This window comes from Flavobacterium panici, from assembly GCF_903819335.1.
In the GTDB taxonomy this organism is placed as follows: domain Bacteria; phylum Bacteroidota; class Bacteroidia; order Flavobacteriales; family Flavobacteriaceae; genus Flavobacterium; species Flavobacterium panici.
Window position 1 is genome coordinate 1 of the sequence record NZ_CAIJDE010000049.1, and the last position, 57,671, is coordinate 57,671.

The following is a 57,671-nucleotide window of genomic DNA, read 5'->3' on the forward strand; positions in this document are numbered from 1 at the left end:
CCATACAATAAAAATAAAATCTTTGTTCATTTATATAATAAATCGTTTCAGGAATTGTTTCTTGATTTATATCCAAAGATGATTATTCATGATAGTCTTCCTAAATTAATGATTTTAGATCAATTTGGAATTAAAGAAATTACAAATGAAATTTTTAAAAAATTAATAAGTTTCAAAAGAACTGATTTTATTTTTTTTATATCATCTTCTTTTGTTAGAAGATTTAATGAACTTCCTGAATTCAAATCTTATTTGACTATTACAAAAGAAAATTTTGAAGATTCCAAACCATTTCATTCACATAAAGTTGTTTTTGAATACTACAAATCTCTAGTTGATACAAATTATATGTTAGCACCTTTTTCAATAAAAAAAGGTATAAATATATATGGCCTTATTTTTGGTTCAAATCATACTTTAGGATTAGAAAAATTCTTAAAAGTTGGTTGGAAAATTAATCCACACACAGGTGATGCAAATTATAATATAGATGAAGAAAAAATTGTTGATGGACAATTATCAGTTTTTGAAGAACAAAATACAATTAAGAAATTAGGGGTTTTAGAATGTATGTTGCGAGATCTTATATTGAATAAAAGAGAAACCTCCTTATATAAAATTTATTTATGTACATTAGATTTTGGTTGTTTACCTAAGCACTGTAATGAGGTCTTGAAAAAACTTGAAAAAGAGAATAAAATTATGAGTGTCAAAACTAAAACTGAAAAAATACATAACTTAGCAACTCCAAATGATATCAAAATAAATTTAAAGTGAAATATTCTAAAATAGAATGGACTGATGCCACATGGAATCCTTCCACCGGATGCAATAAGATTACATCTGGATGTAAAAACTGTTATGCTGAAGTTATGGCAAAAAGGCTTCAAGCAATGGGTGCTCCTGGATATGAAAATGGTTTTGAATTTACATTAATGCCTGATAGGCTTGAACTTCCAAAAAAAATCAAAAAACCCACAAAGTTTTTTGTAAACTCAATGAGTGATCTTTTTCATGAAAAAATGCCATATACTTTCTTAGATAAAGTTTTTCAAACAATTGAAGTCACACCAAAACATCAATATCAAATATTAACAAAAAGAGAAAATATTTTAGAGGATTATTTTAAAAATCGTATAGTTCCTAAAAATGTTTGGTTAGGTGTAACTGTAGAAAATGCAAAATGTAAAAACAGAATAGATGTTTTAAGAAATATTGATGCAGAAATCAGATTTTTATCTATCGAACCTTTAATTGGAAGTGTTGGTAAATTAAATTTAAAAAATATTCACTGGGTTATTGTTGGTGGAGAAAGTGGACATAAGGCAAGACCAATGAAGCCAGAATGGGCAATTGATATTCAGAGGCAATGTGATGAACAGGGTGTTGCTTTCTTCTTTAAACAATGGGGTACATGGGGAGAAGATGGCGTTAAAAGAAGTAAAAAAGCGAACGGAAGAATTTTACTTGGTAAAGAATGGAATGAGGAACCAGAAGTAGAATTAGCTTTATAAATATCATGTTATTTATAAAGTTCAAAAATACTAAAAACTCTTTATTTTCAACTCTACTCCTTCCCCCAAATCCTAGTATTCAAATCCAGTTCATGAACAATATCATGCATGAATTTCACAATTGAATGATCTCCGGAAAGTAAATCGGGATCTAAAAGCGAAGAATGAATAGGCGCTTCAAAATAATTTTCGGACAACGGAAAAGCAATATACATTTTAGAATGAATAAACGAAACCGAAATCGTTTCGTCGCATTTACCGTTTAAATCCAGAATTCTTTCCATCATGGCAGGCGTTAAAATGTATCGCGCTTCGATTTGGTTACTGGAATAGGTTACAAATTTATTGCTGAAATCGATGTTTTCTAATTCGATAACATCGGTGTTTCCAAAACTAAAAACGTTTTTAGAAAACCAGGAACCAAAAGCTTCTCCAAAACCTTTTGGGCGAACAACTGTCGAAACATTGAAGTTTTTATTGAAATCGGCCACAAAAACAATTCCTTTAAAAATGGTATGCCAGTTTGTACGGGTTCCGTTTTTTGTACTAGTTTCGGTTTTGTATTCGGCGTGAACTTCGGCAAACCAAAAAGAAGTTTTATCGTTTGTTCCGCTTATTAAATCCTGTGTTTTATAACGATCAGATTCCGTTGTAAAAAGTTCAGAACTTCTAAATTCATATTCGGGAAGTCCGCTTTGCGGCGTTATCGTCAAACTTTCATTTATATTTTTTAATGCAGATCCTACAACATTAGTTTTATAAGCCATTTTGTATTTCTTAACATCGTCGCCAATTCTAAAATGCATTACGATACCAGTGATGGCAGAAACGGCAAATCCCAGAAAACCTAAAGTCGGAAATCTAATCAATAAACCAATTATCATAAATACAATGGCAAGGCCAAATAAAATGTAAGTGGTTTTATAGGTTTCGGCTATTTTTTTTCTTTCAACTTCTAATGTATTCAAAACCTCATGCAAGGCTGAATTGTTGCTAATTCCTGAATCCATTAATTATTGAAAAGTTCTTTTGCACTAATATTTTTACGCTCTTCTTCTGGAGTAGCCAAAACATCAATTTTAGTATAATTCAACATTCCTGCAAACAAATTTCCCGGAAACATCATAATAGCGTTATTGTAACTCGTAACCGAAGCATTATACGTTCTTCTGGCAGCCGCAATTTGTTCTTCGCTTTCTGTCCAAGTGCTTTGTAGGTTTAAGAAATTGGTATTTGCTTTTAAGTCCGGATAATTTTCAACCGTAACCATTAAACCTTTTACAGCTGTGCTAAGTTCAGTATCTAAACTTGCTTTTTCGGCCTCGGTTAAAGAACCTGAAGTTGCTCTTGAACGAAGTTCTACGATTTTAGTTAAGGTACTTTGTTCGTAATTAGTATATTGTTTTACAATCTCAACTAAATTCGGAATCAAATCAAAACGTTTTTTCAACATTACATCAATAGAAGAAAAAGCATTCGTAACCTGGTTTCTTTTTTCGATAAGTGAATTGTAAATGAACACTCCGATTATGATGAAAACAAAAAGAATAATAACAACAATCATTGGTTTAATTTTTAATTAGTTTGAAAACAAATATATAAAAACGGGAATAAGTTTTGTTTAGCATTGTGTTTTTATTTAAACACATAGAAACATAGTTTTTTGGGAGTGAATAAAAGGATTAAATAAAATCAAGATTTTACACATAGTCGCATAATATTCTCATTCCTTTTAAAACATAGCCAGTGGTTTTAACCACTGGAAACGCATCGTGAATTATTCTGTGTCAAAGTGGTTGAAACCACTGGCTATATTAAATACAATGTTATTATATTCATTTTAAAACACCTTTCTCTATGTTTGTTTTAAAAAAGTGAAACGCCTTTCACAAAGAAAAACTATGTCTCTATGTGTTTAAAAAACAATTACCCGCAGCGTTTAAAAAATAAATCTCAAAGTTTACTTATATTTATATGTAAAAAATCCCATTTTAGCGTTTCCAAATAAAATGCTTTTTAAAACATCATTTTAATGAATAAAAATGTAAGTGCTCTTTATGAAATCGCTCAAAAAGAAACCCGAAAAATACTAGGTTTAATGTCAGGAACTTCACTCGACGGACTCGATTTGGCTCTTTGTGAAATTTCTGGCGAAGGCGAAAACACGGTTGTGAAAATCGAACAATTTGAAACTATCGATTACAGCGAGGATATTAAAATCGAAATCAGAAAAGTATTTGCTAAAAAAACAATCGATTTTCAGCATTTGGTTTTACTAAACGAATGGATTGCAGACTTGCACGCCGGAATGATTAACGATTGTCTTTCAAAATGGAACATTCCCGCAAACGAAGTTGATCTAATCGCTTCGCACGGACAAACAGTTTTGCATGCGCCGAAGTTTTTGCATCAGCAGGAAAAATTTCCAAATGCAACTTTACAAATTGGCGACGGCGATCATATTGCGGTAAAAACCGGAATTATCACTTTATCTGATTTCAGGCAAAAACATGTTGCGGCGGGCGGCGAAGGTGCACCTCTTGCGGTTTATGGCGATTATTTGTTATTCAGCAAAAAAGGCGAAAACCGAATTATGCTCAACATGGGCGGAATCGCAAATTTCACTTATTTACCAGCTTCTCAAAACGCAGAAGAGGTTTTTGTAACCGATACCGGAACCGCAAATACTTTAATCGATATTTTTACCAAACAGTTTTTCCCTGAAAAAAGTTACGATAAAGATGCTGAAATCGCTAAAAGCGGAACTGTAAATCAGGAACTTTTAAGCGAATTAAAAAGTAATGTTTTCTTCCAAAAAAGCTTTCCAAAAACAATTGGTCAGGAATTATTCAATCATGATTTTGTGAACTCGGCTTTAGTAAAATTAAGTTTAGAAAACATTTCGGCACCAGATTTGCTTGCGAGTTTAACACGCCTTAGTGCCGAGACAATTGCCGAAGCGGTTTTGTTTGTTGTACAAAATACTAAAACTCCAATCGAAGAGTTTACAGTTTATATGTCTGGCGGAGGCGCACGAAATCCGTTATTGGTGAAATGGTTACAAGAATTATTGTCTTGTAAATTTGAAAAAAGCGATGTTCTGGGAATTTCAGGCGATGCAAAAGAAGCCGTTTTATTTGCCGTTTTGGCTAATGAAACCGTAGCAGGAGGAAATTATAATTTTGGTTCAAAAAAAGGAATTCCATCCGTAACAATGGGGAAAATTTCTTTTCCAGACTAAATAATAAAGTTTGCCACAGATTAAAAGATTAAAAAGATTAATCAAAATAATCCTTTCAATCTGTGGCAAAAAAACTGCCACGAATTACACGAATTTTCACGAATTATTTTTTAATACTTTGAGAATAAAAAATTGGTGGAAATTTGTGTAATTCGTGGCAAAAAAACATTTAAAATAAAATTTAGCAGAATTCATTGAATTCCTAGCAAAACAAACTATTTTTGGTTCTTGTTAAAATTAAAGATTAAAATGCATAAAAATCAGCACTTACTATACTCAATCATTCTTTTATTTTTCTTTGGATTAAAATCTAACGCACAAGAAAAAATAATGCATCCTAAAAATGAATTTAGAGGTGTCTGGATTGCGACTGTAGTAAATATTGACTGGCCAAAAACAGCCACAGATAATGTTGAAAAAGAAAAAGCAGATTATTTAGAAATCCTTGAAACTTACAAACAATTAAATTACAACGCTGTTATCGTTCAGATAAGAAGTGTTGGTGATGCTTTTTATCCAACAGAGCTTGCGCCTTGGTCAAGATTCTTAACAGGAAAAGAAGGTGTAGCTCCAAGTCCATATTATGATACTTTGGCGTGGATGATTGAAGAAGCACACAATAGAGGTTTTGAATTTCATGCATGGCTGAATCCGTATCGAGCGACTTTCGATTTAAATAAAAATCTTTTAAGTCCAAATCACGACGTTTTTAAACATCCTGAATGGATGATCGAATATGGCGGAAAATACTATTACGATCCTGCATTGCCAGAAGTTCAGGCACATTTAACAAAAGTCGTAAAAGAAGTCGTTGACAAATACGATATCGACGCGATTCATTTTGATGATTATTTTTATCCGTATGCCGTTCCCGGAAAAGTATTTAACGACTCGGCTTCGTACAAAAAATATGGTTCAGGTTTAAGTCTAGCAGATTGGCGTCGTGCCAATGTGAGCAACTTTGTACATACGATTTCAACAACTATAAAAGAAAGCAAACCGTGGGTTCAATTTGGAATCAGTCCGTTTGGAGTTTGGCGAAATAAATCTGTTGACCCAAAAGGTTCAGAAACGCAGTCAACTGCAAATTACGATGATTTATATGCCGATCCGCTTTTATGGATGGATCAAAAATGGATCGATTATATCTTGCCTCAATTGTATTGGAGCATGTATAATCCTAGAGCTTCTTATTCAAAATTAGTAAAATGGTGGGCAGAAAATTCTAATAATACAGCTGTTTATATCGGTCACGCTTCTTATAAAATTAGAGCCGACGGCGATAAAAGCTGGAATTATATCAGCGAAATTCCAACCCAGATTGATTTTGCCAGAAGTACTAAAAATGTTTCCGGAAGTGCTTATTTCAGTGCAAAATGGTTCATGAACAAAAACTTAGATCTTGTTCGCCTTCTGGAAGACAATCAATATCGTTTTCCTGCGCTTCCTGCCGCGGTTCCAAATTTAAAACGTATTATTATTGATACGCCGGTTATTACAGATTTTGCAAAAGACACCATAAAATATTCTTTCAGCATCAAAAATCCGCTGAATACGAAAGTGCGTTATATTGTAATTTATGGCGGAGAGCATATTTCAAAGATAAATACAAACGATGCCGAAAAAATCATCGACAAAGTAAGAGCTGTTGAAAAAGACGGCGTTATATCATTTTCTATTCCCGCAGAAAAAATCGATATGTATAAAGCTTGCGCTGTAACATTTATTGATTATTTTGCAAACGAAAGCACCCCAACTGCTGCCGACTTAAAAAAGAATTTTAAAATCTATTCACCTGCTCAGCCTAATGAAAACAGATAATAAACCCTGGTTCTGGATTCCTCTTCTTAATTTTGCGTCTGGACTGCCTTACGCCGTAATTATCTCGGTTTCGGTAATTATGTACAAAAACTTAGGTATTTCAAATGAAGATATTGGCGTTTACACCAGTTTATTATACTTACCTTGGGTTATAAAACCGCTTTGGAGCCCTTTTATTGAATTGAACGGAACCAAAAGAAAATGGTTTTTATCGATGCAGTTATTGATTTCGATTGCCTTCTTATTAGTCGGTTTTACGATTCCAACCAATGGCTTTTTCATGATGACATTAGCAATTTTCTGGGTTGCCGCCTTTGCTTCGGCTTCAAATGATATTGCCAGTGATGGATTTTATTTATTGGTTTTACCAGAAAATCAGCAGTCTTTTTTCCTCGGAATCAGAAGTACTTTCTACAGGCTTTCAATGCTTGCCGGAAACGGATTAATTGTGCTTTTAGCCGGATATCTGGAACAAAAATATGGCGATAATACCAAAGCATGGTCGTATACAATGATTGGCGTTGGTTTATTAATGACTTTTATAACGATTTATAATTTTGTTTTTACTCCAAGAAATGAAATAAATGTTGTAGCAGATAATAAAGATCATCATCAAAATTTTGGTTCTATATTTACCAGTTTCTTTAAGAAAAAACAAATTGGTTTAGTGTTAGCTTTTATTCTGGTTTTCAGATTAGGAGAATCACAATTGCTTAAAATGTTAAGTCCATTTTTATTAGACGGAAAAGAAGTTGGCGGGATGAGCTTAACTACTGAATCTGTTGGGATTATTTATGGAACTTTAGGGATTTTTGCTTTAACAATTGGCGGAATTTTAGGCGGAATTGCCATTTCAAAACACGGTCTTACTAAATGGATGCTTCCTATGTTTTTGGCTATGCATCTGCCAATACTTGGTTTTATTGGACTTGCTCATTTTCAGCCGCAGGAACTTTTCCACCTTCATATAAATTTATATTTTTTTGAAATAAATTCTCCATTAAATCTGTATACTTGTATTACCGTAATTTTGGAACAATTTGGATATGGTTTTGGATTTACAGGTTTTATGATGTTTTTAATTCATGTTGCCGAAGGAGAATCAAAAACAGCACATTATGCACTTGCAACCGGATTTATGGCATTAGGAATGATGCTTCCGGGAATGTTGAGCGGTTTTATACAACAATTTTTAGGTTATCAAAACTTCTTTATTTGGGTTTTTATAGCCACAATTCCAGGTCTTATTTTATCACGTTTTTTAATTTTCCCGAAAGATTTTGGGAAAAAATCAGAAGAAGTTTAACCCCAAATCAAACTCTTACTTATGGAAATCAATGAAAATTTGCAGGCCGAACGCAACTTAAAAGGAGCTGAGTTCGAAAAAACCGGAAATCTTGAAAAAGCAATTGAATTATATGAGGAAAATGTCGCAGAAAGCTTTAAAGGGAATCATCCTTACGATAGATTAGCAACAATCTACAAAAACCAAAATGATCTTGACAATGAAATCAGGGTTTTAGAAAAAGCAATTGTGGTTTATGAAGAAATTACAATCGAAGACCGACTTGAAGGTTTACCAAAACTTTTCCGTTTTAAAAACCGATTGGATAAAGCAATTGAAACCAAAAAGCAATTGGCTAAACAAAAGAAAGCAAAATTGAAATAAAACATTCTTTTAAACACATAGAAACATAGATTTTTTGTGTAAAAAGAATAAAAAAGAGAAACTCGTTTCTCAACACATAGTCCCGAAGCATCGGGATGTATTTAAATAAAGTGAAACGCCTTTTCCAAGAACTAAATACTATGTTTCTATGTGTTAGAAAATTAAACGATACTACAATCTAAGCATTCTAAATCATGAACATAAAACGAACAAACTCAGATGATCCAGATTTTATAAAGCTGGTTGTTTTATTAGATCAGGATTTAGCGATTCGGGACGGAGATGATCATGCGTTTTACAATCAGTTTAATAAAACCGATAAAATAAAACACACGATTGTTTATTATGAAAACGGCATTCCTGTTGGCTGCGGCGCTTTTCGCGAAAAAGAAAGCGACAAAACCGAAATCAAACGAATGTACGTTCATCCTGATTATCGAAAAAAAGGTATTGCTTCTAAAGTTTTAGCCGAATTAGAAATTTGGGCGAAAGAAGTCGGCTATACTTATACTATTCTCGAAACTGGTAAAAACCAGCCCGAAGCCATAAATTTGTACCAAAAATTAGGTTACACAATCATTCCAAATTATCCGCCTTATGAAAAAATGGATAACAGCGTCTGCATGAAAAAGACTTTATAATAATGAAAATTACAGCCGAAGCACTACGACAAAAAATAGGACAATTCTTTTTTCCTGCCGTTTTTATAAACGATACCGAAGAAAATATTCAGGAAACCGAACGTTTAATAAAAGAACACAACATTGGCGGACTGACCTTTTTTCATAGTCGTGCGAGCGCTGCAACGAATTATGAAAGCAAGAAAAAAGTTGTTTTTAATGATGACAGCTATCAAAAAATCAAAGAACTTATTGTTCGTTATCAAAAAGCTGCTTCTACTCCACTTTTAATCAGCATAGATGCCGAATGGGGATTGGCAATGCGTATCGAAAAAACGCCACAATATCCTTATGCGATTACACTTGGCGCATTACCTGAAAACAAATCTGATTTGGTTTTTGAAGTTGGAAAACAAATAGGTTTAGATTTAAAAGCAGCCGGAATTCAGTATAATTTATCGCCTTTGGCCGATATCAACAATAATCCAAATAATCCTGTTATTGGATATCGTTCTTTTGGTGAAAACAAAGAAAAAGTAGCCAATTTTGCAGTTGAATATTTAAACGGAATGTCGGAAGTTGGCGTTTTAGGTTGTCTGAAACACTTTCCCGGACATGGAAATACTAATGTCGATTCGCATTTAGGATTACCGGTTTTAAAAGAAACGCTGGAAGAATTATTAGAAAACGAATTATATCCGTTCATCAAAGGAATTGGAAATAATGTCGATTCGATTATGATTGGACATTTAGCCGTTCCAAGTTTAAATGATGGAAAAGATACCTCGGCAACATTATCAAAAGCTGTGATTCAGGATCTTTTACGCGACAAATTAGGTTATGATGGGTTGGTGATTTCTGATGCTTTAAATATGCACAGTGTTTCAAAATTATACGAAACCAAAGGTCAGCTGGAATGGGAAGCTTTTAATGCCGGAAATGATATTTTATGCTTCGCCGAAAATGTTCCCGAAGGAATCGAAGCTATCTTTAGAAATGCATCTCCAGATCGCATCTTCCAAAGCTATAGCCGAATCATGAAGGCTAAAGAAAAAGCAGGAATTCTTTCTGGAAACACTGCTGCTTCGGGCGAATTAAATTTCGAAAAAGCATCTGAATTAAATCTGGAAATTGCTCAAAATGCTATTACCACAATTATTGATAATTCAAATTCGGAATTGGCATTTGATTCTCAGAAAAACAACAAATTAGCTAAATTAAGTTTATATAAAAATACCGAAAACACTTTCTTCAAAACTTTAAATTCAAAATTAGAATCTCCTGAATTTGCTTTTGAAAATTTAGAAGTTTCGGATATTTCTGCAATCAAAAAACAATTAGAGAATTTCGAAACTATTATCATTTCATTATTTGTTCCCAAAGCAAAACCAGCGAATAATTTTGAAATTAACGATGAAGTTTTAGAACTGCTTTCTGATTTACTTCAAACCAAAAAATGCATTGTTTACGTTTTCGGAAATCCGTATGTTTTACCCATAATTCCGAATCTAAAAAAGACTTCAGGATTAGTTCAGGCGTATCAGGATTTTGAAGAATTTCAAAAAACGGCAGCAATTCAATTTTTAGCTAAAATTTCTTCAAACGGAATTCTCCCAATAAACATTGATATACAATAAGTTAAAAGTTAAATAGTCAAAATTTATCAACTTATAAGTTTTTATAATCACATCTTATTGTAAGAATATGTGCTTATACCCTACTTTTGCATCAAATAAATTTTTAACGTAAAACGAAAAATATGTCTTTAGTAGGAAAAAAATTCCCAAGTATTGCAGTAGATGCTATCTCAGAAATGGGTGACAATTTAAAAATCAACATTTTTGAAGAAGCAGTAAACAACAATAAAAAAGTACTTTTATTTTGGTACCCAAAAGATTTTACTTTTGTATGTCCAACTGAATTACACGCCTTTCAAGCTGCATTACCAGAATTTGAAAAAAGAAATACTATCGTAATTGGTGCTTCTTGTGATACAAACGAAGTTCACTTTGCTTGGTTAAATACTCCAAAAAACAATGGTGGAATCGAAGGTGTTACTTACCCAATCTTAGCTGATACAAACCGTAACTTAGCTAACATTTTAGGTATTCTTGATATCGAATCTACAAGCTACAGCGAAGATACTGATTCAGTTATCATCGAAGGTTCAAACGTAACTTACAGAGCTACTTACCTTATTGACGAAACTGGAAAAATCTTTCACGAAAGTGTAAACGATATGCCATTAGGACGTAACGTAAACGAATACCTAAGAATGGTTGACGCTTATACGCACATCCAGACTAAAGGTGAAGTTTGTCCTGCAAACTGGGAAGCTGGTAAAGAAGCTATGTCTGCAGACAGAGTTAGTACTGCTGAATACTTAAGCGCTAATTAAGTTTCAAAGATACTAAGGTTCTAAGATGCTAAGTTTTTTAACTTAACTTTTGAATCTTAAATATAATTCTACAATAAAAGTCAAGAGATTCTAAGATTAAACTTAGATCTTAGAATCTCAACGACTTTAAAAAAAAACATCAATAAATCCACACAAAGTTATTCGGTTCGAGAGCAAACTTAGCATCTTAGAACCTTAGCAACTTAGTGTCTTAAAAATAAAAACTATGTTAATCGACTTAAACGAAGATACGTTAGCAGATTTAGTTGCTAAAAACGAAAAAGTAGTAGTACAATATTCAGCATCATGGTGTGGAAACTGCCGTATTATGAAACCAAAATTCAAAAAATTAGCAACAGAAAATGAAGCTATCACTTTTGTTTTGGTTGATGCAGAAAATTCTCCTGAATCAAGAAAATTAGCTAATGTGAGCAACCTGCCAACATTTGCAACTTTCGTAAACGGGCAATTAGTTGGTGAAACGCAGACTAATAAACAAGAAGTTTTAATCGATCTTGTAAACGCAATTGCTTAAATTTAGATTAGTTAGACTGGCTTAGATTTTTAGACTTCTTAGAAGTACTATAAACTTTAAAAAGGTCTAAAATCTAAGAATGTCTAAAAATCTAAGAAATCTAAACATGAAATTACCAGTAATAAAGCAATTAACGCAGTTCATCGAAGAAAACGATCAGGATTATATAATTGAAACGATTGAAGTTCTTGAAGCTATGACCGAAATTCCTTCTCTTAAAGATGAAGAATTGGATGTAATTGGCGAATTGATTTCGAATATGTACGGTGCACTTGAGGTACACAAAATGGTTTCTCAGGGAACTGATAAAAAAGAAGCTTTAAACGCATTCATGAAACGTGTTTTAGGTTCTATCGATAAATAATATCGGCCTCTTTTTCAAATAAAAAACAAAAAAACATGACTGAAAAAGCGTTTCAATTTTGAGACGCTTTTTTTTGTTTACAGTTTTCGGTCGCAGTTTTCAGTTTACCCAATCTTTGTCAGGCTGAGCGAAGTCGAAGCCCACGCAAAGATTATCGATTTAGATTATGGAGTTACTTTGTGCGGGCTTCGACTTCGCTCAGCCTGACAAAAATGAGAATAAAAATCCGTTAAATCTGTGTCATCTGTGTGCCATATATACGCAAACCAATACGAATAAACTTCTGCCTTAATCTCACCTTAAACCCTTAACAAATACTTTTAGATTCAAATATTAATCCTTACTTTTGAACCTCATTAAAAAAAATTATCATGGCTTCAATAACATTAGGAGGAAATCCAGTTCATACATCAGGCGAATTACCAGCAGTTGGTTCTAAACTTGCTGATTTTAAATTAGTGCAAAACGATTTATCAGTTGCTTCTTTGAGCAATTTTGCTGGTAAAAAATTAGTTTTAAACATTTTTCCAAGTGTTGATACAGGAACTTGCGCAGCATCTGTTAGAAAATTCAACCAAAGTGCAAGCGGATTAGAAAATACTACTGTTTTATGTATTTCAAGAGATTTACCTTTCGCTCAAAAACGTTTTTGTGGTGCCGAAGGTTTAGATAATGTAGTGAATTTATCTGATTTTCAAACAGGAGCTTTTGGTAAAGCAAATGGTTTAGAAATCACTGACGGACCTTTAGCAGGTTTACACTCAAGAGTTATTATTGTTGTTGACGCAAACGGAACAATTACTCATACAGAACAAGTTGCTGAAATTGCAAACGAACCAAATTACGAAGCGGCTTTAGCAGCACTATAATATTTTCCACTAAATGGAGTTTCAAAAAGATAACACTTTTGTTACAGGTCGTTTAAAGAGTGTAACTTACGCTTTTAAAGGAGCTGTAAAACTGATAAAAACAGAACACAGCGTTATGGTTCAATTCTCACTGGGAATTATTATGACCATTGCCGGGTTCTATTTTCATATTTCTCAAACCGAATGGCTATGTCAAACCTTAGCCATTGGTTTGGTTTTAAGCATTGAAGGATTAAATACGGCTGTTGAAAAAATCGCCGATTTTATCCATCCCGATTACAGCAGACGAATTGGGTTTATTAAAGATATTGCTGCAGGAGCGGTATTTTTTGCCGCCATGACAGCAATAGCGATTGGTTTGATAATTTATATTCCAAAATTTATATAGGCGGAACGCAAGAATGGCAAAAACAAAAAAAGAAACTGTAGACAAAAAAACCGAATCAAAAGTCGCCAGCATTAGATCCTGGTCATTATCCAAACAACAAAAATTTGTTTTGGGCTGCCTTTTGGTACTCTTTTCTATTGCATTATTAGTTGCATTTATTTCGTTTTATGTCAACGGACAATGGCAGACAGACCAAAGTGCGGTTAGTCAGCTTGGAGATCGTGAAGAAGTAGTGCAAAACTGGCTCGGAAAATTCGGGGCTTTTCTCGCAGACTTAATTGTATACCGAGGTTTCGGTCTTGCCTCTTTTATAATTGTTCGTTTATTCTTTTTAACCGGATTATTTCTGGCATTAGAACTTTCGACTAAAAAATTAAAAAATACATGGTTTTGGGATTTATTTGCCATTATCATAGTATCTATTTTATTTGGTTTTTTTGCTACTTCGGCACCAGAATTAGGAGGCACAATTGGTTATGAATTAAATCTTTTCCTTCAGGATTACATCGGGAAAACCGGAACTTTATTGACCTTGCTTTTTGGATTGATCGTTTATTTGATTTTCAAAATAAAAGTATCTCCGGAAAAAATTCAGTCTTATTTTGATTCCACTAAAAACGAATTAAAATCAGAATTAAATTCGATCAAAAAACCGCAGCAGGATTTAGAACCTGAAAGCGCTTATAATTTAGAAGAATTTGCAATTGAAGAAGATCCTGAACTGGATAACATTCATTTAAAAACAGATGATTCTAAATTCGAAATCAACAAAGAAGCTTTAAAACCAACAATCAATCATTCGTCAGAAATTGAATTAAATCCGATTTTAAAACCAATTCAGCCAAAACAAGAACTTCCATTAGTTTCTCCTGATGAAGCATTTGTAATTGAAAAAGCGGAAGAAGAAGATATTATCGAAGAAAACTTAGCATCTCGTTTAGTTGCTGATTTCGGGTTATTTGATCCAACTTTGGATTTATCCAATTATAAATTCCCAACTATCGATTTATTAAAAGAATATTCGACGGGTGGAATTACCATTAATCAGGAAGAATTAGAAGAAAACAAAAATAAAATTGTAGATACGCTTCGTAACTACAAAATTGAAATTGCTCAGATTAAAGCAACCGTTGGTCCATCGGTAACTTTATACGAAATTGTACCGGAAGCCGGAATCAGAATTTCTAAAATTAAGAGTTTAGAAGATGATATTGCATTGTCATTATCCGCTTTAGGAATTCGTATTATTGCACCAATTCCTGGAAAAGGAACAATTGGTATCGAGGTTCCAAACAAGACTCCAACTATGGTTTCAATGAAAAGCGTTATTGGTGCCGCTAAATTTCAGGAAGCCGAAATGGAACTGCCAATTGCTTTAGGAAAAACCATTTCAAACGAAACTTTTGTTGTCGATCTTGCCAAAATGCCTCACTTATTGATGGCGGGAGCAACAGGACAAGGAAAGTCGGTTGGATTGAATGCGGTTTTGACTTCGCTTTTATACAAAAAACATCCGGCAGAAGTAAAATTCGTTTTGGTCGATCCGAAAAAAGTAGAGCTTACGCTTTTCAATAAAATAGAAAGACATTATTTAGCGAAACTTCCTGATACAGAAGACGCTATTATTACTGATAACGCAAAAGTAGTCAATACTTTGAATTCACTTTGTACCGAAATGGACAATCGCTATTCTTTATTAAAAGATGCGATGGTTCGTAATATTAAAGAGTACAACGAAAAATTCAAAGCAAGAAAATTAAACCCGGAAGCCGGACACCGATTTTTACCTTACATCGTTTTAGTTGTCGATGAGTTCGCCGATTTAATTATGACTGCAGGAAAAGAAGTTGAAGTTCCGATTGCCCGTTTGGCTCAGCTGGCGCGTGCTATTGGTATTCACTTAATTATTGCAACACAAAGACCTTCTGTAAACGTTATTACAGGTTTAATTAAGGCCAATTTCCCTGCGAGGATTGCATTTAGGGTAACTTCAAAAATTGACTCAAGAACAATTTTAGATACTCAGGGAGCTGACCAGTTAATAGGACGTGGAGATTTACTGTACACAAACGGAAATGACGTAACGCGTGTACAATGTGCATTTATTGACACGCCAGAGGTTGAAAAAATCACAGATTTTATTGGTTCACAAAAGGCATATGCCACAGCATATTTGCTTCCGGAGTTTGTTGGAGAAGAAACTGGCATTAATCTTGATATGGATATTTCCGAAAGAGATACCTTATTTAGAGAAGCTGCCGAGATTATTGTTAATGCGCAGCAGGGTTCTGCTTCATTACTGCAAAGAAAATTAAAATTAGGTTACAACAGAGCCGGTCGTTTGATCGATCAGCTGGAAGCAGCAGGAATTGTTGGACCGTTTGAAGGCAGTAAAGCAAGAAGTGTGAACATTTTAGACTTAAGTGCTCTTGATCAATTCTTTAATAATGAACAAAATTAATCCAATCATGAGAACAAACATTCAGGAAATCAAAAACAATTCTATCACTAACATGACTAAAAAGTGTTTTCAAATGGCAGTTATCTTGCTTTTGAGCTTCACTTCTATTCAAGCTCAGGATAAAAAAGCTAAAGATTTATTGAACGAAGTGACTGCTAAAATAAAAAGCTACGATAATATTGTTATTGATTTTAAATATTCTCTAAATAATGCAAAAGAGAATATTAACCAGGACAGTAAAGGAAATGTAACCATGAAAGGGAATCAATATGTATTGAATTTTATGGGTGTTACTAAAATTTTTGACGGACAAAAAACATACACAATTGTTCCTGAAGACGAAGAAGTTACGGTTTCTAAAGTAAATGAAAAGGATGATAATGCTATCACGCCTTCAAAAATGCTTACTTTCTTTAATTCTGGTTACAAATACAATATGGATATCGTACAAAATGTAAAAGGAAGAAAGATTCAATACATTAAATTAGTACCAACTACTGGAAAAGATCAAAGAAAAGAAATTCTTTTAGGTATTGATGTTCAGACAAAACACATCTATAATTTGATTGAAACTGGAAAAAACGGAACAAAAACAACTTTAACCGTTAATTCTTTTAAAACCAATCAGCCATTATCAAAAAATCAATTTACCTTTGTAGCGAGTAAATACCCGAAATACTACATCAACAAATTAGATTAATCAGAAGGTTGAAAATTCTAGACAAATACTTATTAAAAACATTCTTAGTTACATTTACCACGGTATTTGTAATCCTTTTTTTCATATTCATACTTCAAACGGTATGGCTATTTATATCAGAACTAGCAGGTAAAGATCTCGACTTAATATTGGTCGTGAAATTCCTGCTTTTTTCTATGCCGCGTATTATACCGCTGGTTTTACCGTTATCGGTTCTTTTGGCTTCGATTATGACTTTCGGAAATTTAGCCGAGAATTATGAATTTGCTGCCATGAAATCTTCCGGAATCTCACTTCAAAGAGCAATGCGGGTTTTAATTATTTTTATATTCGTTTTGAGTATTGTAGCATTTTGGTTTGCCAATAATGTTATTCCTTTTGCCGAATATAAGTTTGTGAACTTCCGAAAAAATATCGCGCAGGCAAAACCAGCCATGGCAATTGCCGAAGGTCAGTTTAACGATGTTGGAACGTACAACATTAAAGTCAACAAAAAATCTGGCGAAAACGGAAATATTCTTACTGGTGTTACTATTCACGAAAAGGCAAACAATTTTGGAGAAAACAAAACGGTTATTAAAGCCAAAGATGGTGAATTGATCAGTAATGAGAAATCGAGTATTTTGAAACTGGTTTTAAATGATGGTTATTATTATCAGGATGTTACTCCAAAAAAATACGAAGACCGTGCTAAACTTCCTTTTATAAAAGGCGCTTTTAAAAAGCATATTATTAACATTGATTTATCCGAATTAAATAAGGTTGACGACAGCAAAGAAAGCATTGCCGGTACAAATGCTATGCTTAATGTTAATGAATTACGTTATACTTTAGATTCATTAAACAAGAATCTTGATAATGAAATTATTTCATTTTCTGAGAATATAAATCAACGTGTTGGATTTAGAAGATCAAGCACTCTTGTTACTGATAAAGCAAAAAAGAAAAAAGCTTTACCAAGTGATCTTTTGTCTTTATACAACAATAAAGAAAAAGTTGATGTTCTAAAAATGGCAAGCAGCAATGTTACCAGCAATGTTTTCTCTATTGAATCAACCCAAAAAGATTTAAAAGACAAACAGCGAGAAATCAACAAGCACTTAACAGCATTATATGAAAAGTTTGTTATTGCTTTTGCATGCTTCTTAATGTTCTTTATTGGTGCACCTCTTGGAGCTATTATTAGAAAAGGCGGACTTGGTTTACCAATTGTTTTTGCGGTTTTAATTTTTATTACTTTTCATTTCATTAATACTTTTGGAAAAAGATTATCGCAGGAAGGCGGAATGACTCCTTTTATGGGTTCATGGATGTCGTCGTTTATTCTTTCTCCATTAGCGGTATTACTGACTTATCGTGCCACAAATGACAACGGATTAATTAATTTTGATGCGATAACTACCCCAATCTCACAACTATTTCAAAAAATTTCCGAGCGGTTTTCACCAGCTCAAAACAAAGAATAATTATGTCAACAAAAATTCAACTGAATACCATTGAAGAAGCTATAGAAGATATTCGTCAAGGTAAAGTAATCATTGTAGTTGATGATGAAGATCGTGAAAATGAAGGTGACTTTTTAGCTGCTGCCGAAAAAGTTACTCCTGATATGATCAATTTCATGGCTACACACGGACGTGGATTAATCTGTACACCACTTACAGAAAGCCGTTGCAAGGAGCTTGATTTACGCGCCATGGTTACTAATAATACAGATCATATGGAAACTGCTTTTACAGTTTCTGTAGATTTAAAAGGAAATAGTGTTACAACCGGAATTTCTGCTGCTGACAGATCTAAAACGGTACAATCTCTAGTTGATCTAAATACAAAACCACATGATTTAGCGCGTCCTGGACATATTTTCCCTTTAATTGCTAAACAAGGTGGGGTTTTAAGAAGAACAGGGCACACAGAAGCTGCAATTGATTTTGCAAGATTAGCAGGATTTAAACCTGCAGGTGTTATCTGTGAAATTTTGAATGAAGACGGAACAATGTCTCGCTTGCCTGAACTTATAAAAGTGGCAAAGAAATTTGACTTAAAACTAGTTTCGATTGAAGATTTGGTTGCTTACAGAATGCAGCACGACAGTCTTATCATTAAAAAAGAAGATTTTGATATCGAAACCCGTTTTGGAACTTTTAGATTAAGAGCTTACGAGCAAACTACAAATAAACAAATTCATATTGCTTTAACGAAAGGAACATGGAATCTTGGAGAACCAATTTTGACGAGAATCCACTCTTCTCAGGTTAATAATGATTTATTAGGAACATTGACTAATAATGCAGAACAGCAGTTAGACGATATGTTTAAGGTTATTAATGAACATGGTAAAGGTGCGGTTATTTTTATTAACCAAGATATGACGGCTGTAAATTTATTAAACAGAATTTCTGAACTTAAAACTTTGCAGGCACAAGGAACATTAAAAGCACCAAAAGTTATCATAGATAGTAAAGATTACGGAATTGGGGCTCAAATCCTTCATGATATTGATATTTCTAAGATTAGATTGGTTTCGAACACGGAACAAACAAAACGTGTCGGAATGATTGGATATGGTCTTGAAATAACTGAATACGTAACTTACTAATCTTTATGGGTACATTAGAAGAAAGAATTTTAAAATCTGAAACACATATTTTTAAAGCGGTTTTCCCGAGTACAACGAATCATTATGATACTTTATTTGGAGGAACTGCGCTTCATTTAATGGACGAAGTGGCTTTTATTTGTGCTACACGTTTCAGCCGTAAAAAAGTAGTTACGATATCTACAGGTCAAATCGACTTTAAAAAAGCAATTCCTGCTGGAACTTTAATCGAATTGGTTGCAAAAGTTGTAAGCGTGGGAAGAACAAGCTGTAAAATTCACGTTGATATTTTTATGGAACAAATGTATACCGAGCTTCGCGAAACAGTAGTTTCAGGAACTTTTTCGTTTGTTGCTGTTGATGAAAACAAGAAACCAACGCCAATTTTGGACAATTTGGATTAATTTTTTCAAAAATCTCTTTTTCGTAAATACTGATAATTAAGCACTTGAAAATTATTTAAAAAAAGTTTCCAAAAAAGTTTTCAGAACCGAAAAACCGTCTTATATTTGCACTCGCAATCACGAAATGATAGCGACATACTGGAGAAATGGCAGAGCGGTCGAATGCGGCAGTCTTGAAAACTGTTGACTGTAACAGGTCCGGGGGTTCGAATCCCTCTTTCTCCGCCAGTAGAAGTTTCAAAAGAAACTTTAAAATCAAAAACCTTTAAACAGTAATGTTTAAAGGTTTTTTCTTTATTATCTATATCTTAAAAAGTGCATCTTCTATAAGCTTAACCATTAGTTTATTCTATTTAAACTAATCTGTTTCTCCAAGCTTTACATATCCTTACATTGTTGAACATTACTTTTTTCATCTGCTGGTAAATTATCTAACTATGGTTCTCCATCTTTTTATTTATGCACAGAATAAACTCACACAGCAAACGTTTATACCTTAAATTACCGCTCTTTTTAATGTATATTTACATTTAAAATCCAAATAATTAATTCATGAAAAAAATATGGTTCAGGAGGTTTATATATGCCATTATAATATTGTTAGTCCTTATTATCTGCGTTTTTATCTGGTCAGATAATGAATTAAATAAAGTTTTAGGTAAATCAACTAAAGTCATTCCCATTTCTTCTTTTGTAAAGCCCTCCAAAACAATTCAAATAAAAAATGTCAATGTACTTTCAGAAGATTGTACTTCTTTTATTAAAAACCAGACAATAGTCATTGAAAATGGAAAGATAGTCAGCTTGGGAAAAAATCAACCTTTGGACAGCACAGCTATTATAATAGATGGAACAAATAAATTTTTAATTCCAGGTCTTATAGATTCACACGTTCATTTAAAAGAAAGTCAAAACGACCTATTTCTATATTTAACTAATGGTATCACTTATATTAGGGAAATGGCCGGAAGACCTGTAACTTTAGAATGGAGAAAGGAACAAAAGAAAAATGGCATTGGCCCCAGAATGTTTATTGCATCTCCTCCAATATACAGCGAAAGTGGATTAAGCGGTTATTATTTTAGCTGGACAAGACAGGCTATTAATTATTCAACTAAAGAGGATGCCCAAAAAGAAATTAAAAAGATAAAAGAACAAGGATACGATGCCGTTAAAATGTACGGTTTTGTTAATCCCGAAATGTATAAAACGACAATTGAGTTTGCCAAAGAAAACAACCTTCCTGTTATAGGACACATTCCTTTGGTTAACTTAGACACTTTGTACCATTCAGGTCAAAAAGAGGTTGCTCACGTTGAAGAATTAACCATCAAAAATATGGATGATTTTGGAAAATCAATTTCTAAAAATCCAAAAGAATATATTAATTTCTTAAAAATACAGTCAAAGCTAATAGCCAAAAAATTAAAGGAAAACAATATTTGTGTAACCTCAACTATTTCGTTAGTTGAAAGTTTTCCAAAACAGAGATTCGACTTAAAATCCAGACTCAGAGAAATAGAATTAAAATACGCTAATCCTAAAATTATTGAAGGCAGTCCAATATATAAGTTAGGCTGGTTACCTGGTAAAAATGGATACGAATATGATGGCGAGGATAATCCTGAAGCATTAAAATCGTCGTTAACTTTCTGGAACACGTATGTTGAAGCTATCCATATTATGACAAAAGCGTTAATTGAAAATAACGTTACAATTATGGCAGGGACAGATGCAAACGTTGCTACTATTGTTCCGGGTTTTTCGCTTCATAATGAGCTGCAATCTTTAGCTAAGGCAGGAATGACAAACTCACAAGTACTTTATTCTGCAACTGTTGAACCTAGCAATTGGCTAAAAAGCAAAACAGGAAAAATAAAAACAGGATATAATTCAGATTTAATTCTTCTTTCAAAGAATCCATTAGAAAATATTAAAAATACAAAAACTATAGAAAGTGTTTTCTTTGGAAAATATATGATGAATAAAAATCAAATCACAAGTATTTTGAAAGCTATAGAAAATGCAAATAATGAAAACAGGAGTATCAAAATTGACGAGTTTTTAAATTAATCAAAGTATAATTTTCCTGGATTAGATAAAAAAAAACCTGCAGATCTGCAGGTTTTTTCACTCAATTATCTAAAAATTTTATTGTACAGCATCTTTTGCTTTCACTTGATGCAGTACTTTTTTATACTAAACTTTGAGCCACAGCTGCTGTTGCTAACGGAGATGTTTTTACTTCGCTCATTATTTGTCCATCGAATAGATTAATTACTCTATGTGCATAATGAGAATCTCTATCTGAGTGGGTTACCATTACAATAGTAGCACCTTCCTTATTTAATTCAGTTAACAAATTCATCACTTCAATTCCATTTTTAGAATCCAGGTTACCTGTAGGCTCATCTGCTAAAATTAATTTAGGTCTTGTTATTACAGCTCTAGATATAGCTACACGCTGCTGCTGTCCTCCAGATAATTGTTTTGGAAAATGGCTTTCTCTGTGAGCAATTTTCATTCTTTTAAGAACTTCTAATACTCTTGCTTTTCGTTCACTTTTACTGATATTAAGATACATTAAGGGTAATTCTACGTTCTCAAAAACCGTTAATTCTTCAATTAGATTAAAACTTTGAAATACAAAACCTAAGTTTCCTTTTCGCAAAGTGGTAAGTTCTTGCTCTTTAAAACCTGCTACTTCAATATCATTAAATTTATAGCTTCCTTCTGAAGGATTATCCAGCATACCTACAATATTTAACAATGTTGATTTTCCACAGCCTGACGGTCCCATAATAGCAAGAAATTCTCCCTCTGCTACATTCAAATTGATATCATTCAACGCTAGAGTTTCAATATCTTCTGTTCTAAAACTCTTTTTTAAATTTTTAATTTTTATCATCTTTCTATATTTTTTAAGTATTTGTATGCAATTTATCTTGTTAATGTATTGTTTGCTAATTTAATATTATTTTGTCAACTTCCTTAAATCCTTCGTAACCAGAAATTATAACATTTTCTCCACCATTAAGACCTTCTAAAATTTCATAATATTTTGAATTTTGTCTTCCAATTCTAATTGGTCTTTTTAATGCCTGTTCTGTCTTATTATCTACAACAAAAACCCATTGTCCGCCCGTGCTGTTAAAGAAACTGCCTTTTGGTAACAAAATCCCTTTTTTAGATTCTCCCAGCTGTAATTTAATATTATAACTTTGACCGGTTCTTATATTTTCTGGTTTGCCACCTACAAAAACAAGATCAATTTTAAATTTTCCATCACGAACTTCCGGATAAACTTTTTGTATTCTTAAAGGATATTCTGTGTTGTTACGCTGTAAACTTGCTGATAAATCATTTTTTACACGATCAATATAATGTTCATCTATTGTGGCTTCAATTTTATAGTTGGTTAGTACATTTATTTGTCCTATACGGTCACCAGGGCTAATATTTTGTCCTACTTCTGCATTAAGAAGTCCAAGCTGCCCATCTGCAATAGCTTTCACATTTAAATGATCCAATCGTTGATACACCATATTTAATATTTTTTTCATGCGTACTAAATCGGCATCTAAACTTTTAAACGATGTGTTTCTTAGTTTACTGTCACTATCTGCTTGTGTTTTATTTATAACGTACTGTTCTTTGGTAAGGTTATACTTTTCTTTCGATAGTAAATATTCTTCTTTAGAAATAAGTTTTTCTTTATATAAAGATTCATTTTGCTCGTAATTTCTTTTAAGCTTTTGAAGATCATATTGAGAATTAACAAGATCTTTTTGATCTGTTAACTGTCTTGTATCAAAAGCCAGTTTTGTAGATCTTAAATCGTTTTGTTTTAGGGCAAGATTACTTTCGCTTGTTAGAATTTGCTCGTACAGGTCTAAGTTTTCCAGTTTTAAAATTACATCCCCTTTTTTAACCATATTTCCTTCTTCTACTAGTTTTTCTTTTACCCTTCCTCCTTCGTATGCATCCAGGTAGATTGTAGAAATTGGGGCAATATTACCATTGATTGTAATATAGTCATCAAACTTGCCCTGAGTAACCTGAGCGATTGATAATTTATTTTTTTCAATGTCATATGTGCCTAATGAGTCACTTAAAAATACTTTAAACACTACAGCAATCACTACGATTGTTAGTACCGCATAGCCCACATGCTTAAGTTTTAGGCCTTTTTTCTTTTCAATTCGAATGTCCATATTAATTAGTTCTTGATGTTAAAAATTGATAATCCTTTATAAAAATCCAATGTTTTTTTGTTGACTTTTAGTTTTATTTTTACCTGCAAATTTTCATTCTTGGAGTTAGCATACAGAGTTTTTGACTGATACAGGTCTATATCACTTATTAATCCTAATTCATACTTTCTCTGTTCTATCTTAAATGCAAGTTCTCTTGTTGCTATTTTTTGATTGCTTTGCTCGAATTCTTTTTCAAAAGCTTTTTGATTTTGCACTAATTCCTGAATCAGTCTATAGAGTTCTTGTTTTTGTAGATTCAGATTATTATTAGCCCTTTCAAATTCTATCTTTTTTTGTTTGATATTTGAGTGGGCAGACCAACCGTTAAAAATTGGGATCTTTAATGAAAAACCAACCTGCTGCGCTGCATTATTACTGAACTGGTTCTTGAATGGAATCGTTTTTCCGTTTTCATCAAAGGAAGTTTCATAATATCCTGTACCATACGCTCCAAATAATGTTAAAGTTGGATATAAGGCCCCTTTCGCTATCGAAACATCTTTCATCGCTGCCTGAGTTTTAAATTCTTCAGATTTTATCAGCGGAACAAAACTCTTTGCCGTCTTAAAAATTGATTCATAATCTTCTAAAGCAGGATCGCTATCAGGCATATCAAATTCATTTGATGGTTCTGCTAATGAAATCTTGCTTATATCCCCTAAATTCATTTCCTGAATAAGTTTTAATTGAGCAATTGCTAAGCTGTTCTCATGTTGAGTAAGCAGTAATTTATCTGAAACTAATGTAGATTCTGCTTCATACAAATCAGTACCAGCCTTTAAGCCCAAATCTATTTTTCTTTTAACAAGGTCATAATTAGTTTGTGAGATTTCTAATTGTTCTTTAGATATAACTACTAACCCCTGATAAAAATAAATATCATAAAAAGCGACCATTACTCTAAAAGCCAGCATATATTTTTCATGTAATAAATCCTGTTGTGCAGCATTTTGTAATAACTTTGTCAATCTAATTGTATTTATTTTTTGGAAGCCTTTAAATAAATCAACAGAAGACTGTAAAGTATATTCGTTTGTAAAAAAGCTTGTAGTTGTATAATTATTATTAATAGGGTCAATAGAACGCCCATATCGAGTACTATAACCTAAAACTCCCTCAATTGCGGGCAATAAGCTTCTAACAGATTGTTTATGAGTTTCTTTATTTGCTTCAAAATTATACTTGTACTCATTCAATTTAAGATTGTGCTCAACTGCATAGTCTATGCATTGATCTAATGTCCAAGATTGTTGAGCGATTGCTGATTTAGAAATCAAAAAGAGTATAATTACAGTTTTAATATTATTTTTAATATTCATATATTAGTTGTTTATAACGGAATTCAAATTATTCTTTTTCTACTGCTACCGTTTATCCAAGCGTCGTGCCAAAAAAATACACAATTCATTATCAAACACTTACAACAAATATTTAAAAAACACCTTTTTAAAAGTGTCAAATATTTTTACACTCAGTGTCGAATATCTTAACAATTAAAATCAGAATTCGCTTATTATTTTTATATTTGTTACAACGAACCACACTTTTTTAGTTCTGATTTTCTCCTAAAAACAACTTCTCAATAAGCCTTTTTTATGATTGACGGAAAAATTTTGATAATTGATGATAACAAAAGTGTATTGAGTGCTTTAGAAATTCTCTTGCAATTTGAATACAAGCACATTGAAACGTTATCTAATCCAAATCAAATTTCATCTTTTAAAAATTTAATTGATTTTGATATTGTCTTATTAGATATGAATTTTTTAGCCGGTGTTAATAACGGAAATGAAGGGCTGTATTGGCTAAAAGAGATAAAAAAGAAGGCTCCAGACATTTCGGTTATTATGATTACATCTTATGGAGCTATCGATTTAGCTGTAGATGCTTTGAAGGCCGGGGCTTCTGACTTTATACTTAAACCTTGGAATAACGATAAACTTTTATCCACCATAAAATCAGTTTATTTATTAAAAAAATCTTTAAAAGAAAGAAATAAACCAAAAACGAATGAAAAAGGTTTAAAAGAGATTAATGATCAGAATGAAAGCTCTATTATTGGTAATTCTAAAGAATTATTATCCCTTCTTCATCTAACTCAAAAAGTAGCAAAGACTGATGTTAGTGTTTTAATAACCGGTGAAAATGGTACCGGAAAAGAGGTAATTGCTCAAGAACTGCATAGACTTTCGAACCGAAAAAATGAAATATTTATCTCGGTAGATATGGGTTCTATTTCTGAGTCACTTTTTGAAAGTGAACTTTTTGGACATATGAAAGGGGCATTTACAGATGCCAAACAGGACAGAATTGGTAAATTTGAAGCTGCAAATGGAGGTACATTATTTTTAGATGAAATTGGAAACCTGTCACTTCAATTACAAGCTAAACTTCTTTCGGTACTACAAAACAGAATTATTGTTAGAGTGGGCTCTAATAAGCCTATTCCTGTTAACATTCGCTTAGTTTGTGCGACAAACTGCAATCTGCATCAAATGGTTGCCGACGGTGTTTTTAGAGAGGATTTACTTTATAGAATCAACACTATTCATCTTGAAGTTCCTTCATTGCGAGATCGTGATAAAGACATTTTACTTTTGGCAGATTTTTATTTAAAAAAAATGTCTTCTAAATACGACAGACCAGACATGAAAATTGATGTTGCAGCTCAGGAAAAATTAATGGCTTATTCCTGGCCAGGGAATGTCAGGGAATTACAGCATACCATTGAAAGAGCTATAATTTTATGCGAAAGCAATGTTTTAAAACCAGATGACTTTTTGTTAATCAATAAATCCTCAGCATCTCCAAACACTCAGCCAAATACTTTGGACGAAATGGAAGAGATAATGATAAACAGGGTTTTAAATGAAAACAATTCTAATTTAAGTGCTGCTGCCAACCAACTAGGTGTTTCAAGGCAAACCTTGTACAATAAAATAAAGAAAAGAAAAAGCAATGGTTAACATAAATTTTTATTTAAATATTGTATTACGGATTGTTTTTATTACGATATCTTCTCTTGGATTTGCATTCTGTTTTGATAGAGAATTTTATATATTTTCTTTTCTGTTTCTTTTTATTTTAATATTGCAAGTATTATTATTTATACGATACATCAATTATACAAACAGGAAATTATCCCATTTTTTAAATGGTATTGAAAATGAAGATTTTACACTGCACTTTCCTGAAAAAGATCTTATAAAACCTTTTAAAAACCTTAACCAGAGTCTTAATAAGGTTAATAGCTTAATCCATGAACTGCATTTAAAAAAACAAGCTCAGGAACAGTTTTATCATGAAATATTAAAACAAGCCAATATTGGAATTTTTGCTTTTAATGAAAATGGTCATATTATTTACTCAAACCCTACTGTAGAAAATTTACTTAACTACAGACCTCTAAATCATATTAAACAACTGAGGCAGGTTGATGAAAAATTATTTTCTTTTTTTGATAACTTAAAACCTTTTGAACAGAAACTTTTTCAGATAACAAATGAGAGAGAAAAAAAACAGCTTTCAATAAAATCCAGCACTATCAACATGCATAAGGAAAATCTTTTTTTAGTTACTATACAGGATATTAATAAGGAATTAGAGGAGAAAGAAACAGATTCATGGATAAAACTTATTAAGGTTTTAACGCATGAAATTATGAATTCAATAGCACCAATTACATCAATTTCTGAATCTATTTTAAAGTATTATAAAGTCAATAATAAACTAATTCCAATTAGTGAGTTTGACGAAAAACATATAATAAATACTGCTAAAGGTTTAGAAATTATTAGTGAGCAGGGTGATAATTTGATGAGTTTTGTTAGATCTTACAGAACATTATTAAGTGTTCCTGTACCCGAAAAAGAAATGGTTCCCGCTAAAACATTATTAGACAATATATTTTTACTAATAAATCCAAATAATGATACTGTAAAAATAGATATTGAGATAGTTCCTGAAAATTTAGAATTGTATATAGATAAAAAACAAATTACTCAGGTATTGATAAATTTGGGTAAAAATGCGCTGCAGTCATTGAACGATCAGGAAAATGGTATTATAAAAATTTCTGCCGGTATAAACAATCAGGATAAAAAATTCATCATGCTTTCTGATAATGGTCCTGGAATAACGGCAGAGTTAATGGAAGAAATTTTTGTTCCTTTCTTTACTACAAAAACTACAGGAACAGGTATAGGACTAAGTTTGTCTAAACAAATTATGCGTTTACACGATGGCACCATTAAAGTACATTCGATTCCAAATATAGAAACAAGGTTTGTTTTAAATTTTTAAATAACTATTTCCAGACAAAAGAGGGATTACTAAAAGTTTGACATCATAGATAATCTAACGAATCATATTGAAGTGCATATTCTTCTATTTTTTTTGAAGATGCCAAATGCATTGCATATTCTTTATCAATTGCAATTTCGAGTAAATAATAAAATTTATCCTCTACTTCTACCTTTATTTCTGTTGTATCAACATTCCTTAAAGGAATTTGTAATCCTCTGCCATCGGCTTTGATTACTGCTTCTTTACGTGTCCAGTATTTATAAAAATGTTTCTCGCTGGTAATATTATTTTTCTCCTTTGAAGTAAAAACAGAACTAAAATTTTCAATATCGATAGTTTTTATTTTTTCAATATCGATTCCTATATTCTCTTTTTCATCTGTACTTATTACGCATACAATATAATCCTCAGAGTGTGATATATTAAAACTAAAAGTGTCATAAGAAAAATAAGGTTTCCCATATTGGTTTTTCTTCATTATCGCTAAAGAATCCTGATATCCTAATTTAAGCATGCCTTGTTTTAACAGCAGCTTTCCATATAAAAAAGAATGTGCATCCTCCCAGCGTCTGAATTTCTCAATTTTATTTTGCATATCATCAGGAAGCAACGAAACTGCTTTTATATACTTTTCATCCGTTAATTGCTTGCAAAGCGTATAATAAACTATTGTCATAAAGGAAGGAAAAATTAATTCATTAAGAAAGGCAGAATCATACTCAAAATATGTCCTGCCTTTTATTCTTTAAAGCTAAAAAAATTGTAGTATTTTGTTTAAAAAACTCGTTTTTTTTTCAAAATCATATCAATACATTTATTGCATACACCATTCAAGAACTGCTTTTGCACTATGTGCTTTGTTTTCTGCCTGTTCAAAAACGATACTTCTATCTCCATCAATTACTTCTGCTTCAACCTCTTCTCCTCTGTGAGCTGGAAGGTCATGCATAAAAATTGCGTTAGGATATCTTGACATAAGTTTTTGTGTGATTGCAAAAGGTTCAAATATGTCTCTCCAGTTGACATCTAATTTTACAGTTCCTGTTGTTTGCCAGCGTGTAGTATAGATTACATCTGCATTTGCCGGCAGAAATTTTAGATCATGATATTCAGCGATAACTGTATTTCTTCCTGCTCCTTCTTTTTGTGCATAATGTAAAATTTGAGGATCAATTTGATAATTTGGCGGTGTAAAAAAGCTGATTTTTACATTTGAAAATTTGGCAAATGCTAAAGCTAATGCTGATGCTGTATTATTTCCTTCTCCCAGATAAATAATCTCAAGGCCTTTGATTTCTCCAAAATAGCGTTTCATTGTTGTTAAATCAGCTAAAGCCTGTGTTGGATGTTCATCTTCGGTCATGGCATTCACGATTGACATTCTTTGCTGATTTGCAAAAATTCTGAGCAAAGCTGGAGATTCTCCGGTTCTTACTACTAAACCATCCAGCATTTGAGAAAGTACCTGCAAAGTATCACTCAAATTTTCACCTGTATTTATCTGTAAATCATTTGGGCCATACGAAATAACTTGTGCCCCTAGTCTAAGCGCCGCCGTAGAAAAAGAGGTTCTTGTTCTTGTAGAAGTTTTTGTAAAATATATCCCTACTATTTTACCTTGTAATTGATGGCCAAGTTCGACCATACCATTTGCATATTCGATACCTCTATTAACTATATCAAGTGTTTCCTGTACTGACAAATCTACCAGAGAAATGACATGTTTATTTTCTTTTACTGTTGTAAGACTCATTTTATTTTGTTTTTAAATACAATAGTTACTCTTAAATTAAAAATTCTAAGTTTTGCTGCACTAAGCTGGCATTAATAATTTTAATAACCGCATCTTTTTCTTTTAAAAGGAAAAAATGTCCACCTTCAATATAATATATCGAGCATCTTTTTGTTGTATGTGCTTTCCATTTAACCGCTGTGTCGCGTGAAATCCCTTCACTTTCCCCTATTAATACTGAAATATTTACTTTCAAAGGGATTATTTCCGGTCTGTGAACCATTGTTTCAGCTATGGCAAAATCACTTCTCAGTAAAGGAATAAATATTTTACTTAACTCCGGATGTTGAAAAATTTCAGGAGGTGTTACTCCCAAAGCTAAGACTTTTTCCTGAAACTCTTGTGGCCCCATAAGTGACCACAATTCCCTTACTCTTTGTACATCTGGCGGATATCTTCCGGAAAAAAAAGCATGTATCGGCGGCCTCATGCCCAATGACATAATTTTTTGAAGGACTTCGTAACCTAACGAAGCCCCCATACTATGTCCAAAAATTGCATAATCAGATTTAGAAATATCATCGGATATCTGATTGAAAATATCCTCTACTGCTTCCTCTAAATTTGCATAACAATCTTCGGCTATTCGAATACCGCGCCCGGCTAGTTCAATAGGGCATAATTCGATATTATCTGCTAATCCTGTTCCCCAATTTCGGTAAATACTTGATGCTCCTCCGGCAAATGGCAAGCAAAAGAGTTTTATTTTTTCTGTCATTGCATATTAATTTTATAGGATTATTATCTAATTTACTTACGTCAACATTCACTTTAAAAAATATCTTTATTTAAATTAAATTTGATATTTCTGCAGCATCCTGTAAAAATTACAGTAATGCTTTTTTAATAAGTGATGCCAGTTCGTCTTTTTGTTCGTTGATTATTTCATAATGGGTCGTATTTAAGAAATGATGCTCAAAAGTACCGTTAGTATATCCTTGCCATCCTTTCATTTTAACTTTATCTGAATTTTTATTAGCTTCTACTGCAATGATTTCACTGCTTATTTTACCTTCAAGTTTATGAGAGGCTAATATTTTTATGTTATGAAAAACTAACTGTTTAATTCGATCAAAGTCCTCTTTTCTAATTTCTTTGCCCCAGTGCGCTAATTCATTATCAATTACATCATCTGATTTTTTCTGATCAAATAAAATTTCTTCCGTTTCGTATGCACCTCTATCAATTAATATTAATTTGACATCGACATTTTCTTCTTCCAAAATTTTTGCGACTTCAAAACCTATTGTTGCACCCATTGAGTACCCCACTAAAACAGTTGGCTGATTTACTGATTTTATGGTTTTTATTTCCTGAACAAATGATCTGGCCATAACTTTTATGCTTTCATCAAATGGCTCATTTTTATCAAAACCTCGATACTGCAGTCCATATGCATTAGCTAAATTATTCAAATCTGTAGCTAAATTTTTAAAGATTATTGAAGATCCTAAAACCGGAGGAATGAAGAAAACGTTAGGAACATGATCTACTATTTTATTAAGCTTTATAAGTAAACTTTCGCTTGTAAAATTGTCATTGATTTTTCTTGCCAGCTCTAAAATTGTTGGGTTGTTATAGATATCTTTTAAAGGAACATATATTTCCAGTTCCTTCGATATCATTGCCATTATCTGCGTAGCTTTTATTGAATTTCCTCCTATTTCAAAAAAGTTGGTGTCGATACTTATTTTAGATAATTTCAAATTATCTTCCCATACTTTTTGAATTTTTTCCTCGGTTATATTTTGAGGAGCTACATATTTTTTATCCTCTCTTTTTTCGATTTTTTTATTCTCCAAAAATTTTCTGTCTATTTTCCCACTCACAGTCAATGGCAGCTTATCCATTAAAACAAATTGAGAAGGGATTAAATATGCAGGAAGGAATTGCTTCATAAAATCTTTTAGCTCAAGATAAAATAACTTATTATGCAAAAGACTGTTTGGAGTAGGTAACAGTTTTACATCAATTTTACCATTTGAAGTTATTGGAAATTCTTCTATTCTTACCAAATAATCAGGTACCATATAATGAGGCAGTTCATTTCGCAAAAATGCAATAACTTCCTTTTCCTCAACTTTATCAGATCCTTTGTAATAGGTTACTAAATGTTTGTCGTTATTATAATCTTTTTTAGCAACAGAAACACTATTTAGTATATCCGTAAATTTCTGAAGGGTATTATCTATTTCGATAGGCTCAACACGATATCCTTTAATTTTTACCTGACTGTCTTTTCTTCCACAAAATTCCAGTTCTCCATTTTCATTATATTTCGCTAAATCGCCTGTTTTATAGATTAGTCCTTCAACCGAAGGGTGAGATATAAAATGTGATTTAGTTTCATCAATCCTATTAAGATATCCTCTGGCCATACCTGATCCGGCAATAAAGATTTCACCAATTTCTCCAGTCTCAACCTCTTTTAAGTTATCATCAAATAAGTAAATTGTATGATTATTTATAGGTTTTCCTATTACATTACAATTTTCAACACTATCAATTTGAGCAAAAGAAGAACATATTGTAAACTCTGTTGGTCCATATGTATTGAATAGAGCTGTTTTTTCTATTAACTTATCAATATAAGATTTTCGCAATTCATCTCCACCACTAATAATGGCTCTTGGAATATACTGTAATCTATCTGAATTAATATTAAGTTCATTAATAACCAAAGGTGTTGTCGACAGGATTGTTACATTATGGTTATTTATCCCATCAATAATCCCTTCAATATCTCTTCCTCCTTCAGAAAGCACAACTAAAGTACCTCCTGTGGATAATATTGGGAATATTTCCTCGATAGATGTATCAAATGATATAGACGATTGCTGGATAACTGCATCTTTATTTGATAGTTCAAAATAATTAGAAAATGTTTCAACATAATCAATAACAGATCGTTGTTCAATCATTACTCCTTTTGGTTCTCCTGTTGAGCCAGAAGTATAACAAATATAACATAGGTCTGTTAAGTCTGCAGATGCATCATCTTCATGCAGATAATGATCTCCTGAATGGTGTTTTGAATAATCATAAAATAAAACAGGAACAGCATCATTCTCTATTTCATATTCGACATCCTGATCTATTATAATTAAATCTGCAGCACAATCGTTTACAATGTAATTTATTCTTGCTTCCGGATAATCTCGATCAACCGGGATATAAGCTGCACCAATTTTCATGATGGCAAGAATGGATATAATTGTTTGCTCAGACCTTCCGGCAATTAAAACTACATGGCTTCCAACGCCCAGGTTATAATCTACTCTTAATAAGGCGGCAAGCTTGTCAACTTCAGAACTTAGTTCCTTATAAGTCAAATTCTTACCCTTAAAAACAATTGCGGTATTATTTGCATTTTTATCAAATGAATCTTGAAATAATTGATATACATTCGTTTTGTTAGAGGATATTTTTTCATAATTAAAATTTTGATTTTTAACTATTGGAAAATCTTTTTCTACAGATTTTTTCTTTTTTACTTCAATAAGTTCTTCATTTTTAAGCGTATAATAAGCCATTAAGTGCCAATTATTAAACTCATCTTTTTTAGGGACTACAGCTATATTATGAACCTTAGGATGTTTTGAAATAACACTTTCTATTTCTCCCGGTTCAATTCTGGAACCGTTTATTGATATTTGATTGTCTTTTCTTCCTAAAAACTGTACCGTACCATCTTCTAACCACATTCCTAAATCTCCGGTTTTGTAAACCCTTGTGCTCTCATTTAAATTGAATTCACATTCTATAAACTGCGTTTTAGTTTTCTCTGGTGAATTTAGATAACCTTCTGCAAGACATACTCCTCCTATTGCAATCTCGCCAACAAAACCAATAGGAACTATTTTACGATTAGGATCTAATACATAGATCTGTACGTTATTAATTGGTTTTCCAATAGGAATTCTTGAACTGTTATTTTGTACAAAAGCAGGAAATGCATCAAAATAAGTAACTTCAATAGAAGCTTCTGTAGGTCCATAAAGATTTGATAATGGAATCTGAAGATGCTTATAATACTTCGTCAATATAGTCTTGGTTAATTCTTCTCCACTACAAACAATCCTTCTTAAAGAAGTAATTTTTGAAAAATCATTATCTACAGCATCTAAATAGTTATTTAACTGAGTAGGTGAAAAATGTATATAAGTTAAATTGTATTTAATGATACTTTCTGTCAGCTGAAGTGAATTTTCCTCGCCGGTAGCAAGCACTAATTTTGCGCCAAAACATAGCGGCATGAATATTTCTCCAATTGAAACATCAAAAACAAATGGCGTTTTTTGAAAAATAATATCGTTTTCTGTAAATCCATAATGATCCCAAAACCAATTTATTCTATTGATTAACCCTTCATTTTTAATTAATACTCCTTTTGGATTTCCAGTTGATCCGGAAGTATATAATATTGAAAATAGATCTTGTAAATCAACATTGACTTTAATATTTTCTGATGAAAACTCATTTAAATCATTTTTGATCTGATCCGCTTTTAGAAAAGCAACATTGTATCGTGATTCTTCCTGAACTACCTTACAGAAACTTTCGGTTATTAAAAGTTTAGCATTGGTATCATTTAGTATAAAAGATGTTCTTTCAAATGGATTTTCTTTATCAATAGGCACGTAAACTCCTCCAAGTTTGATAATACTTAAAAGGGTCACCATTCTATCGACCGTATTATCCATCATAACCCCTACACAATCTCCTTTAGAAACTTTAAATGTATCTTTGAGATAATGAGATAAACGATTTGCTTTATTATTTAATTCCTCAAAAGTTACTTCTCCATTGTCAGTAATTATAGCTGTTGATTCTGGATTTTTTTCAACACGGGATTCAATAATATGCTTCATCCCTTTATTAAAATGAAGTGTTTTAGCAGTATTATTAAATTCTGCTAAGGTTTTAACTTCCTCTTTCTCTAAATAAAAAATATCAGCAATTGGTTCATTTGGATTATTTAATACTTCTTCAAGCAAATTTTTAAAATGATGAATCATTCTTGTAATTTTATTTTTGCTAAAAAGATTTGCATTAAATCCTAAAGTTCCCATTATTGTACCATCTGGTTTTCTTTGAAAAGTATAAGATAAATCAAATTTACTGGCAATTGTATTACAAAATTCAATCTCATCTCCTAAAGAGCTGTCTGTAATTTTATTTGACGGATCTATAGAATCATCAGAATCATGATAGGATATTAATACATCAAATAATGGATTTTTTTCTGCATTAACTTCACTTTCTATTTCATTTACTAATAAATCAAATGGATAAGACTGATGTTCAAAAGCGTCCAGCGTTGTCGTTTTTACATCCTGAAGAATCTGCTTAAACGAACTTGTCCCCTTAACAGCAGTTCTAAGAGCAATGGTATTTACATAAAAACCAACCTGATCTTTTAAACTGGCATGATCTCGCCCGCTTACAACAGAACCTAAAATTATATCTTCTTCACCGGTATATCTGTGAAATAAGGATTTTAAAACCCCTATAAATATCATATATAGAGAAACATTATGCTGTTTTGCAAATTCTATCAGCTGATTTGAAATTTTATTTGAAATTTCGAAATTAGCATTGTTTCCTTCATAGGTTTGAGTTTCCTCAGATGAAAAATCTACCGGTAATTTTAATCTGGCTATTTTACCTGAAAACTTATCAATCCAATATTTTCTGGCACCATCAAAATTTCCTGTTTCGTGTAAAGTGTTTTGCCATACAGCATAATCTTTATACTGAATTGTTAATTTAGGAGTATAGGCAAAGGATCCTGTAGCTTTTGATTTGTAAATTTCGGTAAACTCGTTGCTAAGTACATTTAATGACCAGGCATCAATAATAATATGATGAAAAATAAGGACAAGCAGCATTTTTCCATCGTAATTTTTAACTAAAGATGCTTTAATTGCTGACTTAGCTAAATCAAAAGGATAAAAAAGTTCCTTCTCTATTATTGTTCTATAATCAGCGGGCGTAAAAGCCTCAAGATGATCAATATCTAACTTAAAATCATTAAATTCCTTAACAAATTGGCGAGGCTGGCCATCTACAATTTTTATAACTGTTCTAAGGATTTCATGACGTAAAATCAGATCATTAAGCGTTTCCTTAACCATATCGACATCTAACTCTCCTATAGGATAAATTAAAGGTGAATTATATAATCCCTGAGTTTCTCCAAGCTCATTAAGAATCCAAAGACGAATTTGCCCGCGTGACAATGGATAATGCGGTTGTATTGGAGCTGGTTTAATTAACTCAAACTCTTTTTCTTCAATTATCGAATTAAAAAAATCAAGAATATCTCTTTTTTTTGATTTAAGGTCTTCTATAATATCAGGTGTTAATACTCCATCCGGAGCTTTAACCTCTACTTGATTTTCCTGAATAGACACCATAATTCCTTTTCCTCTCAAATGAGTAATGTATTCGTCTGTTCTCATAGTATAAGTTTTATTTCTTCTTTATTTTCTTCTGTTGTATCTGTTATTTGTTTAATTGTAATGATATAGTTCGCTATTTCTCTAATACTTTGTTTCGTAAAAATCTCTTTCAATGTTATTTTTACAGATAACATTTTAGAAACAGTATTTACAAGAGCAATTGCTTTTAAAGAATTACCGCCCAGTTCAAAAAATCCGTCATTAACATTGATCTTTTCAATTTCTATTTGTAATAGTTCAGACCAGATTAATACCAATTGCGTTTCTATTTCGTTTGATGGAGCTTCATAAATCTTTTCTTTCTTTTCCACATCTGGTAACAATCTGCGATCTAGTTTACCAGTTGGACTTAATGGCAATTTATCTAGCTGCATATAATGACTTGGTATCATGCTAAATGGAAGTCGGTCGATTAAAAAATCTTTTAATTCAGATTTAATTATCATCTCCTCTGCTACATAATAAGCCACCAGCGTTTTATTATTTTCAATTTCACGAAGGCTGACAACTACATCCTTAATTCCTTTAAAAGATTTTAAATGGCTTTCTATTTCACCTAATTCAATTCTAACACCATTAAGTTTTATCTGCCCATCTAACCTTCCTAAATAGTCGATAGTTCCATCTGCAAGCCATCTGGCCAGATCTCCTGTTTTATATAAAAGCCCTGATCCAAATGGGTTCTTTACAAAACGTTCCTGGGTTAAATCCAAACGGTTCACATATCCTTTTGACAAACCTTTACCGCCTATATAAAGTTCCCCTTTTACCCCAACTGGCAGAAGGTTCATCTGTGCATCCAGAATATATACCTGAGTATTGGCTACAGGACGGCCTATAGAAACTTTATCTCCTTTTAATGTCTTCGGAGTTAATTTTTGGGAAATCGAGATAACCGTTGTTTCTGTTGGCCCGTATTCATTATAAAAATCATAATCTATATTATACCTTCTGGCCAGTCCTAATTTACATTCCTCTCCGGATACTACTATTCGTTTAAGGCTTGGTAAAACAGGAAGTGATAAGCTTTCTAAAAATGACGGTGTAACATTGAGGTGTGTAACCGAATGTACCTCTAAATATGCTGTAAACAAATCCTGATCTGTTAATACCACAGAATCAATTAACACCAGACTTGCTCCTGTGGTCAGGGATAACCAGATCTGTTCTACAGAAACATCAAAATAATAAGGCGAAAACTGCAGGATTTTATCACTGGATTCTATTGCTAAAAACTCACGTTCGTGATTGATCAGGTTGGTAACCGATTCATGCTCTACCATAACCCCTTTTGGATTTCCGGTAGAACCCGAAGTATAAATTACATAAGCAAGGCTCTGTGGATTTACTTTTGGAAGTGTCTTTTTTTCCAGGCTTCTAATGATCTGCTCACTATCCAGATCTTCTACAGACAGATAAGTATATCCCTGCAGGTCATCTGACTCTAAATTGCTGATCACAAACTCACAGCCGCATTCCTCCAGCATATGAGCTGTACGCGATACAGGCTGGGTCGGGTTAATCGGTACATAAGCTGCCCCGGCTTTCATAACAGTAAGGATAGCTGTTATCATTTCACTTGAACGGGTCATGATTAAACCAACTATTGAACCGGCAGTTACACCGCAGTCAATAAGATGGGATGCCCAAAGATCAGATCTGGTATCTAGATCACGATAGCTAAGACGTTCTTCTCCAAAAACAACTGCATCTGAATCTGGTGTTTCAGCACATTGCGAGATAAACATATCCAGAACTGTCTGCTGTAGGTCATAATCTGCAAAAGTATCATTGAAGTCAACCAGTAGCTGCGATTTCTCTGCTTCAGATAAAATTGTAATATCACTTATTAACTGGTTTTCATTTTCCAGTATTTCCTCAATGATTCTATGAAGGTAACTGCTGAAACGTGCAGCGCTTGAAGCCGTAAACAAATCTGTACGATAATTAAAAGAAATACCTATTTCTTCTGCATCAAGTACGGCAAGGCTCATATCAAATTTGGCAGTATTATACGCTACTTCATGATAACTGATTTTAAATTCCGGATCGTTAAAACTCGAATCATCAACCTTTTTTTGATACGTAAAAGAAACATCAAATAAAGAATTACGGCTCGCATCACGTGGAAGCTCCAGTGCATCAACCAGTTCTTCATACTGATACAGCTGATGATCAAAAGCAGATAATGCCGATTCGTGTACCGAAGCCAGAAAATCCTTGAATGAAATTCCCGAATCTACAGTATTACGAAGTGCAAGCGTGTTAACAAACATACCTACTATACCTTCAAGATCGGCATGGTGGCGTCCGGCTGTCGGAGTTCCTACAATAATATCGTCCTGATTACAGATCTTGCTGAGCAGTACATTATAAACAGCCAGAAACAAGGTATAAACCGTTACACCGCTAGAAGCTGCCAGACTGCGAAGCTTAGTGGTTTTCTCTTTATCCAAATCCAGCGAATGACTGCTGCCCTGACCGCCTTTATAAAGCGGGCGCGGATAATCCAATGGCAGGTCTAAAGCATTGATTTCTTTTGAATAAAGATCAAGCCAGTACGATTTATGGGCCAATACTAAAGACTGATGCGAATCGCTTTGCTGCCATACGGCATAATCTGTATATTGAATGCGAAGTTCATCTAACTGCAGGCCTTTGTACAATGCCCAGAATTCACGCATTAAGATCTCATGCGAAACACCGTCATTGATAATATGGTGCATGTCAAACATTAAAAGGTAATCTTCTCCTGCAACCTCCATCAGCGAGATACGGATTGGAAACTCTGCTGACAGGTTAAAGGGACGGATAAAGGCGCTGATGTAGGTATTCATTTCTGAAACATCCCCGCTGTAATGTCCCATTTTAAAAGAATTCTCATTTAATATGCGCTGTACGGGAATACCATCCACTATTTCAAATACGGTACGAAGACTTTGATGGCGCGAAACTAATTTTGCAAAAGCGGTCTCTAAACGGGAAACATCAAGCGGTCTGCCAATCCTGAAAAATCCCGGCATATTGTATGCTGTGCTCTCTTTGTCAAACTCATATAGAAAATACATGCGTTTCTGTGCAGAAGATAACGGGTAATAATCCTGCGGCTGTGCCTGAGGAATTGATACAAAACCAACCTTCTCGGCACTTAAAATATATATTGATAATTCAGATATAGTACGGTGTTCAAATAAATCACGCAGTGAAATATTAACCGAGAATACTTTATTAATTTTATTACTCAGGGTAATAGCCATTAAAGAGTGCCCGCCCAGATTAAAAAAATCGGAGTGGATGCTGATTTTATCAGCCGCAATACCCAGAACATCAGACCATATCATGACCAGTTTCTCCTGATCTTCATTTTCAGCAGCAGCATATACCTCTCCGGCTGTAAAATCTGGATTAGGAAGTGCCCTTTTATCTACTTTACCATTAGCCGTAACCGGAAAACTATCCAGCCAGATATAGGCTGCAGGGATCATGTAATCAGGAAGTTTTGCCGATAATATGGATTTTATTTTAGCACTTTCCAGCTGCTCACTGCCGCTTAAATAAGCAATCAGCTGTTTGTTGTCGTCTGATCCGTGGGCAATTACTAAAACCTGGTTTACTGTATCAATTGCTTCTAATTGAGATTCAATTTCTCCCAGTTCGATACGATAACCGCGAAGTTTTATCTGGTTATCGTTACGCCCTAAATAATCGATGGTTCCATCAGAAAACCATCGAGCCAAATCTCCTGTTTTATACAAAAGCCCAGTTCCAAAAGGGTTCTCTACAAAACGTTCCTGGGTTAAATCCAAACGGTTCAAATAGCCTTTTGACAAACCTTTACCGCCTATGTAAAGCTCCCCTTTTACCCCAATTGGCAGAAGGTTCATCTGCGCATCCAGAACATATACCTGAGTATTGGCTACAGGACGGCCTATAGAAACTTTATCGCCTTTTAATGCCTCAGGAGTTAATTTTTGGGAAATAGAGATAACCGTTGTTTCTGTCGGTCCGTATTCATTATAAAAATCATAATCTTCGTTGTACCTGCGGGCAAGTCCTAATTTACACTCTTCTCCAGATACTACTATTCGTTTAAGGTTTGGTAAAGCAGGAAGCGATAAACTCTCTAAAAAGGACGGCGTAACATTAAGATGTGTAACCGAATGTGTTTCCAGATATGCTGCAAACAAATCCTGATCTGTTAATACCACAGAATCAATTAATACCAGACTCGCTCCCGTGGTCAGCGATAACCAGATCTGTTCTACAGAAACATCAAAATAATAAGGCGAAAACTGCAGGATTTTATCGCTGGCTTCTATCGCTAAGAATTCACGTTCGTGGTTGATTAAATTTGTAACCGATTCATGTTCAACCATAACCCCTTTTGGATTTCCGGTAGAACCTGAAGTATAAATAACATAAGCAAGGCTCTGTGAATTTACTTTTGGAAGTGTCTTTTTTTCCAGGCTTCTTATTATCTGCTCGCTGTCCAGATTTTCCACAGACAGATAAGTATAGCCATCCAATTCATCGGATTGTTTCTCTAAATTACTGATCACAAACACACAGCCGCATTCCTCCAACATATGAGCCGTACGCGATACAGGCTGGGTCGGGTTAATCGGTACATAAGCTGCCTCGGCTTTCATAACGGCAAGAATAGCTGTTATCATTTCGCTTGAACGGGTCATGATTAAACCAACTATTGAACCTGCAGCTACACCCGAATCAATAAGATGGGATGCCCAAAGATCAGATCGCTCGTCAAGATCACGATAACTAAGGCGCTCTTCTCCAAAAACAACTGCATCTGAATCTGGTGTTTCAGCACATTGCGAGATAAACATATCCAGAACTGTCTGCTGCAGGTCATAATCTGCAAAAGTGTCGTTAAACTCCACCAGCTGTTGTGATGTCTCTGCTTCAGATAAAATTGTAATATCACTTATTAACTGGTTTTCATTTTCCAGTATTTCCTCAATGATTTTATGAAGATAGCTGCTGAAACGTGCCAGGCTTGAAGCTGTAAACAAATCTGTACGATAACCAAAATCAAGGCTTATTTCTTCTGCATCCAGTATAGCAAGGCTCAGATCAAATTTGGCAATATTATACGATACTTCATGATAACTGATCTTAAGTTCCGGATCACTAAAACCGGAATCATCAACCTGTTTGTTGTAGGTGAATAAAACATCAAATAATGGGCTGCGGCTCGCATCACGAGGAAGGTCAAGTGCATCAACCAGTTCTTCATACTGATACAGCTGATGATCAAAAGCGGATAATGTCGATTCGTGTACCGAAGCCAGAAAATCTTTGAATGAAATCCCAGAATCTACATTATTACGAAGTGCAAGTGTATTGACAAACATCCCCACTATGCCTTCAAGATCAGCATGATGGCGTCCGGCTGTCGGCGTCCCCACAATAATATCGTCCTGATTGCAGAGCTTGCTGAGCAGTACATTATAAACAGCCAGAAACAAGGTGTAAACCGTTACACCGCTTGAAGCTGCCAGACTTCGAAGCTTGGCGGTTTTCTCTTTATCCAGATGCAGCGAATGACTGCTGCCCTGACCGCCTTTATAAAGCGGACGAGGATAATCCAACGGCAGGTCTAAAGCATTGATCTCTTTTGAATAAAGATCAAGCCAGTACGATTTATGGGTCGATACTAAAGACTGATGCGAATCACTCTGCTGCCATACGGCATAATCTGTATATTGAATACGCAGCGCATCTAACTGCAGTCCTTTGTACAATGCCCAGAATTCACGCATTAAAATCTCATGCGAAACACCGTCATTGATAATATGGTGCATATCAAACATTAAAAGGTAATCTTCTCCCGTTACTTCCATCAGCGAAATGCGGATTGGAAACTCTGCTGACAGGTTAAAGGGACGGATAAAGGCATTGATATAGCCATCTATCTCTGAAACATTACCGCTGTAATGTCCCATTTTAAAGGAATTCTCGTTTAGTATGCGCTGTACAGGAATACCATCCACTATTTCAAATACGGTACGAAGACTTTGATGGCGCGAAACCAATTTTGCAAAGGCGGTTTCTAAACGGGAAACATCAAGCGGTCTGCCAATCCTGAAAAAACCGGGCATATTATAAGCCGTGCTCTCTTTATCAAACTCGTATAAAAAATACATGCGTTTCTGTGCAGAAGATAATGGGTAATAATCTTCTTGCTGTGCCTGCGGAATCGATATAAAACTAACCTTCTCGGCACTTAAAATATATATTGATAATTCAGATATAGTACGGTGTTCAAATAAATCACGCAGTGAGATATTAACCGAGAATACTTTATTGATTTTATTACTCAGGGTAATGGCCATTAAAGAGTGTCCGCCCAGATTAAAAAAGTCGGAGTGGATACTAATTTTATCAGCCACAATACCCAAAACATCAGACCATATCATGACCAGTTTCTCCTGATCTTCATTTTCGGCAGCGACATATACCTCTCCGGCTGTAAAATCAGGATTAGGAAGTGTCCTTTTATCTACTTTACCATTAGCGGTAACCGGAAAACTATCCAGCCAGATAAAGGCTGAAGGGATCATGTAATCAGGAAGTTTTGATGATAATATGGATTTGATTTTAGCACTTTCCAGCTGCTCACTGCCGCTTAAATAAGCAATCAGCTGTTTGTTGTCGTCTGATCCGTGGGCAATTACTAAAACCTGATTTACTGTATCAATTGCTTCTAATTGAGATTCGATTTCTCCCAGTTCGATGCGGTAACCGCGAAGTTTTATCTGGTTATCGTTACGTCCTAAATAATCGATAGTTCCGTCAGCAAACCATCTGGCCAGATCTCCTGTTTTGTATAAAAGCCCCGTTCCAAAAGGGTTCTCTACAAAACGCTCTTGAGTTAAATCCAAACGGTTTAAATATCCTTTTGACAAACCTTTACCGCCGATATAAAGTTCCCCTTTTACCCCAATTGGAAGAAGGTTCATCTGCCCATCAAGAATATAAGCTTGAGCATTGGCTACAGGACGGCCGATAGAAACTTTACTTTGTATATTTTCTTTTACTATTTTATGAATTGTAAAAGTTACAGTGGTCTCTGTTGGACCATATTTATTATAAAACGAATATTTATTTGAAATTTTTTCTGCTAATTGAAGCTTACAAATTTCCCCTCCAGATATCACTCGGCGAAGAGTTGACACTCCTTCAAAATCAACTTTTTCCAGGAAAGATGGTGTACTATGGAAATGAGTTATCCCCTTTTCTATTAAATAGGAATTAAGAATACTACTTTCTAAAAGCGTTGCTTCATCAACAAGAACCAGAGCTGCACCTGTTGTTAGGGATAACCAAATCTGTTCTACAGAAGGGTCAAAATAGTAAGGTGAAAACTGCAGGATTCTATCACTTGATTCTATTGAAAAGAATTCACGCTCATAATTAATCAGGTTGGTAACCGATTCGTGATGAACCATAACCCCTTTTGGATTTCCGGTAGAACCCGAAGTATAAATTACATAAGCAAGGCTCTGTGAATTTACTTTTGGAAGTTTCTTTTTTTCCAGGCTTCTAATGATCTGCTCACTGTCCAGATCTTTCACAGACAAGTAAGTATATCCTAACAGTTCATTCGGCTGCTTCTCTAAGTTGCTGATCACAAACACGCTGCCGCATTCTTCCAGCATATGAGCTGTACGTGATACAGGCTGGATTGGGTTAATTGGCACATAAGCTGCCCCGGCTTTCATAACAGCAAGAATAGCCGTTATCATTTCGCTTGAACGGGTCATGATTAAACCAACTATTGAACCTGCAGCTACATCCGAATCAATAAGATGAGATGCCCAAAGATCAGATCGCTCGTCAAGATCACGATAACTAAGGCGTTCTTCTCCAAAAACAACTGCATCTGAATCTGGTGTTTCAGCACATTGCGAGATAAACATATCCAGAACTGTCTGCTTCAGGTCATAATCTGCAAAAGTATCATTGAAGTCAACCAGTAGCTGCGATTTCTCTGCTTCTGATAAAATTGTAATATCCCTTATTAATTGATTTTCATTTTCCAGAACTTCTTCGATAATTCTATGAAGATAGCTGCTGAAACGTGCCAGACTTAAAGCTGTAAACAAATCTGTACGGTAACCGAAGTTAAGGATGATTTCTTCTGCGTCCAGTACGGCAAGGCTCAGATCAAATTTGGCAATATCATAGGATACTTCATGATAGCTGATCTTAAGCTCCGGATCGTTAAACCCGGAATCATCAACCTGATTTTGATAAGAGAAAAAAACATCAAATAACGGGCTGCGGCTCGCATCACGCGGAAGCTCCAGTGCATCAACCAGTTCTTCATACTGATACAGCTGATGATCAAAAGCAGATAATGTCGATTCGTGTACCGAAGCCAGAAAATCTTTGAATGAAATTCCGGAATCTACATTATTACGAAGCGCAAGTGTGTTGACAAACATACCCACTATACCTTCAAGATCAGCATGGTGGCGTCCGGCTGTGGGAGTTCCTACAATAATATCATCCTGATTGCAGACCTTGCTGAGCAGTACATTATAAACAGCCAGAAACAAGGTGTAAACCGTTACACCACTAGAAGCTGCCAGACTGCGTAGTCTCGCACTCTGCTGTTTATTAAGATGCAGCGAATGGCTATTGCCCTGACCGCCTTTATAAAGCGGGCGCGGATAATCCAATGGCAGGTCTAAAGCACTGATCTCTTTTGAATAAAGATCAAGCCAGTACGATTTATGGGCCAATACTAAAGACTGATGCGAATCGCTTTGCTGCCATACGGCATAATCTGTATATTGAATGCGAAGTTCATCTAACTGCAGGCCTTTGTACAACGCCCAGAATTCACGCATTAAAATGTCATGTGAAACACCATCATTGACAATATGGTGCATGTCTAACATTAAAAGGTAATCTTCTCCCGCAACTTCCATAAGCGAGATGCGGATTGGAAACTCTGCAGACAGGTTAAAAGGACGGACAAAGGTATTGATGCAGTCATCTATCTCTGAAACATTACCGCTGTAATGCTCCATTTTAAAGAAATTATCATTTAATATGCGCTGTACAGGAACGCCGTCCACTATTTCAAATACGGTACGAAGGCTTTGATGGCGTGAAACCAATTTTGCAAAGGCGGTTTCTAAACGGGAAATATCAAGCGGTCTGCCAATCCTGAAAAAAACAGGTACATTGTAAGCGGTGCTTTTTTTGTCAAACTCGTATAGAAAATACATGCGCTTCTGCGCTGATGATAATGGGTAATAAGCGCTCTCAGGAGCTTTGGATATACCAATAAAAAGTTCTTTTTTACTTTTTATCAAATTAAAAAACTCTAAAATATCTGTTTTTCTAACTTTTAGTTCTTCAATTATTTCAGAAGTTAAAGCATCATTTGGATCCTCAACCGCAATTTTATTTTCTTGTGAAGTAACTATAATATTTAGGCTTCTTAAATAAGTAATGTATTCGTCTGTTGTCATAGTACAAGTTTTACTTCTCCATTAATATCTGCTTTAATATTTTTTATCTGATTAACTGTCACGATGTAATCAGCAATTTCTCTTATGGTTTGTTTTATAAAAATTTCTTTCAGGGTAATTTTTACAGACAATGTTTTAAAGATTGTATTTACAAGTGAAATTGCCTTTAAAGAATTGCCTCCCAATTCAAAAAATCCATCATCAACATTAATTTTTTCTATTTCTAGTTGTAATAGCTCTGACCAAATCAATACCAGCTGTTTTTCTATTTCATTTGACGGGGCTTTATAAATCCATTCTTTCTTTTGTGGGGCGGGCAGTGATCTACGATCCAGTTTGCCTGTTGGGCTTAATGGCAGTTTATCCAGCTGCATATAATAGCTTGGTATCATACTGAATGGCATTTGATCTATCAAGTGGCTTCTTAATTCCGAAGGAGATATAACATCATCAGAAACATAATATGCTATCAAAAATTTATTATTTTGGATTTCGCGAAGACTAACAACAGCGTCTTTAATGCCTTTAAATGTATTTAACTGGCTTTCGATTTCACCTAATTCTATCCTGACTCCATTAAGTTTTATCTGATCATCTAATCTTCCTAAAAATTCTATTGTACCATCTGGAAGCCATCTTGCTAAATCTCCCGTTTTATAAACTTTTCCTTCGCCAAATGGATTATTTATGAATTGGCTTTCTGTCAATTCAGGACGATTTAAGTATCCCTTTGACAAACCTTTACCAGCTATATAAAGCTGACCGGTAAATCCTATTGGAACTAAATTTAGATTAGTATCTAAAATGAACGCTTTTGCATTTGCTATTGGGCGGCCAATAGCAATGTTTTTTCTGCTAATCATTTCCTGAGTCACTTTACCAGAGATAGTGATAACGGTCGTTTCTGTTGGCCCATATTCATTATAAAAATCATATTCCTTATAATATTTCTCTGCCAAATTCACCTTACATTCTTCTCCGGAGGCAACAATTCGTTTAAGGTTGAATAATTTTGGAATGTCTAAACCGTTCAAAAAAGAAGGTGTTACATTTAGCATCGTGACACTTTCTTTTTCCAGATAGTGTATCAATTGTTTTCTGTCGCTCAATGTATTTTTATGCACTAAAACCAGTTTTGCTCCAGTTGTTAAAGCCAGCCAGATCTGTTTAACAGATGCATCAAAGTAATAGGGAGAGAATTGTAATATACTATCAAAGGCATCAATATTTAAAAAATTACGTTCATGATTAATGAAGTTTGATACATTTTTGTGCTGTGTCATTACCCCTTTTGGCTGTCCGGTAGATCCAGATGTATAAATAACATATGCCAAATCATCCGGAGAAGAAAATGTAGTTTGCCGGGCTTTATTTATTACAGTTTTATCCAATTTTTCTGTTCCTAAATAAAGGTAAGATTGTTTCAGCTCGTCAGGAACAATCTCTAGATTTCCAATAACAAAACTACTTCCGCTTTCTTTTAAAATATGAAGTGTGCGGGATAAAGGCTGCTCCGGATCGATAGGCAGATATGCTGCTCCTGCTTTCATTACTGCCAGGATTGCTGTAATCATTTCTGTTGATCTTGATATTATTAAACCTATTATTGAGCCGGAAATTATTCCTGATTCAATAAGGTTTGACGCCCAACGATCAGAACGGGTATTTAAATCATCGTAAGTAATACGTTCGTCTCCAAATACAATTGCTTCTGCATAGGGTGTTTTTAAGGATTGAGCCACAAACATGTCTAATACAGTCTCTTCTAAATCATAATCTACCGCAGTATCATTAAAGTCAACCAGTAATTGTGATTTTTCTTTTTTCGATAATATTTCAATGTTTTTTATTAGTTGATTCGGATCTTTGAGAACTGTTTCAATAATTCGAATCATGTAATTTGAAAAACGACTGATACTTGATTGCTTAAACAAATCTGTTCGATAGGTAAATGACAAACTGATTTCTTCGGAATCCAATACTGCTAAATTGAGGTCAAACTTGGCCGTAATTTTAGGAGATGCATCATAATGCTCTATTTTAATATTGGAATTGCTAAGCTTTAATCCTTCCATTTCCTGACGATAGGAGAAGAATACATCAAACAAGGGATTACGACCGGCAGTACGGGGTATGTCTAATGTTTCAACCAGTTCTTCGTATTGAAATGTGTGATGGTCAAAAGCTCTCATCGCGGATTCTTGTACCGAAAATAAAAAATCACTAAAACTCTTATCCGAATCAACACGATTGCGCAAGGCAAGTGTATTTACAAACATTCCTGCTATTTCTTCCAAATCAGAATGATGACGTCCAAGAGTAGAAGTCCCAACTATAACATCATCCTGATTTGACAGCCTGCTAAGCAAAATGTTATAAATCGCTAAAAAAAAGGTGTACGTAGTGATTCCTTCAGTACTTATAAAAGCACGTAACTTATCGCTCTGTGATTTATTAAAATGTACAGAATGAGTATCTCCCCGATCACTTTGTTCTAATGACCTGGAATAGTCTACAGGTAATTCCAAAGAGAAAAAATCCTCCGCAAAAGTATCTAACCAATACGATTTGTGACTGGAAACCAAAGTTTGGTGTACTTTGCTCTGCTGCCATACAGCATAATCTTTATATTGAACAGGCAAAACGTTTAAGGCTTCTCCACTATACAACGACCAAAAATCATGCATCAAAATCTCCATGGTTCTTCCATCGCTTACAATATGATGCAAATCGATACCTAAAATACAAGTGTGTTCTGACTCCTTTATTATTATTACTCTTATCGGCAATTGTTTTGAAAGGTCAAATGGGCGTATAAAATCTCTTATTACAGATGCTGTTGTTAAATTATCATTTGCTGCATATTCAATCGAAAATGAAACATCATGAGCTAATCGCTGAACAGGACTGCCGTCTTGCAATTCAAATATTGTTCGTAAGCTCTCATGGCGATCTACTAACTTTTTAAATGTTTTTTCCAGTTGATGAAAATCAATATTCCCTTCCAGCTTTAAAAACATTGGCATATTATACGTTGTTCCGCTTTTATCAAATTCGTACAAAAAATACATACGCTGTTGTGCTGAAGACAATGGATAATAATTGCTTACAGGAGCTTTAGAAATAGGTATAAAGGATTCTTTTTTAGTTTTAATCGAGCCGAAAAAGTCTAAAATTTCTAATCTTTTAGACTTAAGCTCGTCAATTATTTGAGAAGTTAAAACATCATCTGGATCTTCTACTGCAATTTTATCTTCTTTCACAGTAATAATGATGTTTTCGTCTCTCAAATGAGAAATATACTCATCTATTTTCATATGAATAATTTGATTTTTTGCTGATTTTTCTCTGTGTCCGATTCCATTTGTTTAACCGTAATAATGTAATCTGATATGCCTTTCACTGTTTGTTTTTCAAAAACCTGACTTAAGGCTATATCAACAGCAAAAACTTTAAAGATTGTATTAACAAGGGTAATTACTTTTAACGAATGACCTCCTATGTCAAAAAAGTTAGTTTCTACCCCTATTTTTTCTTTTTCAATACTTAAAATTTCAGACCATATCTCTACTAATTTTTCTTCGGTTTCGTTAGATGGTTTTACATATGTTTCTGCGCTTAATATCTCAGGATCAGGTAAAGCAGATCTGTTCAATTTCCCGTTTGAGGTTATTGGAAGTTCATTTAACTTAACAAAATAAGATGGAATCATATAAGCCGGTAAAGACTTTGCTAAATAATTTTTTAGCTTTTCCAGTTCTAATGTTTCGTTATTTTCAGCAACATAGTACGCTACAATACAATAGTCATTATTGTATTTTCTATAATCAACTGCGCCTGCAAGAATTTGCGGATAATCAATTAAATAGCTTTCTATTTCTCCTAGTTCGATTCGGTTTCCTCTCAATTTGATCTGGCCGTCAATTCTGCCTAAGTATTCAATATTACCATCAGGAAGCCATCTGGCCATATCACCGGTCTTATATAATTTATATTTGTCCTTTTTGTTAAATGGATTATTTATAAATTTTTGAGACGTTAATTCCGGTTTGTTTAAATATCCTTTTGCAACTTGTACGCCTCCAATAAGCAATTCGCCTTTTACACCTACTGACTGAATTTTGCATTCACTATCTACAATATAAAGCTGTGTATTTGCAATAGGCTTACCTATTGAAACTTTACCTTCTTTTTGATGGGTTAAATCTATGGCAGTAACATCAATTGCTGCTTCGGTTGGGCCGTACAAATTATGAATACTAACACCCGGAAGTCTGGTTTGAAAATCTTTTAATGTCGCAGATTTTAATTCTTCTCCGCTGCAAATTACACTTCTTAACTGGCCTCCATTAAAGTTTTCCAGATTTATTAAAAATGCAGATAACATTGAGGGTACAAAATGCATTAATGTAATATTCTCTTTCTCTAAAATTTCTTCGAGATAAGTAGTTTCTTTATGACCTTCTGGTTTTGCAAATACTAATTTTGCTCCGGTAATTAAAGGAAGTATTAATTCCCAAACGGATACATCAAAGCAAAAATTTGTTTTTTGTAAAATGTTGTCTTTAGCTGTTACATTAAAATGATCGCGCATCCAGGCCAATCTGTTATAGATACCTTCATGAGAATTCATTACTCCTTTAGGTTTGCCGCTCGTTCCTGATGTGTAAATAACATAGGCTAAAGAGGTTTCACTTATTTTAACTTCCGGAGCTGATTTTAACTGTTTATCATAAATGGTTTTATCATCTAAGATTAATTTTGGTATATCAAAGCTGTTTTCATATTTGGACTCGGTTAAAATAAATGAAGACTGAATATCTTCTAAAATATAATCAATTCTATTTTGCGGATATGTAGGGTCTATAGGAACATAGGCCCCTCCTGCTTTTAGAATGGCTAAAATTCCTATTATCATTTCTAATGAACGATCTAAAGATATAGGAACAAGAGTTTCAGAATTTACCCCAATCTGAATCAGCTTATGAGATAACTGGTTTGATAAAGTTTCCAGCTCACTATAGGAAATCGCTTTATTATCAATTACAGCAGCAATACTTTCTGGTGCTGATTTTACCTGCTCTTTAAACAAATCTAAAATTGTTTCGTTTTGAGGGTAACTGAACTCTGTGTTATTAAATTCTTTTGTAATTACGTTTTGTTCTTCTTCATTTAAAACACAAGTATCATCCAGCATCTTATCTGCATCATTTAATATTTGATCCAGTGTACTTTTAAAATAAGAAGATAGTTTAGCAGATTGTTCTGCTTCGAAAAAAGAGGTAGAATAAACGATACGGAAAATAAAATCGTCATTATTAGCAATGATATGAAGGTTAAGCAGTGTATTTTCATTTAAATAACTGGTTCTTGCATTTGATGGTCCAAAATAATTTTCGTCATATCCTTGGAAATCATTGTATACTCTAAAATCTATATAATTTAACTTAACGTCAAAGATTGGATTTGCATTGAATGTTTTCTCATCAATAAATTCTAATATTTTATAAAAAGGTACTCGCTCATGATACTTTAATTCTGTGAATTTTTGTTCAATAAAGTTTACATACTCTCCCCATGTTAAATTTTCAGGTATTTGAACTCTAAGCGGAACTGTATTTAAGAAACAACCCAAAAGATATTCTCCATCTGGAATTAATGGTCGAATATTGGTCACAACTCCCATAGTTATGTCATTTTCAAAATTTATTCTTCTTAGAGCATAGATAATTGCCGAAAAGCATAAGTGTTTAAAGCTTGTGTTAAATTTACTTGCCGCTGCTTCTAGTTTTTTTCTATATTCTCTTCCAAAATCATGGTCATCAGTAATAAATACATGAGGTTTACCTGTTGGGAATAATTCAAAACGATTGTAGCCGGATAACTCTTTCTGCCAGTAATTTTTACTGGATTCGCTATTAATTGCGGCCAATTCGCCAAGTATCTGATCTTTATAACTACCGGTTATTTGCTTTGGAAGATAATTTTGATCTTTTTTAAGTGCTATTGCCGTATTGTTTAGCTCTGTTAAAAAAGAAGCCAGACTCCACCCATCAAATAAGGAATGATTAAAATCAAATAAAAGATATTGAAACCCTTCACGAACTTTAATAATGTGCATTCTCCATATTAAGGAAAGCGACAATTCTGTTGTTCTAAGTTTTTCTTCTTCTAATTTATTTTCTATAAATTTATCCTGCTCTTCTTTACTTAAATGGCATATATCTATAAAATGAACATCGGGTTCAATTTCTTTCAATATAATGTGCGTTAGGTTTTTTAGATCGTATATCTTTCTTAACTCACTGTGTTTTCTAATCATCATATTCAGTGTGTTTTTGAAAATTTCAAAATCGAAATTTTCAAATGGCACGTCATACATATTTTGTTCGTGATACATGATGTTATGGATACTATCTGTATTACCTAATAAAGAATAATAAACCATTCCTTTCTCGATACCATTCATAGGATATACCTCTTCATAGTTATCTAAAAATTCGTTTTCTGCTCTATATGTTTCCTGAAATAACTTAAGTTCTTTTATTGCTTCTTTCTTTAAGAATGCTTGTTCTTCGCCTTTATTAGATTTTAAAGCCACTACAAGTTCCTTAATAGTTGGAAAAGAATATAAGTCTGCAATCATTAATGATGCTGATAATTTTTCGTTTATAGTCGATATTAATGCAATGGCTCTCAACGAATCTCCTCCCAGACTAAAGAAATTATCCATTATTCCCACTTGCTCTATATCCATATATTTCGCCCAAATCTCACACATGATTTGTTCTTCCTTATTAGTAGGGGCTATATAATTGCCTAAAAAACCAATTTTAGGTTCTGGTAATTTGGCGATATCGATTTTATTATTAGAAGTAAATGGCATTTCGTCAATCTTAACATAAAATGACGGGATCATATAATGAGGAAGAAGTTCTTCCAGATAAGATCTTAAATTATTTATATCCAGTTCTTCTTTACCTACGTAATATGCACATAAATAAGGTTCATCTTTTTTAGACACTCTCATAATCACAACTGCATTGTCGATTAGTTTGTGCTGATATAAATGATGCTCTATTTCTTTTAATTCAATTCTAAATCCTTTTAATTGTATTTGATTATCAGAACGTCTTTTATATTCTAAATCTCCATTTTCCAATAATACAGCCAAATCACCAGATCGATATAAGCGGTCTCCTTCTTTAAAAGGATTTTTTATAAATCTTGAATCTGTTAATTCCTTATTATTCATGTATCCGCGTGCAACTCCCTCGCCCCCAACGTAGATTTCACCAATAACCCCTACTGGTACCGGTTTCATATTGTTGTCTAATAAATAAATAGATCCGGTTGGTAAGGCTTTTCCAATGTTGCTTATACTGTGCTGTATTTCTGCGTCTCCAATTTCTTTATAAGTCATATGCACCGTTACTTCTGTAATACCGTACATATTGATCAATTTTGTATTTGGATATAAATCTCTCCAATGATTTAATTTAGATGGTGTTAAAGCTTCTCCTCCAAAAACCACATAGCGCAAGGCATTAAGATTTGCGTTTTTCTCAATGCTTTCTCTAATTAAATTATAAAATGAAGTTGGGGTTTGATTTAAAACAGTCACTTTATTGTCTTCCATTATTTTTACAAATCTTGAAGGATCTCGTGCTTCCAGAGTAGTAATGATAATCAAAACTCCGCCATAAAGTAATGGTCCGTACATTTCCCAAACGCTAAAATCAAAACAATGGCTGTGGAACATTGTCCATACATCTTTGTCTGTAAAATCAAATTGGAATCCTTTATTAAAAAGAAGACGTACCACATTTCTATGTTCTACCATAACTCCTTTTGGAACTCCGGTTGTTCCTGATGTATATATGATGTAACACATATCATTAGGAGAATTTACAATATCCAGATTTGATTTATCTTTAATTTCATCTGCTTCAGAGATAAATATATTAGATACGTCTTTTTTATCTACAATATTTTCAAATTCCGGTATTGTAAGGATCATTTTAAGACCACTGTTTTCAACAATGTAATCGATACGGTTTTGCGGATAATTTACATCAATTGGCACATACACTCCTCCAGCTTTAAGAATACCAAGCATTCCTATAACCACCTCAAAACTTTTCTCCATCAATATTCCAACCACGCCTTCTCGTTCTAATCCTTTGGCTCTTAGCAATCTTGCTACCTGATTGGCTCTTTCATTTAGTTCGTTGTATGATAAAGTCTCGTTTCCTAGAACTAAAGCTGTATTATCCTGACTTTTAACAACTTGTTCTTCAAATAGATCAATTATGGTCAGATTTTGGTTGTACGCTACATCTGTAAAATCATTTAGCTGCAATAATTCATTACTCGACTCTTGATTAAGAAGTGTTATTTTATCCAGAATAACAGACTCATTTTCTGCAACCTGATCTAATATATTGATAAAATAATCGAAAAATCTTTCAATAGTTTCTTTCTTAAATAATTGAGTACTGTATTCAAATGTGCAGGCAAGTTCATTTTCTTTCTCGCTAAAATGCATTATTAAATCAAACTTTGAAGTTGATTTATTTATCTCAAAAGGTTTTATTTCTAAATCATTTATAGCAACTACTGTCTGCTCAAAATTGTCTAATGTGATAAGCGTATTAAAAAATGGGTTCATTTCATTGCTTTGTCTTGAACCTAAATCATCTAATAATGCTTCAAATGGATATTCCTGATTATCAAAACAATGAACAATTTTTGAGCTAACTTCTTTTAAATAATCACTAAAGCTGATTTCATTTTTAAAGTTGATTCTGATTGCCAGGGTATTGACAAACATACCAATCATGTTCTCTAAACTCCAATGACGTCTTCCTGCTACCGGAGTACCAATTGCTAAATCGTCAATGCCTGTTAATTTGGCTTGTAAGATGCTGTACAAAGAAGTAAGTACACTAAACAAAGAAGTTTCAGAGTTTTTGGCAAGTTCTTCCAGTGCTTTTCTTCTTTTTCCTTTAATGGTGAAATTTGCGTAAGCTCCTTCAAACGAAATTTTGTTTGATTTTTTAAAATCAGCAGGCAAAATAGCCGTGTTTTTAAATCCATTTAACTCCTTAAGCCAGAATGCTTTTTGCAAAGAAAGATTCTTTTGATAATCTTCGCTAAAATACCAGTCTGCATAATCTTTGTATTGTAAAGTAAGTTCCGGCAATTCTTGTTTACTGTAAAGAGAAACGAGATCACGCAAAAATACCTGTAATGAAATCCCATCAAAAATAATATGATGTACGTCCATTAATAAAATAAATCTATCTGCCTGAAGTTCTACCAGTTTTGCTCTAACCAATGGTGCTTTCTCCAGATTAAAAGAAAATGAAAAGTTTTCGACAATTTCTTTTAACCCTTTCTCGTCAGACTTAATATGTTCTAATTCAAAATCGAATTTTTCCAGTACCTTTTGTATTGGCTCGTAATTGTTATCGAGTAAAAAAGAAGTTCGTAAACTTTCATGTCTTTGAATCAATTCAATAAAAGCCTTTTGTAATTGCAAAACATCTACTGCTCCTATTAATTCTGAAGCAAAAGGAATGTTGTATACATTAGAATCTTTTGCCAGACCCTGCAGCACATATAAACGAGCCTGAGGAGGTGTTAATTTTGTAGAAACAGCATTTTTTTTCTTTGGAATTTCTAAAGAGTTTATATTCTTTGTTCTACTTTCATGGATGTAATCAATTAATTCAATTTTATTTTTTTTGATTTCATCAATTAAGTCGTTTTCTTCAAAGTCATCAGGTACACTTAATTTTAAGTTACCATCCTCAACACTTAAATGAACATCCAGATTTTTTAGTTTTAAAAATAATTCTTCCATGTTTTTTTTGTCTTCGATTTATAATACAATTTCTTTACGTGTACTTTTTTGGTCACTTTCGGTTTCCAGCCAAGCTTTCATTCCTATTAATTCTGATAATTCTCTAATAGTTTTTCCATTGAAAATATCATCTAGTTTTATTTGAACCCCAAATTCTTTATTGATCGTATTGGCCATTTGAATTACATTTAACGAATGACCTCCGAGTGTTATAAAATTAGATTCTACACTTATCTCGTCTTCTTCTAAATCAAGGATTCGGGACCATATTTTCACTAATTTTTCTTCAACATAATTAGATGGATTTACATAGGCCACTGTTATCTTTTCCTCATTATTTAAAAGTGCTTTATGGTCTATTTTTCCATTTACAGTGTAAGGAAACTCATCTAGCCAAATAAATGAGGACGGAATCATATAGTTAGGAAGAATGTCTTTAAGGATTTCTTTTATTACTACTGGTTCTATTTCATTATTCCCTTTTATGTAGGCATACAGTTGTTTATTTTCATCTATACCTTTAACTGTTACAAAAGCCTGCTCTATGAACGGAAGATTTTCTAACACTAATTCTATTTCTCCCGGTTCTATTCTGTAACCTCTTATTTTTATCTGATCGTCAATTCTGCCTATGTATTCAATTCTTCCTTCTACATCCCATCGGGCTAAATCTCCTGTTTTATAACATGTTTTGTTTTCTATTGACACAAATCTTTCTGCTGTTAAAACCGGATTGCCCATGTAGCCTTTAGATACGCCTGAACCTCCTATGTATAATTCTCCTATTACCCCAATTGGCACGGTTTTTTGATTCGCATCCAAAACGTAGATTTTTGTGTTTGCAATAGGATATCCTACCGTTATAGGTTCGTCGATTATTGAAACCTCAACCGATGTACATCCTACTGTAGTTTCAGTTGGGCCATATTCATTATAAATCCTGATGTTTTTATTTAAATCTTTCAGAATCTTTATATGGCTTTTCTTTAGCTGCTCGCCTCCACAAATAATTATAGTCACATTTGTATTTTGAATATCCAGATCTTTTAAAAGAGTAATGTGTGTTGGTGTAAGCTTCACAGTATCTATTTCAGGATTGTTAAAGCAATCTTCTAAAAGCTGATCCAGATTTTCTTTTTCATTTCCTATAAAGAGTTTTTTTCCTCTGGTCAAGCTGGTAAAAACTGCCGTTACAGATAAATCAAATGACATAGAACTTGTGATTCCCCAATTGCCTTCTTCACTATTTTTAAAGTAATAATTGTTGCTCCAAACGATATAATTAAATAGATTGGCATGCGAAATCATACATCCTTTTGGTCTGCCTGTAGATCCTGATGTGTAAAGCAGATAGGCCAGATTTTCTGTATTTATTTCAGGCAGTTTAATGGTTTCGCTTTCAATTTCATGATTGTTTAAGTCTTCTACTAACAAGAAATTATAAGCCTCTAACCCTTCTATTTGCTGCTCTACATTTGTAATGATAAGGAAAGCAGTACTTTCTTCCATCATATGGGCTGCACGGGAACCTGGTAAATTGGAGTCAATTATCATATAAGCAGCACCTGCTTTCATTATGGCAAGAAGTGTGGCTATCATTTCTATAGATCTGGTCATTCTAAGTGCCACTACAGATCCTGGTTTAATCCCCATATCAAGTAAGTTAGCGGCCCAAATACTAGATTTTGAATCTAATTCCTTATAGGTAACATGATCATCTTCAAAAATAAGTGCCTGTGCATTTGGGTGCAGTAAAACCTGTTCTGAAAACAAATCCAAAACTGTTTTGTCTGTTCCATAATCTTGTGCTGAATCGTTAAATTCAACTAACAGCTGATTTTGTTCTTTTGCAGATAGAATCGAAATATCCTTTAGCAGTTCGTTTTTATTATTT

The 57,671-nt window shown here is 33.5% G+C and carries 34 protein-coding genes and 1 tRNA gene (1 of these 35 running past the window's edge); 22 read left to right on the forward strand and 13 right to left on the reverse strand.

What is annotated here, in order from left to right; all coding sequences use genetic code 11:
• Both tcmP and FLAPXU55_RS15895 read left to right on the forward strand, forming a co-directional pair.
• On the forward strand, nt 1-777 hold a 777-nt coding region (gene tcmP / locus FLAPXU55_RS15890; RefSeq protein ID WP_180859337.1), incomplete at its 5' end, for a three-Cys-motif partner protein TcmP.
• Entirely contained in the window at nt 774-1,514 is a 741-nt protein-coding gene (locus tag FLAPXU55_RS15895; RefSeq protein WP_180859339.1) for a DUF5131 family protein, read from the forward strand. The genes tcmP and FLAPXU55_RS15895, both read left to right, overlap by 4 nt.
• A 53-nt stretch (nt 1,515-1,567) precedes the next feature.
• Here the strand turns inward: FLAPXU55_RS15895 and FLAPXU55_RS15900 are convergent, their stop codons facing one another.
• Nucleotides 1,568-2,524 (reverse strand): DUF3137 domain-containing protein, encoded by a 957-nt coding sequence (locus FLAPXU55_RS15900; RefSeq protein ID WP_180859341.1) that lies wholly within the window; start codon nt 2,522-2,524, stop codon nt 1,568-1,570.
• A complete protein-coding gene (locus FLAPXU55_RS15905; RefSeq protein WP_180859343.1) occupies nt 2,524-3,078 on the reverse strand; it encodes a LemA family protein in 555 nt (184 codons plus the stop codon). Before FLAPXU55_RS15905 ends, FLAPXU55_RS15900 begins: the two co-directional genes overlap by 1 nt.
• A 468-nt stretch (nt 3,079-3,546) precedes the next feature.
• On the opposite strand from FLAPXU55_RS15905, the gene FLAPXU55_RS15910 reads away from it, so the two are divergent.
• The 18 genes from FLAPXU55_RS15910 to FLAPXU55_RS15995 all read left to right on the forward strand — a co-directional run bounded on the left by FLAPXU55_RS15910 (nt 3,547) and on the right by FLAPXU55_RS15995 (nt 21,656).
• Complete coding sequence (locus tag FLAPXU55_RS15910) at nt 3,547-4,755, forward strand: anhydro-N-acetylmuramic acid kinase (RefSeq protein WP_180859345.1); 1,209 nt, start codon at nt 3,547-3,549, stop codon at nt 4,753-4,755.
• 249 nt (nt 4,756-5,004) lie between these two features.
• Entirely contained in the window at nt 5,005-6,576 is a 1,572-nt protein-coding gene (locus tag FLAPXU55_RS15915; RefSeq protein ID WP_180859347.1) for a glycoside hydrolase family 10 protein, read from the forward strand.
• Nucleotides 6,563-7,882: an MFS transporter gene (locus FLAPXU55_RS15920; RefSeq protein ID WP_180859349.1), complete on the forward strand. Its 1,320-nt coding sequence runs from the start codon at nt 6,563-6,565 to the stop codon at nt 7,880-7,882. Before FLAPXU55_RS15915 ends, FLAPXU55_RS15920 begins: the two co-directional genes overlap by 14 nt.
• A 21-nt stretch (nt 7,883-7,903) precedes the next feature.
• Complete coding sequence (locus tag FLAPXU55_RS15925) at nt 7,904-8,245, forward strand: tetratricopeptide repeat protein (RefSeq protein ID WP_053471121.1); 342 nt, start codon at nt 7,904-7,906, stop codon at nt 8,243-8,245.
• A 194-nt stretch (nt 8,246-8,439) separates the two neighbouring features.
• The gene (locus FLAPXU55_RS15930) at nt 8,440-8,886 is read left to right on the forward strand and encodes a GNAT family N-acetyltransferase (protein ID WP_180859351.1); all 447 of its coding nucleotides are present in this window, start codon (nt 8,440-8,442) and stop codon (nt 8,884-8,886) included.
• A 2-nt stretch (nt 8,887-8,888) separates the two neighbouring features.
• Entirely contained in the window at nt 8,889-10,502 is a 1,614-nt protein-coding gene (locus FLAPXU55_RS15935; protein ID WP_180859353.1) for a glycoside hydrolase family 3 protein, read from the forward strand.
• Nucleotides 10,503-10,624: 122 nt separating this feature from the next.
• Entirely contained in the window at nt 10,625-11,263 is a 639-nt protein-coding gene (locus FLAPXU55_RS15940; protein ID WP_053471125.1) for a peroxiredoxin, read from the forward strand.
• Nucleotides 11,264-11,489: 226 nt separating this feature from the next.
• Nucleotides 11,490-11,798, forward strand: a complete 309-nt coding sequence (locus tag FLAPXU55_RS15945; RefSeq protein WP_007805605.1) for a thioredoxin family protein — start codon at nt 11,490-11,492, stop codon at nt 11,796-11,798.
• A gap of 106 nt (nt 11,799-11,904) precedes the next feature.
• Nucleotides 11,905-12,162: a DUF6952 family protein gene (locus FLAPXU55_RS15950; RefSeq protein ID WP_042566605.1), complete on the forward strand. Its 258-nt coding sequence runs from the start codon at nt 11,905-11,907 to the stop codon at nt 12,160-12,162.
• Between the two features lie 371 nt (nt 12,163-12,533).
• Nucleotides 12,534-13,031 carry a thiol peroxidase gene (tpx, locus tag FLAPXU55_RS15955; RefSeq protein ID WP_180859355.1) on the forward strand — a complete coding sequence of 166 codons (498 nt, stop codon included), beginning with the start codon at nt 12,534-12,536 and terminating at the stop codon, nt 13,029-13,031.
• 13 nt (nt 13,032-13,044) lie between these two features.
• A complete protein-coding gene (locus FLAPXU55_RS15960) occupies nt 13,045-13,419 on the forward strand; it encodes a diacylglycerol kinase (RefSeq protein ID WP_180859357.1) in 375 nt (124 codons plus the stop codon).
• Between the two features lie 13 nt (nt 13,420-13,432).
• The gene (locus FLAPXU55_RS15965; protein ID WP_180859359.1) at nt 13,433-15,880 is read left to right on the forward strand and encodes a DNA translocase FtsK; all 2,448 of its coding nucleotides are present in this window, start codon (nt 13,433-13,435) and stop codon (nt 15,878-15,880) included.
• 7 nt (nt 15,881-15,887) lie between these two features.
• Nucleotides 15,888-16,580 (forward strand): LolA family protein, encoded by a 693-nt coding sequence (locus FLAPXU55_RS15970; protein WP_082356391.1) that lies wholly within the window; start codon nt 15,888-15,890, stop codon nt 16,578-16,580.
• 8 nt (nt 16,581-16,588) lie between these two features.
• Entirely contained in the window at nt 16,589-18,046 is a 1,458-nt protein-coding gene (locus FLAPXU55_RS15975) for an LptF/LptG family permease (protein WP_180859361.1), read from the forward strand.
• Between the two features lie 2 nt (nt 18,047-18,048).
• Nucleotides 18,049-19,179, forward strand: coding sequence for a 3,4-dihydroxy-2-butanone-4-phosphate synthase (gene ribB / locus FLAPXU55_RS15980; RefSeq protein WP_180859363.1), 1,131 nt, complete (start codon nt 18,049-18,051; stop codon nt 19,177-19,179).
• Between the two features lie 5 nt (nt 19,180-19,184).
• Entirely contained in the window at nt 19,185-19,583 is a 399-nt protein-coding gene (locus FLAPXU55_RS15985) for an acyl-CoA thioesterase (protein ID WP_053471131.1), read from the forward strand.
• 140 nt (nt 19,584-19,723) lie between these two features.
• Nucleotides 19,724-19,811 (forward strand) — tRNA-Ser (locus FLAPXU55_RS15990).
• Nucleotides 19,812-20,135: 324 nt separating this feature from the next.
• Entirely contained in the window at nt 20,136-21,656 is a 1,521-nt protein-coding gene (locus FLAPXU55_RS15995; protein ID WP_180859371.1) for an amidohydrolase family protein, read from the forward strand.
• A gap of 121 nt (nt 21,657-21,777) precedes the next feature.
• On the opposite strand, the gene FLAPXU55_RS16000 is transcribed toward FLAPXU55_RS15995, so the two are convergent.
• The 3 genes from FLAPXU55_RS16000 to FLAPXU55_RS16010 are packed head-to-tail and all read right to left on the reverse strand — an operon-like array spanning nt 21,778 to nt 25,158.
• Entirely contained in the window at nt 21,778-22,491 is a 714-nt protein-coding gene (locus tag FLAPXU55_RS16000; RefSeq protein ID WP_180859373.1) for an ABC transporter ATP-binding protein, read from the reverse strand.
• Nucleotides 22,492-22,546: 55 nt separating this feature from the next.
• A complete protein-coding gene (locus tag FLAPXU55_RS16005; protein ID WP_180859375.1) occupies nt 22,547-23,797 on the reverse strand; it encodes an efflux RND transporter periplasmic adaptor subunit in 1,251 nt (416 codons plus the stop codon).
• Nucleotides 23,798-23,802: 5 nt separating this feature from the next.
• On the reverse strand, nt 23,803-25,158 hold the full coding sequence (locus tag FLAPXU55_RS16010; protein ID WP_180859377.1) for a TolC family protein: 1,356 nt from the start codon (nt 25,156-25,158) through the stop codon (nt 23,803-23,805).
• 276 nt (nt 25,159-25,434) lie between these two features.
• On the opposite strand from FLAPXU55_RS16010, the gene FLAPXU55_RS16015 reads away from it, so the two are divergent.
• Complete coding sequence (locus FLAPXU55_RS16015) at nt 25,435-26,805, forward strand: sigma-54-dependent transcriptional regulator (protein WP_180859379.1); 1,371 nt, start codon at nt 25,435-25,437, stop codon at nt 26,803-26,805.
• Between the two features lie 124 nt (nt 26,806-26,929).
• Complete coding sequence (locus FLAPXU55_RS16020; protein ID WP_235992072.1) at nt 26,930-28,141, forward strand: sensor histidine kinase; 1,212 nt, start codon at nt 26,930-26,932, stop codon at nt 28,139-28,141.
• 43 nt (nt 28,142-28,184) lie between these two features.
• Here the strand turns inward: FLAPXU55_RS16020 and FLAPXU55_RS16025 are convergent, their stop codons facing one another.
• From FLAPXU55_RS16025 to FLAPXU55_RS16060, 8 genes are all read right to left on the reverse strand, one after another.
• Nucleotides 28,185-28,820, reverse strand: coding sequence for a 4'-phosphopantetheinyl transferase family protein (locus tag FLAPXU55_RS16025; RefSeq protein WP_180859383.1), 636 nt, complete (start codon nt 28,818-28,820; stop codon nt 28,185-28,187).
• A gap of 138 nt (nt 28,821-28,958) precedes the next feature.
• Nucleotides 28,959-29,897 carry an ornithine carbamoyltransferase gene (locus FLAPXU55_RS16030; RefSeq protein ID WP_180859385.1) on the reverse strand — a complete coding sequence of 313 codons (939 nt, stop codon included), beginning with the start codon at nt 29,895-29,897 and terminating at the stop codon, nt 28,959-28,961.
• A 31-nt stretch (nt 29,898-29,928) separates the two neighbouring features.
• Nucleotides 29,929-30,654, reverse strand: a complete 726-nt coding sequence (locus tag FLAPXU55_RS16035; protein ID WP_180859387.1) for a thioesterase II family protein — start codon at nt 30,652-30,654, stop codon at nt 29,929-29,931.
• A gap of 109 nt (nt 30,655-30,763) precedes the next feature.
• Nucleotides 30,764-36,400 carry a non-ribosomal peptide synthetase gene (locus tag FLAPXU55_RS16040; RefSeq protein WP_180859389.1) on the reverse strand — a complete coding sequence of 1,879 codons (5,637 nt, stop codon included), beginning with the start codon at nt 36,398-36,400 and terminating at the stop codon, nt 30,764-30,766.
• Entirely contained in the window at nt 36,397-45,909 is a 9,513-nt protein-coding gene (locus FLAPXU55_RS16045) for a non-ribosomal peptide synthetase (protein ID WP_180859391.1), read from the reverse strand. Before FLAPXU55_RS16045 ends, FLAPXU55_RS16040 begins: the two co-directional genes overlap by 4 nt.
• Complete coding sequence (locus tag FLAPXU55_RS16050; protein WP_180859393.1) at nt 45,906-49,226, reverse strand: non-ribosomal peptide synthetase; 3,321 nt, start codon at nt 49,224-49,226, stop codon at nt 45,906-45,908. The genes FLAPXU55_RS16045 and FLAPXU55_RS16050 overlap by 4 nt, the downstream gene beginning before the upstream one ends.
• Nucleotides 49,223-55,777 carry a non-ribosomal peptide synthetase gene (locus FLAPXU55_RS16055; RefSeq protein ID WP_180859395.1) on the reverse strand — a complete coding sequence of 2,185 codons (6,555 nt, stop codon included), beginning with the start codon at nt 55,775-55,777 and terminating at the stop codon, nt 49,223-49,225. The genes FLAPXU55_RS16050 and FLAPXU55_RS16055 overlap by 4 nt, the downstream gene beginning before the upstream one ends.
• A gap of 18 nt (nt 55,778-55,795) precedes the next feature.
• A protein-coding gene (locus FLAPXU55_RS16060; RefSeq protein WP_180859397.1) for a non-ribosomal peptide synthetase crosses the window boundary here: on the reverse strand, nt 55,796-57,671 show its end. 4,676 nt of this gene lie beyond the right edge of the window; 1,876 of the gene's 6,552 nt are visible here — the last part of the coding sequence; the start codon falls outside the window, past its right edge — the gene reads right to left on this strand; the stop codon is at nt 55,796-55,798.

What these genes read in the sequence shown, in the direction of transcription:
- FLAPXU55_RS16005 (WP_180859375.1), bottom strand. Translation starts at nt 23,797, where the DNA reads ATGGACATTCGAATTGAAAAGAAAAAAGGCCTAAAACTTAAGCATGTG.
- FLAPXU55_RS16045 (WP_180859391.1), bottom strand. Translation starts at nt 45,909, where the DNA reads ATGACAACAGACGAATACATTACTTATTTAAGAAGCCTAAATATTATA.
- FLAPXU55_RS15920 (WP_180859349.1), top strand. Translation starts at nt 6,563, where the DNA reads ATGAAAACAGATAATAAACCCTGGTTCTGGATTCCTCTTCTTAATTTT.
- FLAPXU55_RS16055 (WP_180859395.1), bottom strand. Translation starts at nt 55,777, where the DNA reads ATGGAAGAATTATTTTTAAAACTAAAAAATCTGGATGTTCATTTAAGT.
- FLAPXU55_RS16010 (WP_180859377.1), bottom strand. Translation starts at nt 25,158, where the DNA reads ATGAATATTAAAAATAATATTAAAACTGTAATTATACTCTTTTTGATT.
- FLAPXU55_RS16000 (WP_180859373.1), bottom strand. Translation starts at nt 22,491, where the DNA reads ATGATAAAAATTAAAAATTTAAAAAAGAGTTTTAGAACAGAAGATATT.
- FLAPXU55_RS15935 (WP_180859353.1), top strand. Translation starts at nt 8,889, where the DNA reads ATGAAAATTACAGCCGAAGCACTACGACAAAAAATAGGACAATTCTTT.
- FLAPXU55_RS15985 (WP_053471131.1), top strand. Translation starts at nt 19,185, where the DNA reads ATGGGTACATTAGAAGAAAGAATTTTAAAATCTGAAACACATATTTTT.
- FLAPXU55_RS16025 (WP_180859383.1), bottom strand. Translation starts at nt 28,820, where the DNA reads ATGACAATAGTTTATTATACGCTTTGCAAGCAATTAACGGATGAAAAG.
- FLAPXU55_RS15915 (WP_180859347.1), top strand. Translation starts at nt 5,005, where the DNA reads ATGCATAAAAATCAGCACTTACTATACTCAATCATTCTTTTATTTTTC.
- FLAPXU55_RS15960 (WP_180859357.1), top strand. Translation starts at nt 13,045, where the DNA reads ATGGAGTTTCAAAAAGATAACACTTTTGTTACAGGTCGTTTAAAGAGT.
- ribB (WP_180859363.1), top strand. Translation starts at nt 18,049, where the DNA reads ATGTCAACAAAAATTCAACTGAATACCATTGAAGAAGCTATAGAAGAT.
- FLAPXU55_RS15940 (WP_053471125.1), top strand. Translation starts at nt 10,625, where the DNA reads ATGTCTTTAGTAGGAAAAAAATTCCCAAGTATTGCAGTAGATGCTATC.
- FLAPXU55_RS16015 (WP_180859379.1), top strand. Translation starts at nt 25,435, where the DNA reads ATGATTGACGGAAAAATTTTGATAATTGATGATAACAAAAGTGTATTG.
- FLAPXU55_RS16035 (WP_180859387.1), bottom strand. Translation starts at nt 30,654, where the DNA reads ATGACAGAAAAAATAAAACTCTTTTGCTTGCCATTTGCCGGAGGAGCA.
- FLAPXU55_RS15970 (WP_082356391.1), top strand. Translation starts at nt 15,888, where the DNA reads ATGAGAACAAACATTCAGGAAATCAAAAACAATTCTATCACTAACATG.
- FLAPXU55_RS15910 (WP_180859345.1), top strand. Translation starts at nt 3,547, where the DNA reads ATGAATAAAAATGTAAGTGCTCTTTATGAAATCGCTCAAAAAGAAACC.
- FLAPXU55_RS15925 (WP_053471121.1), top strand. Translation starts at nt 7,904, where the DNA reads ATGGAAATCAATGAAAATTTGCAGGCCGAACGCAACTTAAAAGGAGCT.
- FLAPXU55_RS16040 (WP_180859389.1), bottom strand. Translation starts at nt 36,400, where the DNA reads ATGAGAACAGACGAATACATTACTCATTTGAGAGGAAAAGGAATTATG.
- FLAPXU55_RS16030 (WP_180859385.1), bottom strand. Translation starts at nt 29,897, where the DNA reads ATGAGTCTTACAACAGTAAAAGAAAATAAACATGTCATTTCTCTGGTA.
- FLAPXU55_RS16050 (WP_180859393.1), bottom strand. Translation starts at nt 49,226, where the DNA reads ATGAAAATAGATGAGTATATTTCTCATTTGAGAGACGAAAACATCATT.
- tpx (WP_180859355.1), top strand. Translation starts at nt 12,534, where the DNA reads ATGGCTTCAATAACATTAGGAGGAAATCCAGTTCATACATCAGGCGAA.
- FLAPXU55_RS15900 (WP_180859341.1), bottom strand. Translation starts at nt 2,524, where the DNA reads ATGGATTCAGGAATTAGCAACAATTCAGCCTTGCATGAGGTTTTGAAT.
- FLAPXU55_RS15965 (WP_180859359.1), top strand. Translation starts at nt 13,433, where the DNA reads ATGGCAAAAACAAAAAAAGAAACTGTAGACAAAAAAACCGAATCAAAA.
- FLAPXU55_RS15945 (WP_007805605.1), top strand. Translation starts at nt 11,490, where the DNA reads ATGTTAATCGACTTAAACGAAGATACGTTAGCAGATTTAGTTGCTAAA.
- FLAPXU55_RS15995 (WP_180859371.1), top strand. Translation starts at nt 20,136, where the DNA reads ATGAAAAAAATATGGTTCAGGAGGTTTATATATGCCATTATAATATTG.
- FLAPXU55_RS15930 (WP_180859351.1), top strand. Translation starts at nt 8,440, where the DNA reads ATGAACATAAAACGAACAAACTCAGATGATCCAGATTTTATAAAGCTG.
- FLAPXU55_RS15905 (WP_180859343.1), bottom strand. Translation starts at nt 3,078, where the DNA reads ATGATTGTTGTTATTATTCTTTTTGTTTTCATCATAATCGGAGTGTTC.
- FLAPXU55_RS15950 (WP_042566605.1), top strand. Translation starts at nt 11,905, where the DNA reads ATGAAATTACCAGTAATAAAGCAATTAACGCAGTTCATCGAAGAAAAC.